The 53,996-nt window shown below is 54.4% G+C and carries 46 protein-coding genes and 3 tRNA genes; 30 read left to right on the plus strand and 19 right to left on the minus strand.

Features of this window, described 5'->3' with window-relative positions; all coding sequences use genetic code 11:
* From ACTHYN_RS09090 to ACTHYN_RS09100, 3 genes are all read left to right on the plus strand, one after another.
* Positions 1-221: dCTP deaminase (locus ACTHYN_RS09090; protein ID WP_441812134.1), on the plus strand; the 221-nt coding region annotated here is incomplete at its 5' end.
* On the plus strand, positions 218-817 hold the full coding sequence (locus ACTHYN_RS09095) for a YjaG family protein (RefSeq protein WP_441812135.1): 600 nt from the start codon (positions 218-220) through the stop codon (positions 815-817). The genes ACTHYN_RS09090 and ACTHYN_RS09095, both read left to right, overlap by 4 nt.
* Positions 818-894: 77 nt before the next feature.
* Complete coding sequence (locus ACTHYN_RS09100; RefSeq protein ID WP_441812136.1) at positions 895-2,172, plus strand: valine--pyruvate transaminase; 1,278 nt, start codon at positions 895-897, stop codon at positions 2,170-2,172.
* Here ACTHYN_RS09100 and ACTHYN_RS09105 read toward each other — a convergent pair.
* From ACTHYN_RS09105 to purM, 3 genes are all read right to left on the minus strand, one after another.
* A complete protein-coding gene (locus tag ACTHYN_RS09105; RefSeq protein ID WP_441812137.1) occupies positions 2,169-2,924 on the minus strand; it encodes a DUF3108 domain-containing protein in 756 nt (251 codons plus the stop codon). The two genes, ACTHYN_RS09100 and ACTHYN_RS09105, sit on opposite strands and share 4 nt — an antisense overlap.
* A gap of 84 nt (positions 2,925-3,008) precedes the next feature.
* A complete protein-coding gene (purN, locus tag ACTHYN_RS09110; protein WP_441812138.1) occupies positions 3,009-3,671 on the minus strand; it encodes a phosphoribosylglycinamide formyltransferase in 663 nt (220 codons plus the stop codon).
* On the minus strand, positions 3,668-4,732 hold the full coding sequence (gene purM, locus ACTHYN_RS09115) for a phosphoribosylformylglycinamidine cyclo-ligase (RefSeq protein WP_441812139.1): 1,065 nt from the start codon (positions 4,730-4,732) through the stop codon (positions 3,668-3,670). Before purM ends, purN begins: the two co-directional genes overlap by 4 nt.
* Before the next feature lie 212 nt (positions 4,733-4,944).
* Here purM and ACTHYN_RS09120 point away from each other — a divergent pair, with 212 nt between their 5' ends.
* The 5 genes from ACTHYN_RS09120 (at position 4,945) to ACTHYN_RS09140 (ending at position 8,760) form a co-directional block, all read left to right on the plus strand.
* The gene (locus ACTHYN_RS09120) at positions 4,945-6,258 is read left to right on the plus strand and encodes a DUF2066 domain-containing protein (protein WP_441812140.1); all 1,314 of its coding nucleotides are present in this window, start codon (positions 4,945-4,947) and stop codon (positions 6,256-6,258) included.
* Positions 6,259-6,279: 21 nt separating this feature from the next.
* On the plus strand, positions 6,280-6,840 hold the full coding sequence (locus ACTHYN_RS09125; RefSeq protein WP_441812141.1) for a CDP-alcohol phosphatidyltransferase family protein: 561 nt from the start codon (positions 6,280-6,282) through the stop codon (positions 6,838-6,840).
* On the plus strand, positions 6,837-7,535 hold the full coding sequence (gene hda, locus ACTHYN_RS09130) for a DnaA regulatory inactivator Hda (RefSeq protein ID WP_441812142.1): 699 nt from the start codon (positions 6,837-6,839) through the stop codon (positions 7,533-7,535). Before ACTHYN_RS09125 ends, hda begins: the two co-directional genes overlap by 4 nt.
* A gap of 79 nt (positions 7,536-7,614) precedes the next feature.
* Complete coding sequence (locus ACTHYN_RS09135) at positions 7,615-8,412, plus strand: ParA family protein (RefSeq protein WP_441812143.1); 798 nt, start codon at positions 7,615-7,617, stop codon at positions 8,410-8,412.
* Positions 8,413-8,424: 12 nt separating this feature from the next.
* Positions 8,425-8,760: a YqcC family protein gene (locus tag ACTHYN_RS09140; RefSeq protein ID WP_441812144.1), complete on the plus strand. Its 336-nt coding sequence runs from the start codon at positions 8,425-8,427 to the stop codon at positions 8,758-8,760.
* A gap of 29 nt (positions 8,761-8,789) precedes the next feature.
* Here ACTHYN_RS09140 and nadC read toward each other — a convergent pair whose 3' ends face one another.
* Positions 8,790-9,629, minus strand: coding sequence for a carboxylating nicotinate-nucleotide diphosphorylase (gene nadC, locus ACTHYN_RS09145; RefSeq protein ID WP_441812145.1), 840 nt, complete (start codon positions 9,627-9,629; stop codon positions 8,790-8,792).
* A gap of 232 nt (positions 9,630-9,861) precedes the next feature.
* Here nadC and ACTHYN_RS09150 point away from each other — a divergent pair, with 232 nt between their 5' ends.
* The 4 genes from ACTHYN_RS09150 to ACTHYN_RS09165 all read left to right on the plus strand — a co-directional run bounded on the left by ACTHYN_RS09150 (position 9,862) and on the right by ACTHYN_RS09165 (position 15,926).
* Positions 9,862-12,186 carry a DUF1631 domain-containing protein gene (locus ACTHYN_RS09150; protein ID WP_441812146.1) on the plus strand — a complete coding sequence of 775 codons (2,325 nt, stop codon included), beginning with the start codon at positions 9,862-9,864 and terminating at the stop codon, positions 12,184-12,186.
* Positions 12,187-12,258: 72 nt separating this feature from the next.
* Complete coding sequence (ampD, locus tag ACTHYN_RS09155; RefSeq protein ID WP_441812147.1) at positions 12,259-12,909, plus strand: 1,6-anhydro-N-acetylmuramyl-L-alanine amidase AmpD; 651 nt, start codon at positions 12,259-12,261, stop codon at positions 12,907-12,909.
* Entirely contained in the window at positions 12,910-13,797 is an 888-nt protein-coding gene (gene ampE / locus ACTHYN_RS09160) for a regulatory signaling modulator protein AmpE (protein WP_441812148.1), read from the plus strand.
* Positions 13,798-13,895: 98 nt separating this feature from the next.
* Positions 13,896-15,926, plus strand: coding sequence for a methyl-accepting chemotaxis protein (locus tag ACTHYN_RS09165; RefSeq protein ID WP_441812149.1), 2,031 nt, complete (start codon positions 13,896-13,898; stop codon positions 15,924-15,926).
* A gap of 58 nt (positions 15,927-15,984) precedes the next feature.
* Here ACTHYN_RS09165 and ACTHYN_RS09170 read toward each other — a convergent pair whose 3' ends face one another.
* The 4 genes from ACTHYN_RS09170 to ACTHYN_RS09185 all read right to left on the minus strand — a co-directional run bounded on the left by ACTHYN_RS09170 (position 15,985) and on the right by ACTHYN_RS09185 (position 22,030).
* On the minus strand, positions 15,985-16,542 hold the full coding sequence (locus ACTHYN_RS09170) for a cob(I)yrinic acid a,c-diamide adenosyltransferase (protein WP_441812150.1): 558 nt from the start codon (positions 16,540-16,542) through the stop codon (positions 15,985-15,987).
* A gap of 72 nt (positions 16,543-16,614) precedes the next feature.
* Positions 16,615-17,637 (minus strand): ketopantoate reductase family protein, encoded by a 1,023-nt coding sequence (locus tag ACTHYN_RS09175; RefSeq protein WP_441812151.1) that lies wholly within the window; start codon positions 17,635-17,637, stop codon positions 16,615-16,617.
* 2 nt (positions 17,638-17,639) lie between these two features.
* Positions 17,640-20,492 (minus strand): valine--tRNA ligase, encoded by a 2,853-nt coding sequence (locus ACTHYN_RS09180; RefSeq protein WP_441812152.1) that lies wholly within the window; start codon positions 20,490-20,492, stop codon positions 17,640-17,642.
* A gap of 110 nt (positions 20,493-20,602) precedes the next feature.
* Positions 20,603-22,030 (minus strand): sodium/glutamate symporter, encoded by a 1,428-nt coding sequence (locus ACTHYN_RS09185; protein WP_441812153.1) that lies wholly within the window; start codon positions 22,028-22,030, stop codon positions 20,603-20,605.
* 326 nt (positions 22,031-22,356) lie between these two features.
* Between ACTHYN_RS09185 and ACTHYN_RS09190 the strand changes: the two genes are divergently transcribed.
* Positions 22,357-23,244 (plus strand): PQQ-binding-like beta-propeller repeat protein, encoded by an 888-nt coding sequence (locus tag ACTHYN_RS09190; RefSeq protein ID WP_441812154.1) that lies wholly within the window; start codon positions 22,357-22,359, stop codon positions 23,242-23,244.
* A gap of 17 nt (positions 23,245-23,261) precedes the next feature.
* Here the strand turns inward: ACTHYN_RS09190 and ACTHYN_RS09195 are convergent, their stop codons facing one another.
* Positions 23,262-23,765: a DNA polymerase III subunit chi gene (locus tag ACTHYN_RS09195; RefSeq protein ID WP_441812155.1), complete on the minus strand. Its 504-nt coding sequence runs from the start codon at positions 23,763-23,765 to the stop codon at positions 23,262-23,264.
* Positions 23,766-23,774: 9 nt separating this feature from the next.
* Entirely contained in the window at positions 23,775-25,268 is a 1,494-nt protein-coding gene (locus tag ACTHYN_RS09200; protein ID WP_441812156.1) for a leucyl aminopeptidase, read from the minus strand.
* A gap of 246 nt (positions 25,269-25,514) precedes the next feature.
* On the opposite strand from ACTHYN_RS09200, the gene lptF reads away from it, so the two are divergent.
* Positions 25,515-26,618 (plus strand): LPS export ABC transporter permease LptF, encoded by a 1,104-nt coding sequence (gene lptF, locus ACTHYN_RS09205; RefSeq protein ID WP_441812157.1) that lies wholly within the window; start codon positions 25,515-25,517, stop codon positions 26,616-26,618.
* Positions 26,611-27,672: an LPS export ABC transporter permease LptG gene (lptG, locus tag ACTHYN_RS09210; protein WP_441812158.1), complete on the plus strand. Its 1,062-nt coding sequence runs from the start codon at positions 26,611-26,613 to the stop codon at positions 27,670-27,672. The genes lptF and lptG overlap by 8 nt, the downstream gene beginning before the upstream one ends.
* Positions 27,673-27,689: 17 nt before the next feature.
* Here lptG and ACTHYN_RS09215 read toward each other — a convergent pair whose 3' ends face one another.
* Positions 27,690-28,241, minus strand: coding sequence for an RDD family protein (locus ACTHYN_RS09215; protein WP_441812159.1), 552 nt, complete (start codon positions 28,239-28,241; stop codon positions 27,690-27,692).
* A 141-nt stretch (positions 28,242-28,382) separates the two neighbouring features.
* Between ACTHYN_RS09215 and alaS the strand changes: the two genes are divergently transcribed.
* The 9 genes from alaS to ACTHYN_RS09260 all read left to right on the plus strand — a co-directional run bounded on the left by alaS (position 28,383) and on the right by ACTHYN_RS09260 (position 38,819).
* The gene (gene alaS / locus ACTHYN_RS09220; protein WP_441812160.1) at positions 28,383-31,013 is read left to right on the plus strand and encodes an alanine--tRNA ligase; all 2,631 of its coding nucleotides are present in this window, start codon (positions 28,383-28,385) and stop codon (positions 31,011-31,013) included.
* 108 nt (positions 31,014-31,121) lie between these two features.
* Complete coding sequence (locus ACTHYN_RS09225; protein WP_441812161.1) at positions 31,122-32,360, plus strand: aspartate kinase; 1,239 nt, start codon at positions 31,122-31,124, stop codon at positions 32,358-32,360.
* Between the two features lie 182 nt (positions 32,361-32,542).
* Positions 32,543-32,740, plus strand: a complete 198-nt coding sequence (gene csrA / locus ACTHYN_RS09230) for a carbon storage regulator CsrA (protein WP_441812162.1) — start codon at positions 32,543-32,545, stop codon at positions 32,738-32,740.
* Between the two features lie 130 nt (positions 32,741-32,870).
* Positions 32,871-32,960, plus strand: a tRNA-Ser gene (locus tag ACTHYN_RS09235).
* 65 nt (positions 32,961-33,025) lie between these two features.
* Positions 33,026-33,102, plus strand: a tRNA-Arg gene (locus tag ACTHYN_RS09240).
* Positions 33,103-33,310: 208 nt separating this feature from the next.
* Positions 33,311-33,387, plus strand: a tRNA-Arg gene (locus tag ACTHYN_RS09245).
* Positions 33,388-33,827: 440 nt separating this feature from the next.
* Positions 33,828-34,604 carry a sulfate reduction electron transfer complex DsrMKJOP subunit DsrO gene (gene dsrO / locus ACTHYN_RS09250; RefSeq protein ID WP_441812163.1) on the plus strand — a complete coding sequence of 259 codons (777 nt, stop codon included), beginning with the start codon at positions 33,828-33,830 and terminating at the stop codon, positions 34,602-34,604.
* Positions 34,588-35,694 carry an NrfD/PsrC family molybdoenzyme membrane anchor subunit gene (gene nrfD / locus ACTHYN_RS09255; protein ID WP_441812164.1) on the plus strand — a complete coding sequence of 369 codons (1,107 nt, stop codon included), beginning with the start codon at positions 34,588-34,590 and terminating at the stop codon, positions 35,692-35,694. The genes dsrO and nrfD overlap by 17 nt, the downstream gene beginning before the upstream one ends.
* A gap of 23 nt (positions 35,695-35,717) precedes the next feature.
* Positions 35,718-38,819, plus strand: a complete 3,102-nt coding sequence (locus ACTHYN_RS09260; RefSeq protein ID WP_441812165.1) for a molybdopterin dinucleotide binding domain-containing protein — start codon at positions 35,718-35,720, stop codon at positions 38,817-38,819.
* 20 nt (positions 38,820-38,839) lie between these two features.
* Here the strand turns inward: ACTHYN_RS09260 and ACTHYN_RS09265 are convergent, their stop codons facing one another.
* The 7 genes from ACTHYN_RS09265 to ACTHYN_RS09295 form a co-directional block, all read right to left on the minus strand.
* A complete protein-coding gene (locus ACTHYN_RS09265) occupies positions 38,840-39,400 on the minus strand; it encodes a winged helix DNA-binding protein (protein WP_441812166.1) in 561 nt (186 codons plus the stop codon).
* A gap of 59 nt (positions 39,401-39,459) precedes the next feature.
* Positions 39,460-40,764: a TRAP transporter large permease gene (locus tag ACTHYN_RS09270; RefSeq protein ID WP_441812167.1), complete on the minus strand. Its 1,305-nt coding sequence runs from the start codon at positions 40,762-40,764 to the stop codon at positions 39,460-39,462.
* Between the two features lie 4 nt (positions 40,765-40,768).
* Positions 40,769-41,308, minus strand: a complete 540-nt coding sequence (locus ACTHYN_RS09275) for a TRAP transporter small permease (RefSeq protein WP_441812168.1) — start codon at positions 41,306-41,308, stop codon at positions 40,769-40,771.
* Positions 41,309-41,351: 43 nt separating this feature from the next.
* Positions 41,352-42,359, minus strand: coding sequence for a TRAP transporter substrate-binding protein (locus tag ACTHYN_RS09280; RefSeq protein WP_441812169.1), 1,008 nt, complete (start codon positions 42,357-42,359; stop codon positions 41,352-41,354).
* Positions 42,360-42,710: 351 nt separating this feature from the next.
* Positions 42,711-43,499, minus strand: a complete 789-nt coding sequence (dsbG, locus tag ACTHYN_RS09285) for a thiol:disulfide interchange protein DsbG (protein WP_441812170.1) — start codon at positions 43,497-43,499, stop codon at positions 42,711-42,713.
* A 21-nt stretch (positions 43,500-43,520) separates the two neighbouring features.
* The gene (locus ACTHYN_RS09290; protein WP_441812171.1) at positions 43,521-44,333 is read right to left on the minus strand and encodes a prolipoprotein diacylglyceryl transferase family protein; all 813 of its coding nucleotides are present in this window, start codon (positions 44,331-44,333) and stop codon (positions 43,521-43,523) included.
* 175 nt (positions 44,334-44,508) lie between these two features.
* The gene (locus ACTHYN_RS09295; RefSeq protein ID WP_441812172.1) at positions 44,509-45,045 is read right to left on the minus strand and encodes a DUF2058 domain-containing protein; all 537 of its coding nucleotides are present in this window, start codon (positions 45,043-45,045) and stop codon (positions 44,509-44,511) included.
* Between the two features lie 107 nt (positions 45,046-45,152).
* Between ACTHYN_RS09295 and dbpA the strand changes: the two genes are divergently transcribed.
* The 4 genes from dbpA (at position 45,153) to ACTHYN_RS09315 (ending at position 50,172) form a co-directional block, all read left to right on the plus strand.
* Positions 45,153-46,526 (plus strand): ATP-dependent RNA helicase DbpA, encoded by a 1,374-nt coding sequence (gene dbpA, locus ACTHYN_RS09300; RefSeq protein WP_441812173.1) that lies wholly within the window; start codon positions 45,153-45,155, stop codon positions 46,524-46,526.
* A 221-nt stretch (positions 46,527-46,747) separates the two neighbouring features.
* A complete protein-coding gene (locus ACTHYN_RS09305) occupies positions 46,748-46,999 on the plus strand; it encodes an OadG family protein (RefSeq protein WP_441812174.1) in 252 nt (83 codons plus the stop codon).
* 46 nt (positions 47,000-47,045) lie between these two features.
* Complete coding sequence (oadA, locus tag ACTHYN_RS09310) at positions 47,046-48,836, plus strand: sodium-extruding oxaloacetate decarboxylase subunit alpha (protein WP_441812175.1); 1,791 nt, start codon at positions 47,046-47,048, stop codon at positions 48,834-48,836.
* A gap of 13 nt (positions 48,837-48,849) precedes the next feature.
* Entirely contained in the window at positions 48,850-50,172 is a 1,323-nt protein-coding gene (locus ACTHYN_RS09315; RefSeq protein ID WP_441812176.1) for a sodium ion-translocating decarboxylase subunit beta, read from the plus strand.
* Between the two features lie 62 nt (positions 50,173-50,234).
* Here the strand turns inward: ACTHYN_RS09315 and ACTHYN_RS09320 are convergent, their stop codons facing one another.
* Complete coding sequence (locus ACTHYN_RS09320; RefSeq protein ID WP_441812177.1) at positions 50,235-52,367, minus strand: methyl-accepting chemotaxis protein; 2,133 nt, start codon at positions 52,365-52,367, stop codon at positions 50,235-50,237.
* A 260-nt stretch (positions 52,368-52,627) separates the two neighbouring features.
* Between ACTHYN_RS09320 and ACTHYN_RS09325 the strand changes: the two genes are divergently transcribed.
* Together ACTHYN_RS09325 and ACTHYN_RS09330 are read left to right on the plus strand one after the other, a co-directional pair.
* Positions 52,628-53,104, plus strand: coding sequence for a TonB-dependent receptor plug domain-containing protein (locus tag ACTHYN_RS09325; RefSeq protein WP_441812178.1), 477 nt, complete (start codon positions 52,628-52,630; stop codon positions 53,102-53,104).
* Entirely contained in the window at positions 53,101-53,985 is an 885-nt protein-coding gene (locus ACTHYN_RS09330; RefSeq protein WP_441812179.1) for a TonB-dependent receptor domain-containing protein, read from the plus strand. The genes ACTHYN_RS09325 and ACTHYN_RS09330 overlap by 4 nt, the downstream gene beginning before the upstream one ends.
* The last annotated feature ends 11 nt before the right edge of the window (positions 53,986-53,996 follow it).

Raw genomic sequence — 53,996 nt, forward strand, 5'->3', positions numbered from 1 at the left:
GCTGTGGCATCATCGTAAACGTCACCCCGCTGGAACCCGAGTGGGAAGGGCACGTTACCCTGGAGTTCTCCAACACCACTAATCTGCCGGCTAAAATCTACGCCAACGAAGGCATCGCCCAAATGCTTTTTTTTGAGTCTGACGAAATCTGTGAGACCAGTTACAAAGACCGTGGCGGAAAATATTTCGGCCAAACCGGCGTGACCCTCCCAAGAACATGAACGCCAACCAGTTTTTAAAAGCCGTTTCACAGTTGCAGGGATGGCGTGAGTGCGCCTTTCTGTTGGCCCTTGCCGAGCGCTCATTTCCCAATTATGCATTGTTTGCAGAAGCCGTTGACCTGAAAACGGGCGGTAAAATGCACCAAATACTCGAGCAGGCCTGGGGAATGCTTCAGGAAGAGGAGGCCGAAACGGTTATTCCACCGCTGCTAGTGAAGCTTGAAGGTCTGTCACCTGATGTAGAAGCCTACGACGCCTATGGCGTATACCCGGCCTTTGACTTTTGCCAGCTTCTGGAGCAGGCCCTGCTAAATCGCTTGAACCCCTCCAGGCACCGGGCCACAGAAGCGTCACAGTTGGCCACCGGCACAGTCATGAGTTTTGTTGAGTTGTCAGAAGGTGAGGGCATGGACGAAGATGAGCTGGTTCGTTTGCTGGATTCCCACCCCCTGATGAAAGACGACAAAGCTTTTCAGCGTAATTTGGTGTTAGCTCTCAAGCGCCAGCGAACGCCAATAGAAGAGTTCATCACAGAGCTTCGGGAAAGCGCCGCAAATGACGGCGTAAGCAACCTCGGTATCTCGTTGGCGGATTGACCGTACCTTGGTGAAAGTCACCAAGCCTGCATGAAAACCTTTAAATGTTCAGCACTGATTGGATGGATGCAACCCCCATGAAACTTTCCACATTTGGTCGTAAATTCACCGCCGATGCCGGCATAACCTCGTTGATGGATGACCTGGGCAACGCCATGGCGTCGGGCGACGATATGATTATGATGGGGGGTGGAAACCCGGGGCACATTCCCGAGATTCAGGCGCGAGTTCAGGAAATTCTCGGTGATATGAGCCGGAGTGAGAGTGATGTTCGCCGGCTGGTTGGTGTTTACGATCCCCCCCAGGGCGAAAAGCAGTTTATTGCATCGCTGGCAGAATTGCTCAACCGTGAATACGACTGGGGCCTGAAACCTGAAAATATCGCGCTGACCAACGGCAGTCAGGCGGCATTCTTCATGCTGTTTAACATGTTTGGCGGCGATTACGGCGAAGGCCAGCGTAAGCACATATTGTTGCCTCTGGCGCCGGAATATATCGGCTATGCTGATGCCGGCATTGAGCCGGACCTGTTTCGCGCCGTTCAGCCAGACATTTCGTTTACCGATGCTCACGAATTCAAATACCGTGTCGATTTTAACGCGGTAGAAGTCACGGGCGAAACCGGGGCCATTTGCGTATCCCGGCCCACCAATCCCACCGGCAACGTGGTGACCGATGAAGAAATGGCCCGGTTGGAAGACATGGCTCGCCAGCACAACGTACCGTTGATCGTTGATGGTGCATACGGTACGCCCTTCCCGAGCTTGTTATTTGTGGATGCAGAGCCAACCTGGAATGAGCAGATTATTCTTTGCCTGAGCTTGTCCAAGCTAGGTTTGCCGGCTGCTCGCACAGGTATTGTGATTGCGGCGGAGCCGGTGATCAAAGCACTGTCTGGTATCAACGCCATTATGAATCTGGCTACAGGAAGCTTCGGTGCCATGCTTGCCGAGCCTTTGGTTCGTTCCGGAGAAATCTTATCTTTAAGTAGAGATGTGGTCTGCCCGTTTTATAAACGGAAAATGCAGCGTGCTGTTGCGGCCTTCAGTGAGGCGATGGGCGAGGATAGCTGTCGGTGGTATGTGCACAAGCCGGAAGGCGCCATGTTCTTGTGGCTGTGGTTTCCGGATTTGCCTATTACCAGCCTGGAGCTTTATCAGCGATTAAAAGCCCGTGGCGTGCTGGTGGTATCCGGCCACTACTTTTTCCCGGGGTTGCCGGATGACGATTGGCGGCATCGCCACGAGTGCCTGCGCGTGACCTATTCGCAGGACGACGAGCGGGTGGCGCAAGGGCTGCGAATCATTGCAGATGAGGTTAAGGCAGTGTGGGCCGAGGTAGAACTGGAGGGTTAACCTCCCAGTTCTATATTTTTGAGCTTCAGCTCGTACTCGCTGCCGTCTGGTTCAACCTGTAGCAAGCGCACCAGTACATATTTATTGTCCGGATCAAACCACATATAGGTTTGCCGCTCGGAGTTTTCGCGAACCTTTTCGGCTTTTAGTTGAGAGGACTGACTGCCATCAGCGCCGGTAGTGTTGTCACTCACAACGGCAAAGCGGTCGCTATCAATGCTGCCCTTGTCCAGCACCTGATATTCCATATCCCGTTTGCCGTTCATGATGTCCTGGTGCAGCTGCACCTGAAAACCGAGCGGGTCCAGCACGCCTTCTTCCAGTTCCACCTCGAATGGTTTGCCTTTGTACTTGCCTGTGGCTACCTTCGCTTGCCAGTCAAAATCGATGGACTGTTTTCTATCCTTGATGAGAAAGCCGGATAGCCGATACCGGTACCTGAGTGGCACCACCTGGCCGTCTTCCCATTTAAGAATCAGGGACTCGTCAAGGTCTGCAATAAAGGACTTAACCTCAGTGCGATATAACCATACATTATTGCCCTGGGAGGTGAGGATACGCTTGGCGCTACCATTCAGGGAGATTCCCTTTTCCATGGAGGCGCCATAGCTGACCTCAAAAGGGAAGAGGTTTGCCACGGGTTCTTTTGCCTGCACGGCACTGCTTAGTAGCAGTGCCAGCATGCACAGAAGGCCGACTATGGTGATTTGGCCTTTCTTTAAAGTGGGCGTAATCAGTTGAGCTGGAAACATTTCGTTGACCTCAAAGCCTTCATGTTTGTTGAAAGTTTAGCGGGTCAGCGGGTGTCTCGGGGTGACAGTCTGTTAAGGTCTGCCTCAGTTGTCTGGCAGGCGCATTGGGTTTTCCAGGGCCTGGCCATCGAACAGAACCTGATCCCGGCCCAGCTGAATCCGGCCTTCACAGAACCAGCGCACCACAATCGGATACAGCAGGTGTTCTTTCGTTTGAACCTTGTCTGCGAGGGTGTCGCTGGAGTCTTCCTGCGCCACAGCTACTTCGGCCTGAGCAATCACCGGACCGCCATCAAGTTCTTCGGTGACGAAGTGTATGGAAACCCCATGGGTGCGGTCGCCGGCTTCCAGAGCTCGCTGGTGAGTATTCAGGCCGGTATATTTTGGCAGTAGTGAAGGGTGCACGTTCAGCAGCTTACCACGGAACGCCCGTACAAAATCGGTCGTCAGAATTCGCATGAATCCGGCAAGCACGATGAGATCGGGATTGTGGCGCAGAATGTGAGCCATGAGCGCCGCGTCGAATTCCTCGCGTGAGCCAAACTCTTTATGGTTAACGGTAAAGGTTTCAATGTTGGCCTGGGCTGCTCGTTCAAGCACGAAGGCTTTGGGCTGGTTGCAGCCCACAGCAATCACCTGGCCCGGGAAGTCCCGGTCGCGGCTGGCATCCATTAAAGCCTGAAAGTTGGTTCCACTGCCGGAGGCCAGTACCAGAATTTTGGGTAGGGTTGGTTGGTCTGCCTTCATTCTGTCAATAGCCCCGGCGCATAGCGCACCATTGCGTCTTTCTCGATATCTTCTGCGCGTTCTATCACGCCCAGTTGCCAGGCTTTCTCGCCCAGAACTTTCAGGGCATCCAGCGCAAGCTCTTTCTGGCTTTGCGGAACGCAAATAACCATGCCTATGCCGCAGTTAAAGGTGCGGTACATTTCTTCGCTGGCCACGCCGCCGGCGTCCTTTAGCCACTGGAACACGGGGGGCAGCTCCCAGCTTGCGGTGTCGACGGCTGCAATCATGCCCTTTGGTAGAACCCTGGGGATGTTTTCTGGTAAGCCACCACCGGTAATATGGGAAAGGGCGCTGATATCCACCTGGCGGATCAGTTGCAACAGGTTTTTAACATAAATCCGGGTTGGCGCCATTAAGGCATTTGCCAGAGTGGTGTCACCGATGGGCTGGTTAATATCGGCATTGCTGACTTCGAGAATTTTCCGGATCAGTGAATAGCCGTTGGAGTGGGGGCCAGAGGATTCCAGAGCCAGAATGGCATCGCCCGCCCTGACATTGCTGCCGTCAATGATTTCACTGCGTTCGGCTACGCCCACGCAAAAACCGGCAAGATCGTAGTCTTCGCCTTCATACATGCCCGGCATTTCTGCCGTTTCGCCACCTACCAGCGCACAGCCGGCCTGCTCGCAGCCCTGGCCAATGCCGGCAACCACGTTTGCGGCGATCTCTATGTTGAGCTTGCCGGTGGCGTAATAATCGAGGAAGAACAGAGGTTCGGCGCCGCCAACGATGAGGTCGTTAACGCACATGGCGACCAGGTCAATGCCAATGGTGTCGTGCTTATCAAGTTGCATTGCCAGTCTTAGCTTGGTGCCCACGCCGTCAGTGCCAGATACCATAACCGGCTCTTTATACCCGGCCGGAATGGCGACCATGGCACCAAACCCGCCAAGCCCTCCTAAAACCTCGGGGCGCCGAGTGCGTGCGGCGGTTTCCTTGATGCGACTAACAAGTTCATTACCGGCGTCAATGTCAACGCCCGCATCGCGGTAGGTCAGGGAGGGTTTCTGTTCGCTCATGGTGTGCTTAACCGTTTGGCCAGTGGGTCAGGCGGCGGATTTTAACAGGTGCGGTGTAGGGCTCCAAGTGCAATTGCCGCCAGGTGCCCTGATTGGCGTGCCGGGACGCACCTGGGGCGGGCAAGATTGCATTTCAGAAACACCGGCCGGCTACTCAGTCTCCGGGGCATGGTGTATCCTAGGCGCCATTAATGCGAACTGCAGGGTATTTCATGCCAATATCAGACCAAAACCCGGTTTTCAAGCCGCTGCCGGCCTTATGGCTTGCTCTTTTTTTTATGCTCATGCTCACCATGGTGCCCGCTCCAGCGGCCGCTGTAACGGTATCCGGCCTCTACACTGTTGATGTTCCGGTATCCGGGTCCGGGCAAAATGCTTTGGCACAGGGTTACGCCGATGGCCTGGCCCGGGTGTTTGTGCGGATTTCAGGTACCCGCGATGTGCTTGCGCTGGATGGCGTACAGGCTGTGCTGGCAGACGCTGAATCGCTGCTGCTGTCTTATCAGGTGCTGCGTGGAGATGACGGCGAAAGCCGGCTGAGTATGGCGTTTGGTGCCGTGGGCGTGAACCGGGCGCTAGCCTCGATTGATGCGCCAGTTTGGGGCGCTAACCGCCCTCTCACCCTGGCCTGGGTGGCGGTAGAAGATCGGGGGGTTCGTCGGCTGGTTACAGGAGATGGTGGAGCCGGTACTGTCTGGTCTTCAGCATTTGCCCGTGCGGCCAGCGAGCGAGGGCTTCCTGTGGTTCTGCCAACAGCTGAATTCAGTAGTGATAGGGAGTTGCTGTCAGATATATGGGGGCAGTTTACCGGGCGTGTTCGCAAAGCATCAGACGGCCTGAAACACGACGTTCTGGCCTTGGTCCGGGTGAGCCGTTCAGGGGGCAAATGGCGCGCCGGTTGGGTTTTTGAGGGTGCAAATCTCAACAGCAGCGAAGAATCGGTGAGTGCCGACACACGAGAAGCCTTGGCCGAGGCATTGGTGAACCGCTGGGCGGAGCTGTACGCTGGCCGTTACGCCGTTGCTGCGGGTGAGGTTGGAGATTTGCCCCAAATTGATATTGTGTTGCGCGGTGTCACCTCTATTTCCGGTTACGGTAAGGCCAGTCAGGTTCTTGAGGGTTTAACGCCAGTGGTAAATGTTGGGGCTTCCCGGGTTAAGGGCGATCAGCTAACCCTGAGGGTGGCATTTTCTGGCGAACTGGATCAACTCAAGCGGTATATTGCTTTGGACTCCCGCTTTGTGCCTGTTGAAGGCGAAACGCAAGAGGCGGCACCAGATTCTGCAAAAACGCCGACCACGCCTGCAGGTACGGAGTTGGGGCAGACTGATTCGGACGAGCCGAAGACTGACCCTGAGGGCGGTGCAGGAGAGGTGAGTGTCAACGCCCCTGAACAGGACGGGTTTTCCTATCAACCCTCCCCAGTGGATGAACAGGAAGCAGAGCAGGCATTCGAATCGCTTTATCAGGTTCTCTATTATCGCTGGCAACCCGCGCCGGTTATCGACAAAGATGGCGGCAAGTAAGCTGCCGGTGGAGGCAGGTCTGTGAAATCACACGCTTGGCGCTGGATTCCCAATGCTTTGACGTTTGTGCGTATTTTGCTGATTGCTCCGTTTGCCAGGGCCCTGCTGGTGCAGGAGTACCGTCTCGCTCTGCTGGTTTTTGTTGTTGCTTCGGTTACCGATGCCCTTGATGGCTTTCTCGCACGATATTTCAACTGGCGGTCTCGTTTTGGCGCTGTGGCCGACCCATTGGCAGATAAAGCGTTGCTGGTTACCGCTTACCTGGTGCTGACATATACATCGGTGTTGCCGGTTTGGCTGTTTGCCCTGGTGCTCGGGCGGGATCTCACGATTGTGAGTGGCGCGCTCGTTTACCACTATTGTATTGGCCGTTTTGATATGGAGCCCAGCGTGCCTGGCAAGTTGAACACCCTGATTCAGGTAACCGTGATTTTAGGAGTCATTGTTATTCTGGCAGGGTTACCGGTACAGCCGGGGTGGCTCGATGCGGGAGTTTGGCTTGTGGCTGTTTCGACGGTGTTTAGCGGTATTCATTATATTGTCATCTGGAGTGTAAAGGCGTGGAGGTCCAGGCAGTCGTGAGCGCTTCTCAAATGGTTCTTGGCGTACGGCTTCGGGACGATGCACGTTTTGATAATTTTCACGGTGCTCGTAACCGGGATGCGGCTCTGCGCATTTTGTCGGTATTCAAGCAGCCTGCTGGGCTGCCGGTAGTGGTAGTGTGTGGTGACTCGGATACCGGGAAAAGTCATCTGCTTCAGGCAGCCTGTCATCATGCGGAAGCGCAGGGTAAAACCGCTGTTTGCATCAGTATTGCCGAGCTGGAGCCCTTTGGGCCGGAAGCGCTGGCCGGCCTGGAGACCATGGATATTGTCGCGCTGGATGATTTAGATCGAGTGGCCGGAAAAGAGGATTGGGAAGAAGCCGTTTTTCACCTGTATAACCGATTGCACGATGGCGGCCATATGCTGGTAGTCAGTCTTTCAGAAACGGCTGGTTCCTTGCCTTTTGTGCTACCAGATTTGGTTTCGAGGTTGCATCACGGGTTTACGGTGCAACTTGGGATTTACCGCGATAATGACCGGTTGAAAATTCTTATGGCGCGCGCTGAGCAGCGTGGGCTGACCATGACAGATGAGGTTGCCGGTTTTATTATGCGACGGGCACCAAGGCGTCTTGGCGACCTGCTGAGTATCCTCGACACCCTTGATGAAAACTCTTTGCGTGCCCAGCGGCGTCTAACCATTCCCTTTGTGAAAACGGTAATGCGGTGGTAGTTATAAGCCTGACCAACAAAATAAAGGCGCAGTATTCAAACGATAAGGCACTGGATAAAGTGCCAGATGGAGAAATGACATGAGACGGGTAGTATTTAACCAAAAAGGTGGAGTAGGGAAGTCCAGTATTACCTGCAATCTCGCCGCGATCAGTGCAGCTCGGGGTAAGCGGACGCTTGTGGTTGATCTCGACCCTCAGGGAAACTCAACTCATTACCTTCTGGGTAAGCCCGCGGGTGAGCTCGAAGATACGGTTGCAGACATGCTGGAGCAAACCGTGGCGTTCAAGGTATTCAACCGGCGCCCCGATGAGTTTGTGCACGCGTCACCGTTCAAAAACCTCTCTGTATTGCCTTCCAGTCCTGAGTTGGATTTTCTTGAGCGCAAGCTGGAGGCAAAGCACAAGATTTATAAATTGCGGGAAGCCCTTAAAAAGCTGGGCGAATCCTTCGATGAAATCTACATTGATACGGCCCCGGCGTTAAACTTTTATACCCGTTCGGCACTCATTGCCGCCCAGCGGTGTCTGATTCCCTTTGATTGTGACGATTTTTCTCGCCAGGCGCTTTATAATATCCTCAACGAAATTCGTGATTTGCAGGAAGATCACAATGAGGATCTGGTGGTTGAAGGTATTGTTGCCAATCAGTTCCAGCCCCGTGCCAGCCTGCCCAAAAAACTGGTAAAAGAGTTAATTGCTGAAGGCTTGCCGGTATTGCCTGTGCGCTTGTCTGGCTCAGTAAAGATGAAAGAGTCGCACCAATGCCGGCAACCGCTTATTCACATGGCTCCGAAGCATGCCCTGACACGGCAATTTGAAGATCTGTTCAAGGTGTTGCATGGGGAATCAGTAGAGCTGGAACCATTGGCAGAGTGAGGTGGGAGTTTTATGGCGGATTCTTATGGGGTTGTAGCGCAGGTTGCTGATAGTCTTTTGAGTATCGAGGCGGAAATGCGCCGGCTCGATCTATGGCAGAGCAAGCGCCCTCATGAAAGCGCGTTTCAGAGCACAGAGCCATTTTGCCTGGACACGCTGAGTTTCAGCCAGTGGATTCAGTTTGTGTTTATAGAGCGCATGAAACAGATTATCGAGAACGGGCATGCCTTGCCGGTAAGTTCAGGTATTGCCCCTATGGCGGAGGAGTGCTTTCGTGACCGCCCGGAGTCACGGCAACGTTTGATCCGCGAGCTTAAAGTGGTTGATCAGCTGCTGTCAGGCAACTGATTTTCTGTTGATCGGGGTATCCGCCCGGGTCAGTCCAGGCGCATGGAGAGATCCACCGCCCTGACGTCTTTGGTCAGGGCCCCGATTGAAATATAGTCGACACCGGTTTCTGCAATAGGAACCAGGGTATGTGTGTTGATGCCCCCGGATGCTTCCAATTTTGCCCGTCCTTTGTTCATGGCGACTGCAGCATGCAGGTCATCCATGGAAAACTCATCCAGCATAATGATATCGGCGCTGGCGTTCAGGGCTTGTTCCAGCTCTGCCAGGCTTTCGGTTTCCACTTCTACCGGCTTGCCCGGCGCAATTCGCTGAGCCTCATTAACCGCATTTGCAATAGACCCGCAGGCTGAAATGTGATTTTCCTTGATAAGAAACGCATCCCACAGGCCGGTTCTGTGGTTGTCACAACCGCCACAGGTTACAGCGTATTTTTGAGCCAGCCGCAACCCCGGCAGGGTTTTTCGGGTGTCCAGCAGGCGCACGTTGGTGTGAGCGACGCGCGCCGCAAAGCCCGCGCAGTTTGTCGCAACTCCGGACAGGGTTTGTAGCCAATTGAGTGCGGAGCGTTCGGCGGTCAGCAGGCTTCTGGCCGTTCCTTTCATGCGAAATAAAACCTGGTTGGCAGACACGGATTCGCCATCCTGAACCAGCCACTCCAGTGACACAGAGTTATCCACCTGACGAAACACCTCGTTCACCCATTCACGCCCCGCGATTGTCGCCTGCTCCCGTGTAATAACGTGGCCTGTGACTTGTTTTTCCGCCGGAATGAGTCGAGCCGTTATATCGCCATCGCCAATATCCTCGCGCAGGCTCAATGCGACTGTTTCAATTCTTGACTGGCGTAGGCGTTCAGTGAAATTCATGATCGTATATCCGCTCGCGTCTGGGGCCAAAAGGGGTCGGAAATATTCCGGATCACAATTCTATAGCCCGTTAGCGTTTTCGCCAAATCAGACAGGAATTGTGATGTGGGTCCGGTCTACACAAAAGGTGACAAATTCTGACACAAGGTGACGCAAACAACTCGTATGATGTGTAATCAGAGTAGTTTTAAACCTATGGCCGTGCGCACGCTGGCTGGTCAGGAGTCGATGAATGAAACAAGATAACAAGGTTGTCAGTTTTTCCGGACAGAAATCGTTTTCCCGGTTTAATCTGCCGCCGGCCCTTGTTCGTTTGCGTGACACCTCTGGCCAGGCCCTGAAGGGCGTTTTGGGGCGTTTTTTTGAGCGAGCTGATGATGCCCTGTTTGAGTTGGCTGACCGCGCCGGCTCCAACAAAGACCAGACCGTCTATTTTGATGCCATGCGCGAGCTGCGACTGCGACGTAAAGCTATGGCGGTTTCAGTACTGCAGTATGTCAGTCAGGCCTTTAACGATATTGGAAAATTCCGCCCGCGACACTCCAGCGGATCGCTGGATCAAGTAGATCAGGACTCCCTCAGCCTGGTAGAGCATTCCGACCTGGAGCAGCAGGTTGCTGTTGATAACTTAATCAACAAGCTGCGCAATAGTCACCAAAACCCCATTCAGCTTTTATCGATGCGAGTGAACCACCTGGTTCCTGGCATTCAGTTGGCCGACAGCCAAATGCCTCTCAGCCCGGAAGTGATTTGCGGTGGCGTGGCAGAGGCCTGTGCCGAGCTGGATATCGATATTCGCGCAAAGCTGGTTGTGCTGAAACTGTTCGACCGTCTGCTGTCAGATACTCTTGGCGACTTTTATCAGGATGCCAACCGAACGCTCATTGCTGAAGGGATTTTGCCAGACGTTAAGCGGCCACACGCCCGTTCACCGGATCGTACCTCCGGCGCCAGGTCTGTCACTTCGGCACCTGTTTCATCCAGTTCTGCGGGATATGAGGCGGTGGAGGCAGGGGAAGCACACAGCGCCCAGAGTTTTGGGTACGATCAGGTTCAAGGTGGAATCTCTTATGCAACGTTTTCCGAGTTGAGCGCGCTTTTGCACCAAAACGGCAGTGCTCATGGGGCAAGTGAGAAGGCTGCTAGTAGTGAAGCCTATCTCGACACCAATCATTTGATGGCCCGTCTTGGTGAAGCCCAGACTTCATTTGGCGGGCAGGAAGGCGGTGAAATAGCCTCATTGGATCAGCAACTTCAGTCTGTGCTTCAGGCGGCCAATGGTCAGAGAGCTAATATTGCCCAGGTAGATAGCGACGTTATTAACCTGGTGTCTATGCTGTTCGATTTCATTCTCGAAGACCGGCAGTTGCACCCAGTCATGAAGGCTCTCATCGGGCGCTTGCAAATTCCGGTATTGAAAGTGGCTTTGAGCGATAAAACCTTTTTTAATCGCGGCGGCCACCCGGTTCGTAAATTGCTGAACGAACTTGCCCTTTCCGCTATTGGCTGGACTGAAAAGCGTCCTGGCCAGCGTGATCCTTTACGCGAGAAAATTGGAACCGTCGTGGACCGGGTGTTACATGAGTTTACCGACAATGTGTCGCTTTTCGATGAGCTCCTGAAAGACTATTGCCATTTTACCGATCTGGATCGTCGCCGTGGGGAATTGGTGGAACAACGCCTTCGGGATGCGGAGGAGGGCAGAGCGCGCCAGGAGAGGGCGAGCCAGGCTGCAGAGTCTTTGGTTGAAAATTCAACAGCCGAGCGTGATGTGCCGAGGCCTGTACTCGACATGCTCAACGAAGCCTGGACAAAGTATTTACAATGGGTGTTGTTGCGAGAAGGTGAAGATGGGGAGCGCTGGGCAGACGCGAGTGAGCTGACAGAACATATTGTGTGGAGTGTCGATCCGCAGCCGGTTGAAGACACAACCCGAAGCGAGTTGCTGCGGGCGATCCCTGCTATTGTTGATGATTTTCGCCGGGCCCTTCAGGAAATATCCTGGGACCCGTTTGCCACAGATACTGCCGTCCGCGACCTGGAACTGGCACACGTTGACGTTTTTCAGCGCCTGGCCACAGCATCTTCCCAGCCTGCACCTTTGGTGGTTGCTAAGGTTCCGGTAACCGGGACCCCATCCGGACCAGACATTCCTGAGCCGGTTTTTTTGCAGCAGGAAACCAGGGTAGCTGAGCCTCACGAGGCTGAGAAAGTGCCACCTGTGCTGTCAGATCAGGCGAATGAAACACCACCCACAGACAGTGCTGAAGTGGTTTCCCAGCATTGGCTGGATCAGGCTGACAATCTTCGCGTTGGCGCCTGGATTGAACTCACTCGCGACGGAACCAGGTTACGTTGCAAGTTGGCTGCATTTATCCGGGCGACGGGTAAGTATATCTTTGTGAATCGCAGTGGTGCGAAGGTTGTCGAATATCGTCGACAGGAACTGGCAGCCACAATGGCAAGTGGTGCAATCAGTATGCTCGACGACGGGCTTATTTTTGACAGGGCCCTGGAATCTATCATCGACAACCTTCGTAGCAGCCGCAAGGATTGATTCTTGGTAACAGGGCTTACTTTGTGATTCAATCAAGACATAACGTAATGCTCTGATAATTATGGATTCATCTTGCCTCATTCAGCTTCTGATCACTCCGGCGAAACCGCTCACGGCGAAAATATAAAAGTCCTCCGCGAAACGGGGCGCCTGCAAACTGCCCGATGGTGTCCTTCACCCAACTATGGGCCCAGGCCGCAAGGCTCGCTCATAAGTCTTCTTGTGGTGCACAATATCAGCCTTCCCCCCGGCCAGTTTGGTGGTCACTATATTGAGCAGTTTTTCACCAACTGCCTGAACCCTTCGGAACACCCGTATTTTCCAACCATTGCCGATATGCGCGTCTCGGCCCATGCCTTGATTCTTCGGGACGGCACCCTGGTGCAGTTCGTCAGTTTTCTGGAAAGAGCCTGGCACGCGGGGCGTTCCTGCTTTCGGGGTATGGATGAGTGTAACGATTTCTCTATCGGAATTGAGCTTGAGGGGGCGGATGATATTCCTTACACACCGGAACAATATCGCTCGTTGGCCAACGTAGCCGCGATCATTTGTTCGGCCTGGCCAGCCGTAACCAGCGACAGAATTACCGGCCACTGCGATATTGCCCCGGGGCGCAAGACAGATCCCGGGCCAGCCTTTGACTGGCCTGGCTTTCGGGCATCGTTGATGGCAGTTCAGCGTGGCATGCATGATGCTCAACCGCCTCGAAAAGGAGCTGAATGAATGACTTTGGTGGTCTTTCTTATTGCCTATGTAGTGCGACGGCGACTTGACAGCCTGAACGCCGTTTCTACTGACGAGCTTTGGCGACGGTGGTTTCACCAGGGCAGTGTGGTAAAGGCCGGCCGGGAGGCAAACATTCTTGGCGGTCTGACTCTTGTGGCAGTGCCTGCTCTGCTGGCGGCGCTGTGTGTCTATTTGCTGGAATTATATGGCTGGCGAGTTCCAGCCTACCCTCTGGAAATACTGGTGCTTGTGCTGATGATGGGCACGCCCGGGTGGCGACAATCGCTTGAGCCTTATGCCAACGCCTGGCAAAAAGGAGATATGCAAGCGGCCTGGCACCATATACAAGGGCGCCTCCCCGCCAGTGAGCGGGGCGCAGCCGTATTACCTGAAGCAATGCATCTTTCCTTGTCTCGAGCTTTGATACTGGCGGTATTTCAGCGCTTTTTCCTGATTGCATTCTGGTACGTAATAGGTGGTATCGGCCTGGCAATACTTGTACGCGGGCTGGTGGCTCTGGCAGAGCAATGGCCCCAGGCGGCTGCAAGACCAAAGTACGTTAAGGTTTGTGAGTGGGTTAACTGGATACCGGTAAGGCTGCTTTCAGTGACCTTCGGGATTGCCGGTGACCTGTCCGGGTGGCTGGGAGAAGCAAGATCAGCGATTGCAGGCCTGAAGAAAGAAACACCCGAGGTGCTCATGATTTCTGCCAATGGGTCGTTAACCGGGTATGCACTTGATCCGGCCCGGTTTTCCCGGGTCCATCCGGATGAATGGACCGATTTTGGAGGGCGTAGCCTGAGTGCAGTAAGAGACTTGCTTAACCGAAGCATGCTGGTGTGGATATGCCTGTTGGCGTTGCTGGTTATTGCGGGCATTGTTTGAGGCGCCAAATAATAAATAGCGCTTAAGTTTTTGAACGTTCGGGCGATAATAAAAAGAGAACATGAATTCAGTTCTTTGTTTTCAAAGAGAGGGCCGATGTGAAACAACTCATTAATCCCGCAGTAGCACTGATGAACCGGTTGCCGATGCTGTATAAATTCAGCCTTATCAGCGTACTGTTTCTTTTACCGATTGGTGGGTTGTCCTGGCTTGTGATGTCTGAGCTCAACCGCTCGGTTGAGACGATGACGCGTGGGGTTGAAGGCCTGGAGCAATTGCGCCAGGTTGACCGTCTTGTAGACGCTGCGTTTGATTATCGGGATTATCGCGCTCCGGCAGTAGCCAAGAATGAAGAGGCTATTATGGCTGTCTCAGACAAGGCCGCAGCAAAAATAAGCTCTATTCTGGACAGTTTGACGGCAGAGTCCCGTTCATTTGACACCTCCGGGGCCTGGGCTGAGCAAGTGGAGGCGCTGAAAACCGATTGGCAAAGTTTACGGGCGGACGATAACTACCAGACGAACTTTGATCCCCAATTCAAGTACTATCAGGGGTTTGCCCAGAAGGCGCTGGCACTTCTTCCCGCAACGATTGAAAGTTCCGGGTTGGCCCAGGGCGCTTCACGAGAAGACCAGCTCGTGTTGGGGCTGATCCGTGAAACCCTGCCGGAAGCTCGCAGTGTGATAGGGCAGGCGCACGCCTACGGCATGTATGCGTTAGTAAATGGCCAGGTGGGTTACGCCCTTAGCGATATCTTCAACGAAATTTATGATGACCTGACTAACCGTGGGTCATTGCTTTCACCGGCTCTAACGCTAGCCGCAGACGCTTCGCCAGCACTCACTTCCCAGGCGGGTAATGCACTCCGGAAGGTGGATGAGAGCCTGGTAAATGTTCGTGACGTGATGGATATAAACATCATCACGCCCATGCGGCTGGAAATGTCCTGGCAGGCGTATGATTCCCGTGTAGTCGCTGAGTTGGCGGGGTATGGTGAATTAAAGGCGGCCGCGTTTAACGTGATAGAAGCGAACCTGAAGGCCAGCCTGGATCAGGAGGTGAGCCAGCGCCGTTTGATTGTTGTGGCGTTGATTGTGGTTCTGCTGGTTGTTGTGTACCTCTACATCGGGTTTTTCATGTCGGTGCGCACTGCAATAAACCGGTTTAGCGAAGCAGCGCGAAAAGTGGCTGCCGGGGATATGACCACCCGGATTTCTCTTGATAACCGGGACGAGCTTGGTGAACTGACCAGCGAGTTCAATAACATGACGGATCGAATAGCACAGCTGATCCGTTCTGTTGGCCAGACAACCTCAGAAGTGGACCAGCAGGCTGCAAAGGTAAATGACACAGCCGCAGCCAATAGCGAGGCGGTGGCGCACCAGATGGCAGAAAGTGGCCAGATCAATGAAGCCATGGGGCAGATGGTGACGGCTGTAGGTGAAGTGACCGAGAGTGCCCATCGGGTGGCCGACAGTGCCTCAGCGGCCGAGCAGGATACGGAAACAGGTCGCGGTGTGGTTGCCGATACTGTCGAAACCATCAATCGGCTGGCTGCGGAAATATCGGGTGCGGTGGACGTAATCAACCGGGTTAGCGAAGACAGCGACAACATCAGCCAGGCTCTGGTGGAGATTAAGGCGATTGCTGAGCAAACCAATCTGCTGGCGCTGAACGCCGCTATTGAAGCTGCCCGCGCAGGTGAGCAAGGCCGTGGCTTTGCGGTTGTGGCGGATGAAGTGCGCTCTTTGTCTGCGCGCACTCACAAATCCACTGAAGAGATTGAAGGCATGATTTCGCGGCTGCAAAGTGGCGTGAAGGATGCCGTATCGGCCATGACCAACAGTCGGGATGTTACCCAGACAACGGTCCAAAAATCCGGAGAAGTCACAGAGGCACTGAGCCGGATTGCCAATGGCATTTCGGTAATTGTGGACATGAGCCACCAGATCGCTCAAGCAGCAGAAGAGCAATCGGCTGTTTCCCAGGATGTAAATGCCAGCGTTGCCCACATTGGCGAGCTTGGCACATCCACTGCGGCTAACGCTGAAGAAACACTGGCCTCATCCCGGGAAATGTCTGAGCTGACCACTTCTCTTCAGAGGCTTGTGGAGGCGTTTAAGGTGTGAGTTTGACCTGGTTTTGGAGCCAGTCGTCTCGCATCGCAGCTATCGATTGTAGCGAATTCTACATGCCGGATTTCTTTTGATCCCACAGAATTTCTTCCGCGCCCTCCCGGCGCGCTAGTACCCTCGAAGCCACAAACAGCAGGTCTGATAAGCGGTTCAGGTACTGTCGGCCCAGCGGGTTGATAGAATCTTCGTGGCTGAGCCCAACCACCACACGCTCAGCGCGGCGGCAAACAGCGCGGGCCAGGTGGCATTGAGCTGCAGCTGGGCTACCACCTGGCAGGATGAAGTTCTTCAGAGCCGGTAACGGCTCGTTCATTTCGTCCAGTAGATTCTCCAACCAACTGATGTGCTCATCGTTGATTGCTTTGCTGCCTGGAATCGCAAACTCCCCACCCAAATCGAACAGATGATGCTGAATACGGCGCAATGGCTCCAACATCTCATCGTCGCTGTCCAGAGTTTCAATCAGCAAACCAATATGGCAGTTCAGCTCGTCAGCCGTGCCCAAGGCCTCAACACGCTGGGAGTTCTTGGCGATACGATTGCCATCGGCCAGGCCGGTAGAGCCGTCGTCACCGGTGCGGGTGTAGATCTTTGAAAGGCGATTGCCCATGGAAGAGTGCTCCTGATCGTTGAAACTGTTTTGGATGAAAACTGAATGAGTAAAACCGATTAATAGGAAACGTTACAGACCCTGTACTTGTTCGGTCAGCATTTGGTTTACCGGCGTAGCAATACCATGGCGTTTTCCGCAGTGCACAAGATAGCCGTTGATAAAATCAATCTCGGTTTTACGCCCCGCTAAAACATCCGCGCGCATGGACGATGTATTGCTGGCGGTGTTCCTCGCCACGGTTTCGATTCGTTCCCGAAGAACCTCCGGCGCAACAGCCTCCGAGGTTTCCGCGTGAAGTAAGAGAGATATCTCTGAGCAAAGCCCGTCAATATTCTGTTGATAAAGATGCGAACCCAAAATGTCTCCGTTAGGGCAGTCGAGCAGCGCAGTAAACGGATTTATTCCTGCGTTCACGACCAGTTTCTGCCAAAGCCGCTGCAGAATTTTCTCCTCAGCATGAACCCGCAAGCCGGTTTCAGCTAACTGTTGAACAACACTCGCCGTGTGATGGGCAGCCGACGCCGTAAGTGCACCAACCCAGGTATCCCCAGCACCGGCATGGACCAGCACATCAGGGGAGGGGCGGTTTGCGCCTTCGGTGGTGCTGGCAGCCAAAATCGGCCGCCCTGGCCAACGTTCGGCCACTGCCTGTTGGCTACCCAGACCGTTCTGGAACAAAATAACTGGTGTGCTAACCGGAATGCGTGGCAGCCAATCTTCCAAAGCCGCGAGCGTATCTCCAGCTTTCGTTGTTACGAGCAGAAGCTCTACATTCTCAGCTGATTGAAGCCAATGAATGATTACATGGGAGCGGATATCACCAGAGTCTGGCGAAGCCGTCAGGAACCCCTTCCCGAAACCTTGTGGAGCCATGGATGGCGGAACAGAGCGTACAAGGACGTATTCACAGCGTGCTTCGGGGAGGGGTTCCTGACGGCTGACGCTTCTCCCAAGCCGAGAAGCGTGCTCAGGCCGAGGCAAGAAACCACAAAGCCAGGAAGGCAAAAGGGCGGCCCAAAGCCGCCCCAGAGAACCCGCTCCAAGAATGGCGATTACCCCGCCACCCCCGGAACGCTCATCCTCAGACATCATGCCTACATGGCCTCAATGTCTGCGTGCTGCTGGTTCAACCGACTCAAGTTGTTGCGAGCCTCGGCCAGCTTTTCCTGCTCCTTGGCAACCACCTCAGCCGGTGCCTTGGCCGTAAACTTTTCATTGCCAAGCTTACCCTCAAAGCGCGCGATTTCCTTCTGCAGGCGCTCAAGCTCCTTGTCCAGACGCTTCAGTTCCGCATCCTTATCAATCAGCCCGGCCATAGGCACCAGCACTTCCATGTCGCCCACCAACTGGGTAGCGCTCATGGGCGCTTTGTCGCCTTCAAACCACTCCAGACTTTCCAGCTTGGCCAGAGACCCCAGGAACTGGCGGTTTTCATTCATCCGTCGCTTGCCTTCCGCACTGTCGCCACGGAACAGCACGGGAATTTTCTTCGCCGGAGAAATGTTCATCTCCCCACGAATATTACGCACCGCCACAATCACACCCTTCAGCCACTCAATATCCTCAACAGCCTGTGGGTCGTGCTTGCTGGCATCCATCTGCGGGAAAGGCTGCAGCATAATACTGTCACCTGATTTGCCCGCCAACGGCGCAATGCGCTGCCAGATTTCTTCCGTGATAAACGGCATGATCGGGTGCGCCAGGCGCAGAACCGTTTCCAGAACGCGAACCAGCGTACGGCGGGTGCCGCGCTTGGCTTCAGCACTGGCACTGTCACTGCTCAACGAAGGCTTGGATAGCTCCAGATACCAATCGCAGTACTCGTTCCAGATGAATTCGTACAGCGCGTGCGCCGCCAGATCAAAACGGTATTGATCCAGATAGCGGGTCACATCCTGTTCGCACTGCTGCAGGGCGCTGGTGATCCATCGGTCCGCCAGCGATAGCTCAACCGGCTCGCCACTCGCGCCACAGTCTTCACCTTCGGTATTCATAAGCACGTAACGGGCGGCATTCCACAACTTGTTGCAGAAGTTGCGGTAGCCTTCGAGGCGTTTCATGTCCCAGTTGATATCACGGCCGGTGGTGGCCATGGCGGCAAGGGTAAAGCGCAGGGCGTCGGTGCCATGAGCGGAGATACCTTCCGGGAACTCCTTCTCGGTACGCTTGGCGATTTTCTTCGCCAATTTTGGCTGCATCAGGTTGCCGGTGCGCTTCTCCAGCAGAGGTGCCAGATCAATGCCGTCGATCATGTCCAGTGGGTCAATGACGTTGCCCTTGGACTTGGACATTTTGTCGCCGTTCTCATCACGGATCAGGCCTGTCACGTAAACAGTCTTGAACGGAACTTGCGGTGTGCCATCCTCGTTCTTCATGAAGTGCATGGTCATCATGATCATCCGGGCGACCCAGAAGAAAATAATGTCGAAACCGGTCACCAGCACATCGGTAGGGTGGAAGGTTTTCAGGCGCTCGGTGATTTCCGGCCAGCCCAGGGTGCCGAAGGTCCACAGGGCGGAACTGAACCAGGTGTCGAGAACGTCTGCGTCCTGCTCCAGTTTTACCTCGGCAGCGAGGTTGTGCTTCTCACGCACTTCCTCTTCGTTGCGGCCCACATAAATATTGCCTTGCGTATCGTACCAGGCCGGAATGCGGTGGCCCCACCAAAGCTGGCGGGAAATACACCAATCCTGAATGTCCCGCATCCAGGAGAAGTACATGTTCTCGTATTGCTTGGGCACAAACTGAATACGGCCGTCTTCTACGGCTTCAATCGCCGGCTTGGCCAGTTTTTTGGCGTCGGCAAACCACTGATCAGTCAGCATGGGTTCGATGATCAGGCCGGAGCGATCGCCACGGGGCACGCTCAGTACGTGGTCTTCCACCTGCTGAACCAGGCCGGCGGCTTCCATGTCTGCCACAATCTGTTTACGGCCATCCTCTCGAGTCAGCCCAGCGTAGGCTGAGGGCAGGGTGCCATCCAGCTCGGTGTTTTCAGTGCCGTCGCTGTTGAAGACTTCAGCCTGTTGGCGAATGTTCGCGTCCTGGGACAGCACGTTCATCATCGGCAGGTTGTTGCGCTTGCCCACGGCGTAGTCATTGAAGTCGTGGGCCGGGGTAATCTTTACGCAACCGGACCCTTTCTCCGGATCAGCGTGGTGGTCGGCAATGACCGGGATACGGCGGTTCACCAACGGCAGCATCACGAACTTGCCGATCAGGTGCTGGTAACGCTCGTCGTCCGGGTGTACCGCCACGGCGGTATCGCCCAGCATGGTTTCCGGGCGAGTGGTGGCGACAACCAGGTAATCTTTGCCGTCTTGCGTGGTTGCGCCATCGGCCAGCGGGTAACGCAGGTGCCAGAAAAAGCCTTTTTCTTCCTTGTTCTCAACTTCCAGATCGGAAATGGCGGTATGCAGCTTGGGATCCCAGTTCACCAGACGCTTGCCGCGGTATACCAGGCCGTCTTCGTACAAACGAACAAACACTTCCTGCACGGCTTTGTAGAAGCCATCGTCCATGGTGAAACGCTCGGTGTCCCAATCTACCGAGTTGCCCAGCCGGCGCATTTGGCCAGTAATGGTGCCGCCAGATTGCTCTTTCCAGTCCCAGATGCGTTTGATGAACTCTTCCCGGCCCAGATCGTGACGGGTTTTGTCTTCCTCGGCAGCCAGTTTGCGTTCCACAACCATTTGAGTGGCAATACCCGCATGGTCACTGCCTACCTGCCAGAGGGTGTTGTAGCCCTGCATGCGCTTGTAGCGGGTAAGGGTGTCCATAATGGTGTGCTGAAAGGCATGGCCCATGTGCAGGCTGCCGGTCACGTTGGGTGGCGGGATAGCGAGGCTGTATGACTCACCTTCGCCGCTGGGGCGAAAGTAGCCGTTGGACTCCCAGTTTTCGTACCACTGGCGCTCGATGTTTTCTGGCTGGTAGGTTTTTTCCATGGGTTTTGCTGATGACCGTATTGATGGATTCGCGGGAAATTCTAGACGCGTGATTATACATGCTCGCCTGGGATCGGGCCATTGAGCAGACTTCTCCGGCTTTCCTTACCTTACTGCTCTTTAAGCTTACCAAAATAGAATAAGCCGGAGCCCATGCCCAGCACTACCAGAGCCAACATAACGCCGAATAACGGCCAGGGGCCAAAGTTGTAGATAACAGGTAAAGAGATGCCTGTTATCAGGCCGCCGCCAAAGAGAGGCTCGAAGGCCATCTGTTTATAGCCGAAGGCCTCATAGGCGGGCGTTTTGTTATCAGGGTCGGCGATTTTCATGAGAATCAGTCCGGTCGCGGTCACGCCCATGGATTGGCCAAGATCGCCGATGCCGCGTTCAAACCAGTATTTCGGAATAACGCGCGGTGCCAGAAAAAGGAACAGGCACACATTCCAGGCAATGCCGGCGATACCCAGCAGGAGAAAAGGTGCCAGGTTTGCTGCAATCACGGCCAGTGAGAGGCTGGCGATGGCTGCGGCGATCAGGATATCCAGCGCTATTCCCTGGATTCGCAGCATAGTCTCGCGATCCAGAAGATCGTTTTTATCGATGCGGGTGAGAACCTGTTGTACGATCAGCCCGCCGATCATCGCTAGCGGGAACAAGGGCACGGCGCCCAACAGCTCCATACCATCCTCGCCGCTCCCCCAGGTCTGTTTTTCAATCCAGGTAAGCGACTCAAGAATGCCTAGACCTACCAGGATAGCCATGGCGACAAACGCGAAGTGCAGGGTTAATGGTTCAATGGATTCTGAGCGCACTGTCATTCCGCCAGTTGGCACAGGCCGGTTGTCTTTGGGGATCAGGCCACGTTGCTGGTTCTGCGGAATCTCGCCAACGTCCTTGTCCAGCACCTCGCTCTTGCCGTTACGCACACCCCAGTTGATGAGTATGATGCCGCCGACAATGCCTGAGATGACGCCGACGGTAGCCATACCCACCGCCATATCTGCACCTTCGGGAAAGCCCAGGTCTGCGAACACATCCTGCAGGCCAGCCGCTGTGCCATGCCCGCCCTCAAAGCCGATTTCAATGAGTGCACCGGCCATCAATGGCAATCCAAAAACAGGCGCAAGAACGAGAGCGGCGATCAGTATGCCAACAACGTATTGGCCTGCGCCCAGGGTCAGGCCGAAAGCAAGCTGAGGACCCGCGAGATTCCACACTCGTTTGAAATTAGGCAGGGGCACTCCCAGCAAAAGCGTGGCAAAAACCACATTAATAAGCAGGCCCGGCAGCTCACTCCATATGTTGAGCATAGACTCGGGTATTATACCGTCGGCGAGCGCGGTCTCCGGACCGGCAACCGTTTGCGCCAATAAACCCAGCACCCCCGGGCCGAGCAACAATCCGATAACACCCGCGAGAATAGAGGCAGGCAGAAACAGCTTCTGGGCGGGTCGCCAGTGCATTCGGACCCATTTGCCCGCGAAGAGAAGCACGGCAAGTATCAGCAGCGCAAACCCGATTTTATCCGCACTCATTGTCTCGTCTCCATCGACTGCCCAGGCAACAAATTCCCGGAGTATCACCGAGAAAAAAGCATGCACCCATGTACTGCAAGTTTTGGGCGGCCAGAGCCAAACCTTACAATTCAAGTCCAATCAAGGTTTTACCTTACCTGGTCAAAGGTTTCAAATTCGGGGCATGCAGAAATGACTTGCCAGAGAACCGGGCGCGTCCGGATTTTGCCAGCATGGATGTCTTTTTGGGGTCGTTGGGAGCACTATTGGCTTATGCAAGAATAAACAATCCTTACCAACAAACACGATTGATTGAGTCTTATTTTTCATCAGGATGACAAAACGCCATGGATACGAGGAAAAAAGCTCTGAGTTGGCTCATCGGGTGCTGCATGGCTATGCCGGTCTTCGCAGATAGCTTCGGCCCAGATGAGTGGACTCAGTACCGTATGAATGCAGCCAACAACGCCGTATATAACAATGGTGGCGAATTGCTGAATCGAATGAAGTTCCGTACCGGCGATCAGGTGCGTGCGACTCCTGTGGTTGTTGGAGATGCGTTATACATTGGCAACCATGCCACCGGTGGCATGTTTCGCTTCGACCTGCCCAATGGAAAGGTAGCATGGCATGACGACAATCCCTGGTTTCGCCATGCGCCAAACTGGATTCATTCCGAGATGATTCAAGCAGGCGGGCGCATTTTTGTCGGCTACGGTAATCGCGTTTTCCAGAGCCCGGATATACGCGGTACCGGTGCCAGCGGTGTTATGGTAGTTGACCCGGAAGACGGAGCCACCCTGTGGCAATACGAGACTTTAGGCGAGGTCATGCCTACACCTGCGTTCTGGAATGACACTCTGTATGCGGTTACTGGTGGCGCTGAGCTAATTGCATTGGCGCCTGGAAACGGCAAGCTTCTGTGGCGCGACCTGCTTGGCAGCGGCCCCCGTCAATCCAATAACACGTCTGGAGCCCCGGCCATCACCGCCGGCAAAGTATTTTTTGGCGATACCGCTGGATTGCTTCATGCGCTTGATGCCGAGGATGGTGACACACCGCATTGTGACAGCGGCCGTGCCACTGACACACTCAAGCTGGGTGGCTCCAGCCATAACAGTCCGGCAATCGCACTTGCGCCCGCGGGACCGGTGGTGATCAATAGAACAGTGTTTGTCGGTAGCCAGGATGGCTTTGTTTATGCGGTGCCCCTGTCAGAGTTTGATTGCCGCTAACACACTATCAGTCAGGCTTATCGCTTTCGTTGATCATGCACCTGAGGCTCAATACCTAGTGCGCGCAGCTGTTTGAAGTGCAGGCGGGCCTGGCTTAGCACTGCCGGATCATTATGGGCTACGAGAGCAAGCCGTTTAAACCTGTCTGCATTCGCCGGAAGTGTCTCCGAGAGAATAATAACCGTGTCCCAATCTTCCGCTACCGGCGGGCATAGTAATATGCCAACTGGGTCAGTACAGGGTGTGGCGGAATCGGGAATGATACTGTGCGGGATAAACGCATCCGGGCTGAAGTTCCAGATTAGATCATCCAGTTCTTCTGCCTGTTGCGTGGTATCACATACGATGCACACCCGGTCGCTTTGCTGCCAGGCTTTGTTTACAAGCTTGGTGGCGTGCAGGTGGCGAGCGGCGGGGGTGTCCTGCAGCAGGATGTGGAACCAGTAACGCTGGTTCTTGTCCTGCTGCCCGGAGGCACCGGCAGCGTGGCTGCCGGTTTGTGTTGCCGGGTTACTTTCCATCAGTTTCCATTATTTACCGGCATGGGACATCAGATAATCGACCAGTAACGGAACCGGGCGGCCGGAAGAGCCTTTGGCTTGACCTGAGTGCCAGGCGGTGCCAGCTATGTCGAGGTGGGCCCAGTTGTACTCCTTGGTGAAGCGCGACAGGAAACAGGCAGCCGTGATGGTGCCTGCCGAGCGACCGCCAATGTTAGCTAAGTCGGCAAAGTTGCTGTCCAGCAGGCTTTGGTACTCATCCCACAACGGCAGGCGCCAGGCCTTGTCACTGGCGCGATCGCCGGCAGCCAGCAGCTCGTTAGCCAACTGGTCGTTATTTGCCAGCAGGCCGGTTGCTTCATGGCCAAGCGCCACAATGCAGGCGCCTGTAAGCGTCGCTAGGTCGATCACCGCTGTCGGGTCAAACTTCTTCACATAGGTGAGGGCGTCGCATAATACCAACCGACCTTCGGCATCTGTGTTGAGAATTTCAACGGTTTGGCCCGACATGGTGGTTACTATGTCGCCCGGGCGGGTGGCGTGGCCGTCTGGCATGTTTTCAGCGGCAGCGATTACCGCAACCACGTTGATTTTCGGCTGAGTCTCGGCAAGTACTTGCATGGCACCGAATACGGCTGCCGAACCGCCCATGTCGTACTTCATTTCATCCATGCCGGCGCCTGGCTTCAAGCTGATACCGCCGGAATCAAAAGTGATGCCTTTGCCAACCAGAACATGGGGCTTGGCTTCTGCCTTGCCACCGCGGTATTCCATAACAATAAGGCGTGGCGGCTGAGTGCTGCCCTGGCCAACGGCCAGCAGGGAATTCATGCCCAGTTTTTTCATCTGCTTTTCATCAAGGATCTCAGTCTTGATGCACTCGTGGTCAGCTGCCAGCTTGGTGGCTTGTTCGGCCAACCATATCGGGTGGCAGACGTTGGGAGGTGTGTTGCCCAGGTCGCGGGTAAGGTTCATGCCGCGACCGGTAGCCAGGCCAAGATTGAAGGCTTCCTTCTCGGTTTTGCCAGCATCGGAGACGGAAACCAGAACCTTGTTCAATTTGCGGGCGGTCGGCTTTTCGCTTTTGAAATCGCTGAAAAGGTAAAGTTGGTCTTCGAGCGTGCGGCCAATCAGGCTTAGTTTGGCGAGTTCGGAGCTCACGCTGTCGTCACCCGTTACCTTAGTATCTGTTATGGCAATGAGCACGCTTTTTGAGGGACCCTCTTTGAGTGCGCCCATTACAGCCGTCAAGGCTTTGCGGAAGCCGGCGCTGTTGCGGTCGGTGTCGTTTCCTGTACCGACAACAAGCAGCCTGTTCCAGGGTTGATCGCTAAGGGGGATCAGGGTTGTTTCTGCGTTTTTGCCGGTAACATCACCGGCCTTTTGGAGTGTGCTGATCAGCCCACCCAAAGCGCTGTCCGCCTCGGTGGTTGAGGCTGGCCAGTCGCCTTTTTCTGGCAGGGCGACGACCAGGCAGTCGGCTTTGGTGCTCGTAATGGCATTGCTGTTCAGGCTGAAGTTCATGGAAACTCCTGTAGTTGTCCGGGAAAACCGCAGGTGTAAGCGGCGAAATTGATCTTACGATTCTCTCAAGCATTGGGGCATGTGGTTAGATTATCAAGTTGGCAGGCCGGGTTGCTGTATTTTGCTGGCACTTGATCTGTCATGGCCTTAACGCTGCTGCACTGTTATTCAGCGGCAAGGTTACATAGAATACGCGCAGTTTTCCTATTCCTCCATGTTCCGGTTTACACGGGCAGAGAAACCGTTTTGCACATTATTTTTCGTTATCTCATACGTCAGATTATGGTCAGCATGATTGCTGTGTCGGGCATTCTATTGCTGGTGTTCATGAGCGGGCGGTTTATCAAATATCTGGCCGGCGCAGCTGAGGGCAAGATTGCGCCGGGCGTGTTGTTTGAAATCATGGCCTATCGGTTCCCCGGATTTCTTGAGCTGATTCTACCGTTGGGGTTGTTTATCGGCATTTTGCTCGCCTATGGCCGAATGTACCTGGAAAGCGAAATGACGGTGCTTTACGCCTGTGGTGTGAGTGATCGTCAGCTGCTTTCAAAAACCCTGCTGGGCAGTCTTGCTGTAATGTTGGTGGTGGGCAGCATGAGCCTGTTTATATCCCCCTGGGGCATGGGGCAGGTTGAGAAAATTTTTGCTGAACAATCGAAAGCCACAGAATTCGACTTGCTTGCGCCCGGGCGCTTCCAGGAGCTTTCATCCGGTGGCCGTGTCACCTATACCGAGGCCCTGAGTGATGATAAGCGCCGCCTTGAGGGGGTATTCATTGCCGAGTATGGCAGCGATGGTGAGGGCGTTAGTGTTATTGCTGCCGATTCGGGCTCCCAGATCATTGATGAGGAGACCGGTAGCCGGTTTCTTGTGCTGGAGAACGGCGCCCGTTTCGATGGTATGCCAGGTAAACTGGATTATCAGGTGACCGGTTTTGAAGCCTATGGTTTGAAAATCCGCAGCGGCAGTGGCGGTGATGTGGAGTTGGATGAGGGGGTGACCACCGGCCAGCTTATGCGTTCGGATGATCCCAGAGACAGAGCCCTGCTGCACTGGCGCTTTTCGTTGCCGCTGATTGTACCGATTGTAACCTTGCTTGCGGTTCGGCTTAGCCGTGTAAATCCCCGGCAAGGCCGGTTTTTCCACCTTCTGCCCGCCATGCTTGTGTATGTAGCCTATCTCGGCCTGCTCATAGTTGCCCGGGATGCCATGTCGGACGGCAAAGTGCCCGAGTGGCTGGGAATGCTTTGGGTGCACGCAATCTTTCTTGCACTTGGATTGTGGTTGCACTTTGGCCCGGCCTGGTTATACAGGCGCAAGGTGACGCGAGATGGAGCGGCCAATGCGTAAGATTGATCACTATGTGATGCGCAATGTGGGTGGCGCCATGTTCCTGGTGATGATTGTGGTGTTGTCGCTGGATCTCATCTTTGCGTTTATAGGTGAGCTGGATGACACCCGCAATAATTATCAAATTTCAGGTGCACTCTGGTATGTGGTTCTCACGTTGCCCCGGCGGATATACGATTATTTGCCTCTGGGTGCCTTTATGGGTTGCCTGGTAGGTCTGGGCACCATGGCCAGTGCCTCTGAGCTTACGGTTATTCGTGCGGCCGGGGTCTCCCTGAAGCGGGTAGTATGGTCTGCCATGAAGCCCGCTTTGGTGATTGTTCTGGCGGGGGTGCTTATCGGTGAATACATGGCCCCACCCGCGGAGCGAGCTGCTCAAAGTTATAAGGCGGTGGCCCTGGGTGCCGGCCAGAATGTTGCTGCAGCCCATGGTGTATGGCATCGCGAAGGGAATGTGTTCATGCACTTTAATGCGGTGCAACCTAATGGTGTATTGCACGGCATCTCTATGTTCCGCTTTAACGATCAGCGCCAGCTGATGGCTGCCAGCTTTGCAGAGCGGGCTGTTTATCAGGGCGATTACTGGATGCTGGAAAACACCAATACCACGCGCCTTGAAGGCGAATCTACCAGCCGCGAAGAGCATCAATCCCTGCGCTGGGACACGGGCTTGTCGCCGAGTGTGCTGAGCGTGCTGATTGTGAAGCCGGAAAACCTCTCTATGACGGGGCTATACACCTACGCCAGCTATTTGGGCGATCAGGAGTTGAGCGCCTCTCCCTACTGGTTGGCGTTCTGGAAAAAAGCCTTGATGCCGCTCGGCACCGGGGTGATGGCGTTGGTGGCGATTTCCTTTATCTTCGGGCCGTTGCGCTCGGTCACCATGGGCTTTCGGGTGTTTACCGGGCTGCTTGTGGGGTTGCTGTTCAAGTATATGCAGGATTTGCTCGGCCCCATGAGTTTGGTCTTCGGGTTCAATCCTGTGCTTGCGGTTCTTGTGCCGATTGCGGTGAATGCCGTGTTTGGCGCAGTACTCATGCGCCGGGCGGGTTAGCCTGTCACGGCGCGGGGTTAGTTGGCTTTGGGCTGTTTGGCCAGGCTCACAACAACGCTGTCAGACAGCCTGTCGGTTACCGATAGCCCATTGATAGGGAAGAACAGTGCGAGCATTGCCGGAACGGAAAGAAAGAGGGTGGCCGCACCAAGGTAATAGCCAGCGAGTAGCGCCAGGAACAACACGCCAGCAGCGGATACGTAGCGGCGAAGTGCCTGGCTCCAGCTTACCGAGGTGCCATTCAGGTTTTCTATGCGTATGCGCCATACTTGCATGCCAAGTGTTTGTCCCAGGCGCGTCCAGAAGTAGGCAAAAAATAAGTACATCACCAGAAAGAGCACAAAGGTCAGGCCGGGGTCTCCGGATATCTGACCCGAATCAGCTTTTTTCAGGGGGGCATCCCAGTTGGTGACCCAGCCATTTGCCCAGCCGGTTATCATGGTGTAAATACCGGTGGTAACCAGAAGCACGGCAATGCTGATCAGGCCGTCGTAAACAATAGCGAGGGATCGTTTAAGAAACGTCGCTGGGGGAAGCAGTTCGTCAGCGGCGTGGAAGCGACGGGGCATGGGGTCTCCTGTGATGTTTCACGTTTTTCATGTACTCGGCGTGTGCTAGAGTAGCCGATTTACACACGCATGTAAGTATTCGTATTCAATCGCGGATCGCGCCGGTTTGTGGCGGGATTTATGGAAAGGTATCAAAGGGCTATGAAAACCGCAGAGTTGCGACAGGCATTTCTTGATTATTTCAAACAGCAAGGTCACTCCATTGTTTCAAGCAGCTCGCTGGTACCAGCGGATGATCCGACACTGCTGTTTACCAATGCGGGAATGAACCAGTTCAAAGACGTGTTTCTTGGCCGGGAGGAGCGCGACTACAGCCGTGCGACCACCACTCAAAAATGTGTGCGGGCAGGCGGCAAGCATAACGATCTGGAGAACGTTGGCTACACAGCACGCCATCATACATTCTTCGAAATGCTGGGCAATTTCAGCTTTGGCGATTACTTCAAGCGTGAGGCCATCAGCTATGCGTGGACCTTTCTGACGGGAGAGCAGTGGCTGAACCTCCCTGCAGAGCGGCTGTGGGTAACTGTTTACGCAGACGACAACGAAGCCTACGACATCTGGAATAAAGAAGTTGGCGTGCCGGCGGAGCGAATTATCCGTATCGGAGACAACGGCGGCGCACCCTATGCCTCGGACAATTTCTGGCAGATGGGCGACACCGGCCCCTGTGGTCCATGCTCAGAAATTTTTTACGACCATGGCCCGGATGTGGCTGGCGGCCCCCCCGGAAGCCCGGAAGAGGACGGCGACCGTTATATCGAAATCTGGAACGTGGTCTTCATGCAGTACAACCGCACCGCCGATGGTGAAATGCTCAATCTGCCCAGGCCGTCTGTGGATACGGGAATGGGCCTGGAGCGCATAACAGCGGTTCTGCAAGGTGTGCACAGTAATTACGAGATTGACCTTTTTGACGACCTGCTAAAGGCGGCCTCAAAGGTGCTTGGTGGTGTGGCAGCCACAGAAGCAAGCTTGCGAGTGGTTGCGGATCACATTCGTTCCTGTGCGTTTTTGATTTCCGACGGCGTGATGCCATCCAACGAAGGTCGCGGCTTTGTGCTGCGCCGCATTATTCGTCGTGCGGCCCGTCACGGCAACAAGCTGGGTGCCACCGGTCCGTTCTTCTACAAATTAACCGGTGCTCTGGTTGAGCTGATGGGAGACGCTTTCCCACAGCTGGTTAGTGGCCGCAAACAGATTGAGCGTGTACTGCTGCAGGAAGAGGAGCAGTTTGTAAAAACCCTTGATAAAGGGCTGCGACTTCTGGAGCAAGACATTGCCGAGCTGAAAGGTGAGATCATTCCCGGCAACACCATCTTCACATTGTATGACACCTATGGTTTTCCGGTGGATCTCACCAATGACATTGCCCGTGAGCGCGGTTTAACACTGGATTACGAAGGCTATGAAAAAGCCATGGAAGCTCAGCGTGAACGGGCCAGGGCAGCCAGTAAATTCGGTATGGATTATAATGCGGCCAGCCTGAATATTGAGGGAAAAACCGAGTTCACCGGATACGACCAGGTGGATGGCCATGAGCGCATCCGTGCTGTTGTGGTCGGTGGTGAGCAGAAAACAGCGGAAGCGGGTGATGAAGCCATTGTAGTGCTGGAGCGCACTCCGTTCTATGCGGAATCCGGTGGTCAGGTAGGCGATACCGGGCTGCTGACGTGGAGCGGTGGTCGTTTCAAGGTAACGGATACCCGCAAGGACGGGGATAACCACCTGCATGTGGGCACTCTTATTGAGGGTGAACTGTTTCCCGGCTTGGAAGTGGACGCGCGTATTGACCACGGACGCCGCAACAAGACCCGTTGTAATCACTCGGCTACACACCTGCTGCACGCGGCTTTGCGCAATGTTCTGGGAGAGCATGTGGCCCAGAAGGGGTCGCTTGTAGACCCGGATAAACTGCGCTTCGATTTCTCACACTTCGAGGCGGTTACACCTGAACAATTGAAAGAGATTGAACGCCAGGTGAACGAGCAGATTCTTGGCAATACAGCGGTACAGACCGACATTACAGACATGGAGCAGGCCCGGGAAAAAGGCGCAGTGGCTTTGTTCGGTGAAAAGTATGGCGATGTGGTTCGCGTATTGAGCATGGGCGCAGACAGCTACTCTGTGGAGTTGTGTGGCGGGACTCATGTGGCTCGCACTGGTGATATCGGGCTGCTTCGGATCACCTCGGAGAGTGGTATTTCGTCAGGCGTTCGCCGTATTGAAGCCGTCACAGGCCTGGGCGCACTTGAGTGGGTGGATGAAACCGAGCGCACTCTGCGTGACGCCGCCCGCCTGGTGAAAGGCAGTCGGGAAACCATTGTCGATAAAGTGCAACAAACTGTGGAGCGTAACCGACAGCTTGAAAAAGACGTTGACGCCCTGAAGGCAAAGCTTGCCAGTTCGGCAGGAGACGATTTGGCCGATTCAGCGCTGGATGTGGCTGGCGTAAAAGTGGTTGCCTCTGTGCTTGAAGGGGCGGATCGCAAAACGCTTATGGAAACCACTGACCAGCTTAAAAACAAGCTGGGTGAAGGTGTGGTTGTTCTGGCGAGCGTTGATGGTGGGAAAATCACCCTTGTTTCAGGCGTGAGTAAGTCGACTACTGGTCGAATCAAGGCCGGTGATTTGATGAAGCATCTGGCTTCTTTGGTCGACGGCAAAGGTGGTGGCCGCCCCGACATGGCTCAGGGTGGTGGCAACGATCCCTCAAAACTGGCTGAAGCCCTTGCAGGTGTGCCGGAGTGGGTTGAGAAAAACATTGTCTGAGCAACTGTTTTTCGGAAGTGGTCGCAGTTTATAATGCCGGCCGCTTGTGTTTTGACGGGCAGAGTGACTGCTTTGCCCTAGGTCCCTGATTTGGATACTGGAAAGACAATGGCCCTGTTTGTTCAAAAATTTGGCGGCACCTCAGTAGGTACCACCGACCGCATAGAAGCAGTAGCTGAGAAAGTGTGTGGTTTCCGCGACGCGGGCCATGATGTTGTTGTGGTTGTTTCCGCCATGAGCGGTGAGACCAATCGGTTAATTGGGCTGGCCGGCGATATTACGGAGGAGCCTGTTCCGCGAGAGATGGATGTTTTGGTGTCTACGGGTGAGCAGGTAACCATGTCTCTTCTCTCCATGGCCCTTCAGAAGCGAGGCTGCGATGCGCGCTCCTACACTGGCGCGCAAGTTCGCATACTCACCGATAGCATGCATTCCAAGGCACGCATTAAGCAGATTGACGAACAACGTATACGTGCGGATCTGAACGCGGGTCGTGTTGTGGTAGTTGCCGGATTTCAGGGTGTTGATGAAAACGGCAACATCACCACGCTTGGCCGAGGCGGTTCTGATACTACGGCAGTTGCTCTGGCCGCTACACTCAAGGCAACTGAGTGCCAGATCTATACGGATGTAGACGGTGTTTACACCACGGACCCCCGTGTGGTGGACAGTGCCCGCCGCCTGGACCGGATTACATTTGAAGAAATGATGGAAATGGCGAGCCTGGGTTCCAAAGTGCTCCAGATTCGCGCCGTAGAATTTGCGGGCAAATATAATGTTCCATTAAGGGTTCTCTCCAGTTTCCAGGAAGGTGAGGGCACTCTGATTACAACTGAGGATAATGTCGCCATGGAACAACCGGTTGTCTCCGGCATTGCGTTTAACCGTGATGAAGCTAAAGTTACGATCTCCGGGGTGCCTGACACCCCGGGTAGTGCATTGCGCATTCTAAAACCGGTAAGTGATGCCAATATTGGTGTGGACATGATTGTCCAGAACGTAGGCGAAGATAACAGGACAGCGTTTACCTTCACCGTTCATCGCACCGATTTCAAGCGTGCACAAGAGGTGCTCCAGCAAGTGTCTGACGAGCTGGGTGCCCGAGGCGTGAGCGGCGATACCAAGATTGCCAAGGTGAGTATAGTGGGTGTGGGTATGCGCTCCCACGCTGGGGTGGCGACCAAGATGTTTGAGTCGCTCTCGGTGGAAGGTATTAATATACAAATGATTGCCACATCGGAAATCAAGATTTCTGTGGTGATCGATGAAAAATATCTCGAGCTTGCGGTTCGTGCTCTTCACAGTGTGTTTGAGCTCGACAAGCCCGCAGTAGAAGAAATCCTGTAATTCAGGCCGTGACCTGGCTTGTTGAAGGGCAAAAAAAGAGATTTATTTTCTGACCTTGTGTCTGCATGTGGTCGTATAAGGGAATATGCGGGTATTGGTGAGCCAGTGATCTCATATGAACGTGGAAACTAATCAAAAAATTACTTGTCGGAACAGGTAGCTCAGGATAGGGAGTGAGGGATATGTTGATTTTAACTCGCCGTGTTGGCGAAACATTGATGGTCGGTGATGAAATCACGGTGACTGTGCTTGGAGTGAAAGGTAACCAGGTAAGAATTGGTGTGAATGCGCCCAAAGAAGTCGCCGTTCATCGGGAAGAAATATACCAGCGCATTCAGTCTGAAAAGAATGCAGATGAGTCAGAGCCCGGTAACAGCTGAGTTGGGCATAAAAAGGCCGTTCAAGGGAAACTCGGGCGGTTTTTTTGTGCCTGAAAGAAACGATTACTAAAAAAATCGCGTTACCCCTATGAAAACCGAAACATTGTGGTAGTATACGCCCCGTTCTCAAGGAGAGGTGGGTGAGTGGCTGAAACCAGTTCCCTGCTAAGGAACCGTACGCGAAAGTGTACCGAGGGTTCGAATCCCTCCCTCTCCGCCATTTCTTTTACCAGGAAAGGCAGAACAGGTTGAACTAGCAAGCGACCATTATTAAGTGATCAATGCGCGGCTGTAGCTCAGCTGGATAGAGTACTCGGCTACGAACCGAGCGGTCGGAGGTTCGAATCCTCCCAGCCGCGCCACTTTTTATAAACTGATGTCATGTGAACCCGGCGCTAGAGCCATTCTCATAAGTCAGACAGGATTTGAACCGAAAGAGGTTCGACCGAAGTACACGCAGTGTGCTGAGGAACGCCAGAGCAAAGCGATGGCGGCCCCGAAGGGGTGAGGGCCAAAGGCCCGAATACTCCTCCCATAAGGCAAACCGCCATGTGTGAGGGTTATCTATTGGCGGCTGTAGCTCAGCTGGATAGAGTACTCGGCTACGAACCGAGCGGTCGGAGGTTCGAATCCTCCCAGCCGCGCCATATTAAGACCAGAACGCCTCAGTTTGTGAACCTCACATTCTGAGGCGTTTTGCTTTGTGTAGCTGGGAGAATTTGAACCGGAAGAGGTTCGACCGAAACCTGCTACGCAGGTTGAGGAACGCGGGAGCGCAGCGACGGCGGCCCCAAAGGGGTGAGGGCCAAAGGCCCGAATAATCCTCCCAGCCGCGCCATATTAAAACCAAAGCGCCTCAGTTTGTGAACCTCACAGCCTGAGGCGTTTTGCTTTGTATAGCTGGGAGAATTTGAACCGAAAGAGGTTCGACCGAAACCTGCATACCCCTTTTTTCTCATCATGCGGGAATACCCCTACCACCTATCGTCATCCAATTGACCACTGTCAAGTTTCGCGAAAACCTCCCTGATAGACTTTCGTTAGTTACCTCATTAATTAACCTCCAGTGCAATTGGATGTATTAACCATGGATAAGATCCGCCGCGCTCTTCTAGGGCAGATTGCCAAACTGACAGCTGGGGCCGCTCTGGTTCCGCTAAGCAGCATCGCATCTGCAGGTATTAACGACCAACCGCCACGCAGGGAAGGTGACCCGGGAAAACGCTATGCCATGCTGATCGACTTGAGAGCCTGCATTGGCTGTCAGGCTTGCACAGTCTCCTGTCATATCGAGAACGAAGCCCCTTTGGGCAGTTTCCGCACCATTGTGTCCCAGTACGAGGTTGAGCATGAGGAGACCGGCGATGTTGCCACGTTCATGCTGCCGCGCTTGTGCAACCACTGCGAAAACCCGCCTTGCGTGCCCGTGTGCCCGGTACAGGCTACGTTCCAGCGCCAGGATGGCATTGTGGTGGTGGATAACGAAGCCTGTGTTGGCTGCGCCTACTGCGTGCAGGCCTGCCCGTACGATGCGCGGTTTATTAACGAACACACTCAAACAGCCGACAAGTGCACATTCTGCGCGCATCGTCTGGATGTTGGCTTGCTGCCGGCGTGTGTGGAGTCCTGCGTGGGAGGTGCCCGGATTATTGGCGACATCCGCGATCCGGACAGCCAGATCAGCCGCATGATGAAAGAGCACTACAACGAATTGATGGTGCTCAAACCGGAAATGGGAACATCCCCCCACGTGTTTTACCTGGGCATGGATGAGCGGTTCGTATCCCGGCCGGATGCCAAACCCGCCATCTGGGACGTACGTGATCAACAAGGTGAGGAGATTGGCTATGAATTCGGTCATTGAGGTTCTTGCACCTCGCTACGGAATTGCCTGGTATCCATGGGCGGTACAGTATTTTTTCCTGATTGCCGTCTCCTACTCCGCATTGCTCTTAACCGTGCCGGGGCTGCTGTTTGGTAAAAAGAACTATGAGCCCCTGGCGAAAGTCGCGCTGCTGGTCACCGTGAGCTGCACCCTGGTAGGACCGGTGGCCTTGCTGGCGGACTTACACCAGCCACTGCGGTTCTGGCACTTCTACGCCAATCTCACGCCCTGGTCGTGGATGTCCATAGGCAGCCTGATGCTTCCTGTGTATCTCATGCTGGTGGTGGCCTACGCCTGGTTAGCCTGGCGCCCGGCCATGCAGGAGCAGGCGCAGGGTGAAGGGTGGATTGCCAGATTGTCTGGCTGGATCAGCCTGGGGCAATGGCATGCGCCCCGCTGGATGCTGGTGGCTGCCGGGCTGGGAGCGCTGCTGTTTTCTTTCGGCATCATGCTCTATACCGGCGCAGAGGTGGCGATTGTTAAGGCCCGCCCGCTCTGGGATACCCATTGGCTGCCTGTCATGTTTGTGCTGACCGGCCTGGTCGCAGCAGCGGGCCTGGTCATACTGATTAATCGCTTGATGACAGGCAACGATGAAGACGTTAATGAACAAAGCCTGAAAGTTATCTTCGTAGCCATGATTCTCGCAGCGTTGGTTGCTGCCCTTTGGGCGTCTGAAGGCCTCACCGGCTTCAGCCCCTCGGTTGAGGCAGCGTTTGCGTCGCTCAAGAGAAACCCGGAATGGCGTGCTGTGGCTGTTTACGGACTGATGGTGGGCGCAGCACTCACAGCCTCTGCCATTGTCATGTTGCGCCGTCCCAACTGGCTGGGCCGTTCCTGGATCGCTGGTTTGCTGGCGGTACACATTGGCTGGACCTTCCGCTGGATGGTGTTAATGGAGGTGCAAACCGTCGCCAAAAACACCGCTGGCTACTATCAATACGCCGTCGAGGCTGGCTCCAGCGGGTTGCTGGGCATTTTCGGAACCTTCGGGCTCTGGCTGGCCGCACTGCTGATTATTGACATTCTGGTGCCCTGGAAGAAAAGTCTCCAGGTAAGCACCCATTGATTCACGTCTCCGGAGAATAAGTAATGGACAAGAATCGTCGTAACTTCCTCAAGGGTGCAGCTGCCGCTGGTGGGGCTGCAACCTTCGCGGCTGGCTACTATGGCCCGCTGGAAAAAATGGGTAAAGGTCTGGTAAACGGAACCTCCGGCAAAGCCACAGCCGACAGGCTGCACGGTAACAGCCTTGCACCAGAATATACGGTAAACCCGCAAACTGGTGAGGTGGTGCTTAATCCGGATCAGCGTGTCGCGTTTACGGTTTGTTATGGCTGCACCACCAAGTGCGGCGTGCGCGTGCGTATTGATAAGAATAAAGACACAGTGCTGCGGGTGTCTGGTAACCCGTATCACCCGCTGTCCTCTGATGAGCATTTGGATGAGAACACCCCGGTGCTGGAAGCCTTTCAGCGGATGAGCAGTTTTCAGGACCAGGGTCAGCTTAATCGCTCCACCGCCTGTGCCCGTGGTAACGCGGCCATGGCCCAGCTCACCAGTGACCAGCGTGTAACGAGTTGTCTGAAGCGGACCGGGCCCCGGGGTAGCAATCAATGGGTAAGTGTTCCCTTTGAGCAAATGCTGGATGAAATTGTTGCCGGTGGTGATCTGTTTGGGGAAGGCGAGGTCGAAGGCCTGCGCTCCATTCGCGATGTGAAAACACCACTGGACCCGGAAAACCCGGAATATGGCCCCAAAGCCAATCAGTTGCTGATGATGGAGGCAACAGATTACGGCCGCTCTGCGTTGCTCAAGCGCTTTGCCTTTAATGCCTTTGGCACACGCAACTACGGACATCACGGCGCTTATTGTGGTTTGGCTTTCCGCATGGGCTCTGGTGCGCTGATGAACGATATGGCGAAATTTGCCCACGTAAAGCCAGACTACGCCAACGTGAAGTTTGCACTGTTTATCGGCACCGCGCCCAGTCAGGCAGGAAACCCTTTCAAACGCCAGGGGCGTTTGTTGGCCCAGGCCCGCACCACCGGTGATCTGGAGTATGTATTGGTTGATCCGGCATTGACCGCTGCAGCCTCGCATTCCGCCAGTGATCGCAACCGCTGGATATCCATTCTGCCGGGCACAGACACAGCGCTGGCCATGGCGTTGATCCGCTGGATGCTGGTGAACGAAGCTTACGCCAAAGATTTTCTGGAGTTGCCAGGTAATATGGCAGCCAACAGCGCCGGGGAAGCGGGTCATTCCAACGCTACGCACCTGGTTATTGAAGACGATAGCCATCCTCGTGCCGGTCATTTCCTGCGCTTGAGTGATATCGGCCAGGCGGAAGCGGGAGCCGACGATGACTATCCTGTTGTGGCCAGCAGCGACGGGCAGCTGGTCAGTTCCGAAGCAGCCAGGCGTGCTCAGCTCTTTGTTGAGCGCAAGGTTGAGGCCGGGGAAGGCCAGATCACTGTGCGCAGTTCGCTGTTCAAGCTGCGCAAGGAAGCCATGCAGTTCAGCATTGATGACTATGCTGAATTCTGCGGTATTGAGGCAGGTGTCATCCGCAATCTTGCCAAACGTTTCACCAGCTTTGGCCGCAAGGCCGCAGCAGATACTCACGGTGGAATGATGTCAGGTGCCGGCTTTTATGCGGCGTACGGCATTAACATGATTAATCTGTTGGCTGGTAGTTTTAACCAAAAGGGCGGCGTCGCTAAAGGCGGTGGCAGCTTTAATGGTGTGGGTGCAGGCCCCCGTTACGACCTTGCGAACTTCCCGGGAAAAATCGGGCCCAAGGGCGTGTTTCTTTCACGCTCCCGGTTCCCGTATGAGAAAACCAGCGAGTACAAACGTCATGTTGCTGCTGGAGAGTCGCCTTACCCGGCGTCAGCACCTTGGCGCAAACTCGCGCCACCGGTTCTGACTGAGCATCTGCTCTCGGGTCTTGAAGGCTACCCGTACAAAATCAAGGCGATGATCGGGGTCATGGCAAACCCGATGTACGGTCAGGCGGGTTTGACTGCGCTGTTTGAGGACAAGCTAAAGGATCCAGGGAACATTGGTCTGTACGTGGCCGTCGATGGTTTTATTAACGAAACCAACAGGTTTGCAGACTATATTGTGCCCGATTCTGTGATGTATGAAGTCTGGGGCTTCACCGGTGCCTGGAGTGGCACTCTTACCAAAATGACCACCGCCTGCTGGCCAGTTGTGGAACCGCGTCAGGCAAAGACGGCTGCCGGCGAGCCGGTCAGTATGGACAGCTTCTTTATCGAACTGGGCAAGCGCCTTGATCTGCCAGGCTTTGGTGATAACGTCATCAAAGGAGCAGATGGCAAGATGCATGGCCTGAACCGCGCGGAAGATTTCTACCTGCGGGCAGCGGCAAATATCGCCATGGCCGGTAAACCGCTGGTGGATGCCGCTGAAGAAGACATCTCAGCCAGTGGTATCGAGCCTCTGATGGATCGGATCAAGAGTACAGTGAGTGCAGAAGAAGCAGGCCCGGTTGCGCATCTGTACTCCCGTGGTGGCCGCTTTGAGACCATGGAGCAGGCGTATGACGATGAGCAGTTAGGCCATGCCTGGAAGCGCCCATTGTGTGTTTACAACGAACAGGTCGGCACCACCATTGATAGCTATAGCGGCAAACGCCATATAGGTACGCCTACCCATCATGCACCACGGTTCTGGGATGGCTCACTGCTAAGAGAGCACTACACGGAGAACGAGTGGCCATTGTTGGCATTCTCGTTCAAGTCCAATCTGATGAACTCCTACGCCATCGGCCTTGAGCGGCTGCGCATGATCAAACCATACAACCCGGTACTTCTGCATCACAAGGATGCCAAAAAGTTCGGGGTACAGCACGGCGATACCATCAGCATTGAAAGCCCGGGGGGCAAGGTGTTGGCTCTGGCTTTGGTGGGCGACAACGTGCATGAGGGTGCCCTTGGTATTGAGCACGGCTATGGCCACCGTGAGCTGGGTGCAGCAAGCCACGTTATTGATGGCGAGGAACGTGCAGGCAATCCGTATTTGGCTGCCGGCGTCAATATCAACGATTTGGGCTTTTCTGACCCCACCCGCAAAGATGGCACGGCCACCTGGCTGGAAAACGTCAGTGGCGCTGCTATCCGGCAGGGATTGCCGGTAAAAGTACGCGTGGTAGCGGATATTGTCTGAACCGCGCCGGGCGACACGATTTACAGTGAGGCAGCAGATCGCGCTGCCTGGTCGTAGAGCCCGGATATTCCTCTCAGAAAGCCGGCTACCGCTCCGGTGTCGGCGCCTGAGAACCCAAGGCTTCGCAGCGAATCAACCAAACATTCCTCGCGAATTTCCCGGTAACGCCGACAAACGGCTATGCCTTCTTCTGTGGCGGAATAGTAGGTCTCTTTCCCGCGTTTATCCGACGCCAGCACCCCATGCTTTAGCAGTTTTTTGAGAGCGTAGGTCACGGTATGGCTGTCTTCTACATTCAAGACCAGGCAGATATCAGCCGTCTTTTTGGCGCGATGTCGGTGGTTCACACTATGCAGTACGAGCACATCCAGAGGGCTTAGTTCAGGCAGGCCAGCCGCGTTCATGCAGCGCACCATCCAGCGATTGAACGCATTGCCTGCGACAATCAGCCCGAATTCCAGTTCAGACAGTTCCATAGCGCTGCCAGAAGCCAGGTGTGCCGACGAAACAATGGGGCCTACTTTGCTGTGGGGTGCGCTGTCTTTGCCTGTGTCGCTTTTGGGGTTATGGATTTTGTTCATAATCACTCAGATACTCTTCATTAGCAGGTGCTTCGTTGGCCACTCACATCCGCAGGGTACTAGCGGCCCATTTTGCCAGGCAGGTAGGTGACGATTTCCGGGAATACCGTGATCAGTACAACACCGCTGAGGATCAGCAGGAAGTAAGGCAATGCGGCCCAGGCAATCCGCAGAATGTTCTCGCCACTTAAACCCTGAATCACGAAAAGGTTGAACCCTACAGGTGGAGTAATCTGGCTCATTTCCACGACGATCACGAGGTAAATACCAAACCATAGCGGGTCTATACCGGCTGACTGTACCATCGGGAGAATCACCGATGTGGTTAAGACTACAACCGATATGCCATCCAGAAAACAGCCCAGAAGTATGAAGAATAACGTAAGCGCCACCAGCAGCATGTAGGGCGACAAGCCCAGAGTGTTGATCCAGGAGGCCAGCTCACGTGGGAGACCCGTAAAGCCCATGGCGTTGGTTAAAAAGTGAGCTCCCACCAGAATAAATGCAATCATCGACGAGGTTCTTACCGTGCCCATCAGCCCGGCAACAAAGGTATGTCTGCTCATTGAACCGCTTTTCCACGACAGCAGGTGCGCCAGCGCGACCCCGATAGCGGCGGATTCAGTGGGCGACGCCAGGCCAGCGTAGATCGAGCCAATCACGCCGACAATCAACAGCATCACTGGAATAAGGGGGCGACTGCGTCGTATTTTTGCGGTGAACGAGAAGGATTCGGCTTCGCCTGCGGGTACCTCTGACGGGTTCAACAGTGACCAGACCATTACGTAGCCGGCAAACAGGCACATCAGTAGCAGGCCGGGAAGAATACCAGCCACAAACAACCGCGCGATGGATTGTTCGGTAGCTACGCCGTATACGATCAGAATAATAGAAGGCGGAATCAACAGCCCCAGCGTGGCTGATCCGGCCAGTGTGCCAAGGATCTGGTTTTTGTTGTAACCGCGCTGGCTTAACTCCGGGATCGACATTTTACCAATGGTTGCTGCGGTGGCGGCAGACGATCCGGAGATAGCTGCGAAAATGCCACAGCCTAAAATGTTGGTGTGCAGGAGCCGCCCGGGCACCTTGCCGACCCAGGGGGAAATGCCGCGGAACATTTCTTCTGACAAGCGTGAGCGGAACAGCACTTCGCCCATCCAGATAAACATGGGAAGCGCCGCCAGGTCCCAGGACACACTGGCACTGTAAAAAGCCGTCGACAGGCTGCTTCCAACTGGTATGCCGCTGAAAAAATACAGCGAAACACAACCGATGGCGGTTAATGAGAAGGCAACCCACAAGCCCGCGCCAAGAAACGCAAGAAGCAGGCAGAGAAGCAGAACACTTATCCAGATCATTTCCATATGGTTACTCCTGAGGCGCTTCGCTTGTCAGCTTGGCAATACGTCCGGTTGCAAGTGAGGCCAGAGCGTCCAGCAAAGCAATCAGTAGCCAGGCAAGGCCCAGGGTCATGACAAGCTGTGGAATCCACAATGGTACGGGTACCATGCCGATGGACAGATCGCCGTAATCGTAGCTGTCCCAGGTCAACCAGGCGCTGTGCCATGTGGCAAAGCCGGTAACCGCAGCGGCAACCAGCGTAACCGCCATATCCATGATCCGTTGCACATGTTTTGGCAATTGCTGAAGTACCAGGGTGACGCGGATGTGACCGCCCTGCCAGAACGTATAGGCAAGGCCAAAAAATGTTGCGCCAAGCAGAAGGAATGAAGCCAGTTCGGCAAGGCCGGGTACATTGAGGCCGAGTGCGTCGAGGCCTGCCCACCCCAGCAGCTCATCGAGTATGCGGCCCAGAACCTGGGCCACAATCAGCAACATGATAAGGGTTAGACACAGCGCAGACAGTGCGCCGCCCAGCCGGTAAAATGTATCAAGCGCTCGGCGCATTGGTCTGTTCTCTTATTATCGACTGGGTAATAGAGCGTTGTCGTTATTCGTTGTGGTAGGCATCAATCAGGGCCTGGCCATCTTCACCGGCACGCTCGAGCCACTCGTCCGTCATGGTTTCACCAACTTTTTGCAGGTGTTCGACCAGTTCCGGAGAAGGCTCGGAGACCTCAATGCCGTTATCCCGCATAATCTTTATTTTCGCATCTGTTTCCGCTTTGCTGGCTTCCCAGCCGCGCTTTTCTGCCACTTCAGCGGCGTCTTCCAGTGCTTTTTGGGCGTCTTCAGGTAGGCGGTCAAAAGCCTTTGCGTTAACGACGACCATATTTTTGGGCAGCCACAACTGGGCATGATTAAAGTGGGTCAGGTAATCCCAGGCGCGGGTGTTGGCCCCGGTAGACGGCGAGGTAATCATGGCATCAACACGGCCGGTGCCGAAGGCTGTTGGTATGTCGGGTACTTCAACCTGCGTGGGTATGGCCCCGAGCAGTTCCGCGAGCCGTTCGCTGGATTTGTTGTAGGCGCGCATTTTTACGCCTTCCAGCTCCTCACCGGTTTTCACTTCAAACCGGGTGTAAATACCCTGTGGAGGCCAGGGCACCGAGAAAAGCAGCTTCAGGCGTTGCTTCTCCAGGCGTTTGGCTAGCGCCTCTTTTGATGCTTGCCAGAGTTTCCACGCTTGGTCGTAGTCACTGGCCAGATAAGGCACCGAGTCGACCTCAAACAGTGGGTCTTCGTTGGCAAGGCGGGACATAATAAGTTCACCAATCGGCACCAGCCCGCGGCGCACCGAGTTTTTTATTTCCGAATGCTTGATCAGCGAGCCGCTGCTATGAACGGTAATGTCCAACTCACCGTCAGTTGCCTCTCGCACATCGTCAGCGAACTGCTGAATGTTGACTGTGTGGAAGTTGGAGTCGCCGTAGGGTGTTGGCATATCCCAGTCAGTGGCCTGGGCGTTACCAACCATCAAGGTGAGCGCCGCGGCGGTAAATACGCTGCCTACTCGTTTCAGATAAGACGCAGGGGAGGGGGTGATGCTGCTTTGCATGGTGTTTTCTCCTGGAGCTGACACGTCCCGGTAGGTGTCAACTGTGTTTGTTTTTGTATTTTTTAAAGCACAGGGCTCGCGTGGGTGACGGGAATCCGGTTTGTGCTTTATGTGATCAAAGCTAGCTGGACGACTCTGCACTGTCAAACATGACACCATTAAAAAATAGGGAAGTTGGCAGGTTTATGTCGACGATTTATCAACAAAGTGCTTTCGAGTTATCAGTTTTGTGGCCGGTTGCTGGCAGGTAGATGGCTCAGGAAAGGCGGCGAAAAAAGAAGGAAGGGGTCGACAGAACCAGGGCGGTGCCGGTTCTGTCGTAGAGTGTTAGCCAGGCGGAAGAGGGCGGGCTCAGGGGCGGGGGCTACCCATAATCGCTTTCATTTCTCCAGGCCGCGCAGCACCCTGCTTCATCTGAATGTTGCCACTTTCATCCCGGTAATAAGTGCTTGGTGTGGCGCTCAGCCCGAGGCTGGACATCAACTGGTTGTTTTTTCTTACCCGTTTTGCATTGGCGCTGACGATGGCACGGTCTACAGAAATGCCGCCATTATCGTGGTTTTGCTGGTTTTCATTCAGGGCGTCCCGGGGGTTGTCAGAGCCCAGAATGGTGGCAGCCTTTGGTAGGCTATCCTGCCTTAAAATGCCCACCATAACATGACGCAGCTGTACTTTTCCGGCATCAATCCAGGGCGCGGCGTCCTGGCGGAAACGGTGGCAATAGGGGCAATTAGGGTCGGTAAAGGTATAAATAATCACGGGCGCGTTGGCATCGCCATCGCGAACCCAGTCAGCGTCTTCCAACTGGCCCCAGGCTTTCTCATTTTTCGGCCCTTGTACCAACTCCTGAATTTTTGGTTCGGTGAGGTTTTCGCCGTCGGCATTGAGCATTGTCCCTACGACCACTTGCTCTTTGTCTGGCGTGAGATAAAAGGCGATGGGACGTCCCTGCATCTCTCCAACGTAGCCGGTCATGCCTCCGGGCGCGTCAAAGCTTTCGGTAATGGTAACGCCTCGGTCGACCAGTTGTTGAACTGCATCAGCGTGCGGTTCTTGCGCCAGTGTGGGAAGGCTTAAAACGCATGCACCCAGAGCGGCAGCAAGCAGCGAGGGTTTGAGCGTAGATTTTAATGGCGGCATCGTGAGTCTCCGAATCAGAGTTTATTCAGTGTCAAAGCTACTGAGATTATGGGCCAGGCTTGCTCGCGACAACTCGCCCAGGTGGGCGTTTACCTGTTGGCCGTTGGCGTCGTAAAACAGCGTTGTTGGCAGGGCCTGGCTGCCTGTGGTTCGGCCAAGGCTGGCACTGATATCTGTCAGGACATTTTGCAACGAAAGCTTATGTTGGCTCATGAACTGATTGATCGTTTCGGGCTGCTCACCCTGGTTTACAAAAACAAAGGTCACATCAGGGTTGTCCTGCTGGGCTTTTTCCAATACCGGCATTTCCCGGATACAGGGAGGGCACCAGCTGGCCCACAAATTGACAACCATGGGTTTATTGTCTGTTACTTGTGTCAGCTCAACAGGGGTGCCATCCAACAGGGTGAATGTCGCCTCGGGTATGCCTCTGGAACTGCTTTCCATCAAGCCTATCAGCAATGAAATAGCGCCCCAGGTTAACAGGCCTGAAGCTACGGCAATCGACAGTGGTCGGCGGATTTTGGCGTGGCGCCAAAGTTTCCAGGCAGTTAGTGCCAGGGCACCCAGTAGGCCAGCGATAACGTGAAAGCCTCCGTCGCGGATATCGATAATGCCCCACAGATTTTCCTGATAGTGTTCAAAGTATTGGATAACAAAACCGATGCGGGCCGCTACCATGGAAGCCAAAAAGATATCAGACAGGGCCCCGGCTATGGGAACACCCTCTTTGCGACCGGTAATCGCGCCAACGATCAGGGCGATAATAAACGCACCGATCAGCAGAAGCTGAGCAAGCGGCAAGCTCAGCGGGCCAAGATTAACGGATAACATCTTTTCTCCTTGTGAGAAGTAGCGTTCAGGGCGCTCTACTTCTGATGGTCAGGGTTGGTAACAAAGTCGATTGAAGGGCATACGACCGCTTGTTCAGGCATGAGTTCCTTAGTTTGCGTATTAGATCAGGAACGCAATCGCCGGGTACTGTCTGTCCAGAACCCGGCTTTGGTGGCTACCACATCAGGTCATCGGGAATTTCATAACCCGCGTAAGGATCGTCATCACCCAGGTCGTCTTCTTTGCGATCGTGCAGGGCAACCACAGCCTGTTCGTCGCGTTCTATAATCTTGCGGGCTACGCCTTCAGCTACAATCTCGTACTGATCATTAACAAACACAATGGCGAGCCGGCCACGGGAAAGCTGATCAGCCATGATGTCGTCCACGTACAGCTTCTTGATCTTTTTGTCGTGCACGAACTGATAAGAGATTTCACCCCGGCTACGATCCAGTCGATTGGTGTTTACCAGTTGGCGGATCTGAGCCTGGATGGCTTTTTTCTCGGCCTCTTGTTGGCGTTTGAGGTTTAACTGGCGATCGTGCTCGGCTTTTTCTTCCCGGGCCTGGCGGGCACGAGCTTCCGTTTCATTAACCTGCACGGCACCTTTGGGTTGTTGTTTGCGTTGCTTGTGTTTTTCATTGCGAATCGCCTTGGCCTTTTTCTGGTCGGCCAGGCCTGCTTTTAAAAGCTGATCCTGCAGGGACGCCATGGGATAACTCCATCAATTGATTATCAAGTCTGGTATTCTAGCGCTATAGTATACGCCCTCGTGTTTACCTTCTTAACCAGCAATCGCTGATTCCGGGATTTTCTTGTATGCCTTCCTTTAAAGAGTTTGAGCTGTCTGCAGCCATGCAGGCCAACCTTGCCCAACTGGGATTTTCCAAGCCAACGGATATTCAGGCTCAGGCACTGCCTCATTGTCTGGCCGGACGCGATGTGATCGCCATGGCGCAAACCGGTAGTGGTAAAACGGCCGCCTTTGGCATCGGGTTGATCGAAAGCCTTAAGCCAAAGCTGTTCGCGGTGCAGGGGTTAGTACTGTGCCCGACCCGCGAGCTGGCAGATCAGGTGGCAAAGGCATTGCGGGAAATGGCACGGTCGCAAGACAATATTAAAGTGCTTACCCTCTGTGGCGGTGTGTCCATCGGGCCTCAGATTGGCTCATTGGCTCACGGTGCACACATTGTTGTGGGTACTCCGGGGCGAATTGCTGATCATTTGCGTAAAGAGACCCTTGATTTGAAGCGTGTGACCACCCTGGTTTTGGATGAAGCAGATCGAATGCTCGATATGGGCTTTCAGGACACCATGGAAGAGATTCTCGGGTTCACCCCGAAACAGCGCCAGACGTTGATGTTTTCTGCTACCTGGCCAGACTCTATCCGCAAACTCAGTGCGGGTTTTCAGCGCGACCCAGTTGACGTGCGTGCGCAGACCCAAAGTGTGAATAAGGATATCCGTGAGCTGTTCTACGAAATATCTCCCCAGGAGCGCACCCGGGCAATCATAAGCTTGTTGTCTGAACATCAGCCGGCCTCTTGCCTGGTGTTTTGCTCTATGAAGCAGCAGTGTGATGAGTTGGCGGCAGAGTTGGGTAGCCAGGGTTTCTCCGCCCTGGCTTTGCATGGTGATCTTGAGCAGCGAGAACGCGACAGTGTACTGGTGCAGTTTTCAAACCAGAGTTGCCAGGTTCTGGTAGCCACTGACGTTGCAGCCCGTGGGCTGGATATCAAAGCGTTGCCTTTGGTTGTAAACGCAGAACCCGCCCGGGACCCGGAAGTGCATACCCATCGCGTAGGGCGCACGGGGCGTGCCGGCGAGGCAGGGCTTGCGGTCACTCTGTGCAGCCCGGCCCAGGGCCACAAGATCAACCGCCTTGAGAGTGACCGTGGCAGACCGGTTACCTGGGGCGATACGGAAATTTTACTTTCGGTTCCTGCGCAGCCAATCGCGCCAGCCATGAAAACCCTGTGCATTGGTGCGGGTCGCAAAGACAAGCTTCGACCGGGAGATGTGCTTGGTGCACTTACCGGAGAAGCGGGGCTGAATGGCAAGTCTGTTGGCAAAATTGATTTGTTTGATTTTCAGTGTTTCGTGGCTGTCGAAACAGGGCAGGCAGGTCGTGCCCTCAAGCGTCTGGAAAGCGGTCGTATCAAAGGTCGCAAGCTAAGGGTTAGGTTGGTCTGAAGCGTTCAGAGAGAGGGGAAGGCAGGCTTTTAAGGTAAGCCTGCTGCGCCAGCAGACGCTCGGAAAGTCCGTATTGTCATCTGCGTTTTGGTTGCTCACGGCTTGCGAAACCGGTAAATTACGCAGGATTTTGACTCCCGGCCTGCTCCGGCTCGATCTAAGTTTTAGGTGTTTCGGGTTTCCGGGTAAATCCATAAACCAATAACAGGTAGCTATTCAATATGGATGAGCTGATGTCTCAAGCCGTCGATCTGATGGTTGCGGGTATGGGGTTCGTGTTCGCGTTCCTGGTTTTCCTGGTGTTCGCGACTCTGCTTATGTCCAAACTGCTTACCAGGTTTGCTCCGCCAGAACCGGTGACCCCGGTTAAACAGCCTCGTGCCAAGCCCAAGGCACCGGTATCAGTAGATCCTGATACAGCCGAGGCTATCAAGAAGGCGATTGCACAATTCCGGTCACGCCACAAGAAGTGAATCCGGTAACCGATTAGATAGAACCTTTAAACAGAAGGCTGACACGATGACAGACACAAAGAAACCGCTGGGGATTACGGACGTAATACTGCGCGACGCCCACCAGTCCCTGCTTGCCACCCGCATGCGGCTTGACGACATGCTGCCCATTGCCGAGAAACTCGACAAAGTTGGTTTCTGGTCTTTGGAGTCCTGGGGTGGAGCTACCTTCGACTCCTGTATTCGCTACCTGGGCGAAGATCCGTGGGAGCGCATCCGTGAACTGAAAAAAGTCATGCCCAATACGCCCCAGCAAATGTTGCTGCGTGGCCAGAACCTTTTGGGCTATCGGCATTATGCGGATGACGTGGTCGAGCGGTTTGTTGATCGTGCCGCCGAGAACGGTGTCGATGTGTTTCGTATCTTTGACGCGATGAACGACCCACGTAACCTGCAAACGGCTATTAAGGCTGTCCGCAAGACCGGCAAGCACGCACAGGGTACTATCTCTTATACCACCAGTCCGGTACACACCGTTGATATGTGGGTAGAGCTGGCGAAAGAAGTGGCCGATATGGGTGCCGACTCTATTGCAATCAAGGATATGGCGGGCATTCTTAAGCCGTATGTGGCTTTTGATCTGGTTAGTCGACTGAAAAAAGAATTGGATATTCCGATTCATATGCAGTGCCACGCGACCACTGGCCTGTCCACCGCAACCGCTATTAAAGCGGCGGAAGCGGGTATCGATAACGTGGATACCGCTATCTCCTCAATGAGCATGACTTACGGCCACTCGCCCACAGAGGCGGTTGTCGCGTCCCTTCAGGGCACAGAGCGCGATACGGGTCTGGATTTGGTACTACTGGAAGAAATTGCCAGCTACTTCCGCGAAGTCCGCAAGAAGTATGGCAGGTTTGAAGGCAGCCTTCGGGGAACGGACTCCCGTATCCTGATTGCTCAGGTGCCCGGCGGCATGCTGACCAATATGGAGAACCAGCTTAAAGAACAGAACGCAGCAGACAAATTTGATGATGTTCTGGCGGAAATCCCCAAGGTTCGGGAAGATCTGGGTTTCATTCCACTTGTAACGCCTACGTCGCAGATTGTGGGTACCCAGGCGGTACTGAATGTTCTGACCGGTGAGCGCTACAAATCCATTTCCAAGGAAACCTCTGCAATCCTGAAGGGTGAGTACGGTTCCGCGCCAGCGGCTTTCAACAAAGAGTTGCAGGATCGTGTTCTGGACGGTGGCCAGGCCATCACTTGTCGCCCGGCGGATAACATTGAGCCGGAAATGGACAAGCTGACAGATGAACTGAAGAAGCTGGCAGACGAGAAAGGCATCAAGCTGGCGGATAATCCGGTTGATGATGTACTGACTTACGCTTTGTTCCCGCAGATCGGCCTGAAGTATCTGGAAAACCGTGGCAACCCCGACGCCTTCGAGCCGGTTCCATCGGTTGAGGGTTCGGCACCAGCTAAAAAGGCAAGTGGTCCAGAGACCTATACCGTGGATGTTAACGGCAAGAACTACGTGGTCGCCGTGTCTGAGGGTGGCGAAATTACCCAGATTCAAGGCGAGGGTGGTGCCTCTGTATCCGCCTCCGCTGCGCCTTCAACGCCCGCTCCGGCGGCTGGTGAAGGTGAACCGGTTACCGCACCGCTGGGTGGCAACATCTTCAAAGTGCTGGTTTCGCCAGGTGACGCTGTTGAAGAGGGCGATGTGTTAATCATTCTGGAAGCCATGAAAATGGAAACAGAGATTCGCGCACATAAAGCCGGCACTGTCGGTGAAGTCTTCATCAAGGTCGGTGATGCCGTCGCTGTTGAATATGAAATGCTGACAATCGCATAAGGGCCGGCTTTCCATGAATGAAATTATGACGTTATGGACAGGCAGTGGCCTGTTCAATTTAGGGCCCGGTCAGTTCTTCATGATCTGTATCGGTCTTCTTCTGCTGTTCCTTGCAATTCGCAAGGGCTTTGAGCCGTTGCTGCTGGTTCCGATTGGTTTTGGTGGCATTCTGGCGAACATTCCGGAGGCCGGATTGGCCCTGTCTGCCGCTGAAAATGCCATCCACATTGCAAGCCCTGATGCGCTTCTGGCGCTTGCAGGTATTCTGGATGTGGGTTATCAAGCAGGCCAGGTGGTCACCCCTGAAGTTTTAGAGGCATTCAGGGAAGCCTACAAAATGGCAGATTATGCGACGGTTCAGCAGGCCGGTGTTATGGCTCAGAGTATGGGTTACACCAATGGCATGCTTTACAACTTCTACACGGTTTCTATCGCCAGTGGTGCTGCTCCGCTAATCATCTTCATGGGTGTGGGTGCCATGACGGACTTTGGTCCGCTGTTGGCTAACCCCAAAACATTGCTGCTGGGTGCAGCTGCCCAGTTCGGTATTTTTGGTACCGTGCTTGGTGCGGCGTTACTCAATTGGAGTGGTGTTATGGACTTCACCATTCTTGAAGCAGCGGCGATTGGCATCATCGGCGGTGCCGACGGCCCAACCTCTATCTACGTATCAAGCATCCTTGCGCCGCACCTGCTGGGTGCCATCGCGGTGGCTGCCTATTCGTATATGGCTCTGGTTCCAATGATCCAGCCGCCTATTATGAAGGCGTTGACCACGGAGAAAGAGCGTTCGATCAAGATGTCTCAGCTTCGCCCGGTGAAAAAGACGGAAAAAATTGTCTTTCCGATCGTTGTGCTGGTTGCGACTGCTCTGTTCCTGCCGGATGCGGCGCCGCTGCTGGGCATGTTCTGCTTCGGTAACCTGATGCGCGAATGCGGTGTGGTTGAGCGTTTGAGCGACACCTCCCAGAACGCACTGATTAACATTGTGACCATTTTCCTGGGTCTCTCTGTTGGTTCAAAGCTGGGCGCAGACAAGTTCCTGGATCTTCAGACACTGGGTATTCTGTTGCTGGGCATGGCGGCATTCTGTGTGGGCACTTCGTGCGGTGTTCTGATGGCCAAGCTGATGAACAAGCTAACCAAGGAGCAAATCAACCCATTGATTGGTTCAGCGGGCGTATCGGCGGTACCGATGGCGGCGCGGGTGTCCAACAAGGTTGGTCTTGACGCGAATCCCCATAACTTCCTGCTGATGCACGCAATGGGGCCGAACGTTGCCGGCGTTATTGGCTCGGCTGTTGCTGCGGGTGTAATGATAAAGCTGCTAGGCTGATCGTTTCTTCGTGGTACTGAAAACCCCGCCTTGCGTTTGCCTGGCGGGGTTTTTTTGTTTATTTAATCCAGGGTTTTTAAACGGCTTAGCTCGTTATCCAGTATTTCAACCTCTTTATCGAGTGACTCACCGCTACCGCGCACTCGCTGAGCAAGCTTGTTCAGATCACTGGCGGCATCGCCAATGGCGGTCAGGTTACGGTTGATCTCTTCACTGACCGAGCTTTGTTCTTCTGCTGCTGTGGCCACCTGAGTGACGTGCTCAACAATGGTAGCGATACGTGTTACCACGGTTGCCAGCGAGTGGTCGGCCTCACGAGTACCATCAACAGCCATAGTGGCCCGCTCAACACCTGTATTGATCACGGCTACCGTTTGATGCACCTCTTGTTGCAAGCCATCAATCATCTGGCTGATTTCGTCGGTAGACTGCTGTGTACGCGATGCCAGTGTGCGCACCTCATCGGCCACCACAGCAAACCCTCGACCCTGCTCTCCGGCCCGGGCGGCTTCAATAGCAGCATTCAGTGCCAGCAGGTTGGTTTGCTCGGCAACGCCTCGAATGACATCCAGAATACGGTTGATTTCATCACTTCGGCTGGCGACATGACCAATCGCCTTGCTGGCCTCGCCCATATCATCGGCCAAGGCGCTTACACCCCCAACCGCAGAACCCAGGGTCTCCTGAGTAAAGCGAATACCATCCTGTGCCTGGCGAGCATTCTCGGCAGATTCACTGGCAAAACCGGCCACTTCACCAGCGGCCGCTGACATTTCATTCATCGCCGTGACCACGCTGTCTACTTCGCGGTGCTGTCGTGTTGTGTTTTCCTCGGTATCCCGGGCTATGGTGCCGACATCCGTTGCTTGCTGATGTACGCGAACATTCACCGCTTTCAGGTCGTTTATCATATCGCGCAGGCGTGCCAGGAAGGTGTTGAAACCATTGGCAAGTTCAATCAGCTCAGCATGGGTGTCAATATCCAGCTCTCGGGTCAGATCGCCTTCAGCGCTGCTGAGGCTGTTCATACGGTCGCGGATTTCATCCAGCGGCCGAGTCACAGAACGAACCATCACGACCAGCATCAACAATGAAAAAATGGATACTGCAACACCCACCAGTAACTGGCGTTGCGCTGTTGCTGAAACCTCTTTTGAAAGCAGTGTGGTTATCTCGTCAAGCTGTGCGAGCGCCGTAGCACGTGGCAACTCAATCAGTAGCGACCATTCCCGGCCAGTGTCCGCGACACGAACCGGATATGATACCGCAAGCGTTTCACCGTCATCATAGCGGCCACCCTCGCGATGCAGTGCTGCCATCTTATCTGCCTGCCCGCGCATCACCTCGGCCAAGGGCCGAGCCAAGGCATTACCATAGTGACTGCTTGCTACAATTAAGCTTTTCTCGCTCAGCAAAGTGACGTGGGATTGCCCGTTATAAAGCTGACCGCTGACAGACTTGACAGTGTCTTGCAAGGTATCAAGGTTGATGTCTACACCGACAACGCCGGCAAAGTCACGACCGGCCATAATGGGCACCACCAGCGTGGTCACCAGCTTGCTGTAGCCGTCTTCAATCTCATAGTTATACGGTTCCATAATGCAGGAACCTTTGGTTTCCATCGGGCAGAAATACCACTCCGCTTCGCGGGCGCCGAACTCGTTCCGGGTTTCATCGTATTTTTCCTCGGGATCATCAACCCGTTCAAACTGAATATCACCATTACGATCACGAAAATAGTAGATCTCCAGCGTGCCTGTGCTGGTGCTGTGATCTTCCACGTTCCCGGTGAAGTAGCGGTCCTGACCATCGTACGCATCGGGTTCAAATTGGGCGTAAATAGTACTGAGGTCTTGCTCTGTCACTAATACTGCACGCACCGCGTCGGATAAGGCGCTGCGACTGATCCGCGCAGAGTTGTCGGCCGCAATATTCTCTTGAATAATGTCGCGCACGACTCCCGGAACTTTGAACGCTGCGTTGAACTTACCGCTCACCTGTTCGCCGTACTCGCCTGCCGTCGCAGACAGACGGTCCATGACAATGTCCTGCACCAGCGTACTGGTGTCTTCTGTCAGACTGCTTTCCATCTGGTTTAGCGACAACTGCGCTGTCACCATCATGCTGACGCCCATTATCAGCAGCAAGCTGATAACCAGGGCGTAAAGCTTGACCTTAAGCGGTAGCTTTTTCATATCTTAATAAACCTTCTCGGGTTCGATAATCAATCGGCGTAGTGTGGGTTGTCTTTCCCACAGCTACGCCCCGGGGTGTGCACGTGGTCTACTCAGGTCTTTTTATAAGTGTGCTTATGGTGAACCCTGGAATATATAATAGGCTCTGTTATGAAAGAGGTTATCGGCCGATAGGTGAACTGTTTGAAGCGATAAACGTTGGTTTCCTGTAACAGAACGTGAACTACTGGCAACAGGCATAACGAGTAAAGGAATGAAATATGGCGACAAAGCGCAACGAGAGGGTACTGCAGCATGGCAAACGGTTTTTCATGGTCACGGCTGGGGGCGCACTGATTGCCATGGGGTTGGGCCAGAACGCCCTGGCGCAGCCAGCTGAGCCGATCACCCGGCTTGACGCGATTACCGTTGAAGGTAACCGCTTTTATGAGATGCCTTCATCGGAAGCTACCGGCGGCTACGGCATAGATTCGGCAACTGTAGGCACCAAAACACCCGCCACACTGCGGGATATACCCCAGTCAGTCAGTGTGGTGACCCGTGAGGCCATCGACGACCAACGGTTGGTTACGCTGGATGAGCTTGGACGCCGTACACCCGGAATGCGTGTGCTATCGAACGACAACGGACGTTCGTCCATCTATGCCCGTGGTTATGAATATGATGAATACAACATCGACGGTTTACCGGCACCGAATACCAGTGTGGCGGTCAGTTCGACATCGCCGGCCCAATGAATGCGGATGGCAGTGTCCGTGGCCGGGTGGTGGCAGATCATACCGAGCACGCCCGCTTTGTAGATCATAACGACAACAAACAAGATGATGTTTATGCGGCCCTGGATATCGATCTTGGCGACTCAACCACCCTGGGAATCGGCTTTGTGCATAACAACAAAGACATTGTGGTTAATAACGGCCAACCGGTCGACAGTGATGACAAGCTTACTTACGGCTCGCGCTCGGATTTCTATGGCGCGCGCTGGAATAATTTTGAAAGTGACTCCAATGATTGGATTGCGGAATTGACACACAGTTTTTCTGGCGGCGGGGTTGGTCAGCTGTTGGCGCGATATTCTGATCGTGATGCAAACTATAACTACGCTTTTGGCGGCAGTGCTCTGGATAACAATCAGGAGCTCAAGGTGGCTGGAACCGGCAGTAAGGTTAAGCAGCAGGCGCTGTCGGTTGATGCCAGTTACAGCAAGCCATTCGAGCTCTTCGATAACGTTAATGAATTCGTTGTAGGGACTGATTTCAAGCGTTACGACACAGACACTCAGGCGGGACGTGCGCGGGGGCTGACCAGTGGTACGGTTACCCTTGAAGGGCTGAACGACCTGTCTTTTGTGGATATTCTGGAAACGGCGAGGGTGGGAACGCCCGGGTATAAATACAGTGATACAAAAAGCACTCTCAAGGAAACCGGGCTATACGCCAAACTGACGGTGCGGCCTGTGGAATCTCTGGCTTTGATCGCTGGGAGCCGGGGGAGCCGTTATGAGATTGAGGAAACAGATCGTGTTGCTGGAAACGTACAGGATCGTAATGACAGTACCTTTACCCCTTACGCAGGCCTAGCCCGGATTTCTCATGAAGGGATAAAAAGAAGCGGCTAAAAGTGCTATGA

The organism is Marinobacter sp. (assembly GCF_052091845.1).
Taxonomy (GTDB): Bacteria; Pseudomonadota; Gammaproteobacteria; order Pseudomonadales; family Oleiphilaceae; genus Marinobacter.

Coding starts and splice junctions, on each gene's coding strand:
- ACTHYN_RS09270 (WP_441812167.1), bottom strand. CDS start 40,764: ATGGAAATGATCTGGATAAGTGTTCTGCTTCTCTGCCTGCTTCTTGCG.
- ACTHYN_RS09315 (WP_441812176.1), top strand. CDS start 48,850: ATGAATGAAATTATGACGTTATGGACAGGCAGTGGCCTGTTCAATTTA.
- dbpA (WP_441812173.1), top strand. CDS start 45,153: ATGCCTTCCTTTAAAGAGTTTGAGCTGTCTGCAGCCATGCAGGCCAAC.
- ACTHYN_RS09280 (WP_441812169.1), bottom strand. CDS start 42,359: ATGCAAAGCAGCATCACCCCCTCCCCTGCGTCTTATCTGAAACGAGTA.
- lptG (WP_441812158.1), top strand. CDS start 26,611: ATGCGTAAGATTGATCACTATGTGATGCGCAATGTGGGTGGCGCCATG.
- ACTHYN_RS09295 (WP_441812172.1), bottom strand. CDS start 45,045: ATGGCGTCCCTGCAGGATCAGCTTTTAAAAGCAGGCCTGGCCGACCAG.
- ACTHYN_RS09305 (WP_441812174.1), top strand. CDS start 46,748: ATGGATGAGCTGATGTCTCAAGCCGTCGATCTGATGGTTGCGGGTATG.
- oadA (WP_441812175.1), top strand. CDS start 47,046: ATGACAGACACAAAGAAACCGCTGGGGATTACGGACGTAATACTGCGC.
- dsbG (WP_441812170.1), bottom strand. CDS start 43,499: ATGCCGCCATTAAAATCTACGCTCAAACCCTCGCTGCTTGCTGCCGCT.
- ampE (WP_441812148.1), top strand. CDS start 12,910: ATGACTTTGGTGGTCTTTCTTATTGCCTATGTAGTGCGACGGCGACTT.
- ACTHYN_RS09180 (WP_441812152.1), bottom strand. CDS start 20,492: ATGGAAAAAACCTACCAGCCAGAAAACATCGAGCGCCAGTGGTACGAA.
- ACTHYN_RS09120 (WP_441812140.1), top strand. CDS start 4,945: ATGCCAATATCAGACCAAAACCCGGTTTTCAAGCCGCTGCCGGCCTTA.
- dsrO (WP_441812163.1), top strand. CDS start 33,828: ATGGATAAGATCCGCCGCGCTCTTCTAGGGCAGATTGCCAAACTGACA.
- ACTHYN_RS09330 (WP_441812179.1), top strand. CDS start 53,101: ATGAATGCGGATGGCAGTGTCCGTGGCCGGGTGGTGGCAGATCATACC.
- ACTHYN_RS09275 (WP_441812168.1), bottom strand. CDS start 41,308: ATGCGCCGAGCGCTTGATACATTTTACCGGCTGGGCGGCGCACTGTCT.
- alaS (WP_441812160.1), top strand. CDS start 28,383: ATGAAAACCGCAGAGTTGCGACAGGCATTTCTTGATTATTTCAAACAG.
- ACTHYN_RS09185 (WP_441812153.1), bottom strand. CDS start 22,030: ATGAGTGCGGATAAAATCGGGTTTGCGCTGCTGATACTTGCCGTGCTT.
- ACTHYN_RS09190 (WP_441812154.1), top strand. CDS start 22,357: ATGGATACGAGGAAAAAAGCTCTGAGTTGGCTCATCGGGTGCTGCATG.
- ACTHYN_RS09100 (WP_441812136.1), top strand. CDS start 895: ATGAAACTTTCCACATTTGGTCGTAAATTCACCGCCGATGCCGGCATA.
- ACTHYN_RS09260 (WP_441812165.1), top strand. CDS start 35,718: ATGGACAAGAATCGTCGTAACTTCCTCAAGGGTGCAGCTGCCGCTGGT.
- ACTHYN_RS09290 (WP_441812171.1), bottom strand. CDS start 44,333: ATGTTATCCGTTAATCTTGGCCCGCTGAGCTTGCCGCTTGCTCAGCTT.
- ACTHYN_RS09215 (WP_441812159.1), bottom strand. CDS start 28,241: ATGCCCCGTCGCTTCCACGCCGCTGACGAACTGCTTCCCCCAGCGACG.
- ACTHYN_RS09140 (WP_441812144.1), top strand. CDS start 8,425: ATGGCGGATTCTTATGGGGTTGTAGCGCAGGTTGCTGATAGTCTTTTG.
- nadC (WP_441812145.1), bottom strand. CDS start 9,629: ATGAATTTCACTGAACGCCTACGCCAGTCAAGAATTGAAACAGTCGCA.
- ACTHYN_RS09095 (WP_441812135.1), top strand. CDS start 218: ATGAACGCCAACCAGTTTTTAAAAGCCGTTTCACAGTTGCAGGGATGG.
- purM (WP_441812139.1), bottom strand. CDS start 4,732: ATGAGCGAACAGAAACCCTCCCTGACCTACCGCGATGCGGGCGTTGAC.
- ACTHYN_RS09200 (WP_441812156.1), bottom strand. CDS start 25,268: ATGAACTTCAGCCTGAACAGCAATGCCATTACGAGCACCAAAGCCGAC.
- csrA (WP_441812162.1), top strand. CDS start 32,543: ATGTTGATTTTAACTCGCCGTGTTGGCGAAACATTGATGGTCGGTGAT.
- ACTHYN_RS09325 (WP_441812178.1), top strand. CDS start 52,628: ATGGCGACAAAGCGCAACGAGAGGGTACTGCAGCATGGCAAACGGTTT.
- ACTHYN_RS09170 (WP_441812150.1), bottom strand. CDS start 16,542: ATGGGCAATCGCCTTTCAAAGATCTACACCCGCACCGGTGACGACGGC.
- purN (WP_441812138.1), bottom strand. CDS start 3,671: ATGAAGGCAGACCAACCAACCCTACCCAAAATTCTGGTACTGGCCTCC.
- ACTHYN_RS09175 (WP_441812151.1), bottom strand. CDS start 17,637: ATGATGTCTGAGGATGAGCGTTCCGGGGGTGGCGGGGTAATCGCCATT.
- nrfD (WP_441812164.1), top strand. CDS start 34,588: ATGAATTCGGTCATTGAGGTTCTTGCACCTCGCTACGGAATTGCCTGG.
- ACTHYN_RS09195 (WP_441812155.1), bottom strand. CDS start 23,765: ATGGAAAGTAACCCGGCAACACAAACCGGCAGCCACGCTGCCGGTGCC.
- ACTHYN_RS09225 (WP_441812161.1), top strand. CDS start 31,122: ATGGCCCTGTTTGTTCAAAAATTTGGCGGCACCTCAGTAGGTACCACC.
- ACTHYN_RS09135 (WP_441812143.1), top strand. CDS start 7,615: ATGAGACGGGTAGTATTTAACCAAAAAGGTGGAGTAGGGAAGTCCAGT.
- ACTHYN_RS09265 (WP_441812166.1), bottom strand. CDS start 39,400: ATGAACAAAATCCATAACCCCAAAAGCGACACAGGCAAAGACAGCGCA.
- ACTHYN_RS09150 (WP_441812146.1), top strand. CDS start 9,862: ATGAAACAAGATAACAAGGTTGTCAGTTTTTCCGGACAGAAATCGTTT.
- ACTHYN_RS09105 (WP_441812137.1), bottom strand. CDS start 2,924: ATGTTTCCAGCTCAACTGATTACGCCCACTTTAAAGAAAGGCCAAATC.
- ACTHYN_RS09320 (WP_441812177.1), bottom strand. CDS start 52,367: ATGAAAAAGCTACCGCTTAAGGTCAAGCTTTACGCCCTGGTTATCAGC.